At 41.6% G+C, this 57,671-nt stretch carries 50 protein-coding genes and 1 rRNA gene (1 of these 51 running past the window's edge); 32 read left to right on the top strand and 19 right to left on the bottom strand.

Annotated features, from left to right (window positions below):
- The 3 genes in view from CH373_RS14515 to pyrB are tightly spaced (at most 21 nt apart) and all read right to left on the bottom strand, a layout consistent with a single transcriptional unit that may run on beyond the window.
- On the bottom strand, positions 1–157 hold the start of the coding sequence (locus CH373_RS14515) for an LL-diaminopimelate aminotransferase (RefSeq protein WP_100714304.1). It extends 1,073 nt beyond the left edge of the window; the window shows 157 of its 1,230 coding nt (coding positions 1–157); the start codon lies at positions 155–157; the stop codon falls past the left edge of the window.
- The gene (locus CH373_RS14510) at positions 144–521 is read right to left on the bottom strand and encodes a DUF2203 domain-containing protein (protein WP_100714305.1); all 378 of its coding nucleotides are present in this window, start codon (positions 519–521) and stop codon (positions 144–146) included. Before CH373_RS14510 ends, CH373_RS14515 begins: the two co-directional genes overlap by 14 nt.
- Before the next feature lie 21 nt (positions 522–542).
- A complete protein-coding gene (gene pyrB / locus CH373_RS14505; protein ID WP_100714356.1) occupies positions 543–1,469 on the bottom strand; it encodes an aspartate carbamoyltransferase in 927 nt (308 codons plus the stop codon).
- 95 nt (positions 1,470–1,564) lie between these two features.
- Between pyrB and CH373_RS14500 the strand changes: the two genes are divergently transcribed.
- Positions 1,565–2,689, top strand: a complete 1,125-nt coding sequence (locus CH373_RS14500; RefSeq protein WP_100714306.1) for an MBL fold metallo-hydrolase — start codon at positions 1,565–1,567, stop codon at positions 2,687–2,689.
- 101 nt (positions 2,690–2,790) lie between these two features.
- Here CH373_RS14500 and CH373_RS14495 read toward each other — a convergent pair whose 3' ends face one another.
- On the bottom strand, positions 2,791–3,288 hold the full coding sequence (locus tag CH373_RS14495; protein ID WP_100714307.1) for an LIC10604 family protein: 498 nt from the start codon (positions 3,286–3,288) through the stop codon (positions 2,791–2,793).
- On the bottom strand, positions 3,285–3,812 hold the full coding sequence (locus tag CH373_RS14490; protein WP_100714308.1) for a MarR family winged helix-turn-helix transcriptional regulator: 528 nt from the start codon (positions 3,810–3,812) through the stop codon (positions 3,285–3,287). Before CH373_RS14490 ends, CH373_RS14495 begins: the two co-directional genes overlap by 4 nt.
- A 477-nt stretch (positions 3,813–4,289) precedes the next feature.
- Between CH373_RS14490 and CH373_RS14485 the strand changes: the two genes are divergently transcribed.
- From CH373_RS14485 to lpxB, 10 genes are all read left to right on the top strand, one after another.
- Positions 4,290–4,616, top strand: coding sequence for a 7(1) septoil knot domain-containing protein (locus CH373_RS14485; protein WP_100714309.1), 327 nt, complete (start codon positions 4,290–4,292; stop codon positions 4,614–4,616).
- Positions 4,617–4,874: 258 nt separating this feature from the next.
- Positions 4,875–5,513 carry a Holliday junction branch migration protein RuvA gene (gene ruvA / locus CH373_RS14480; RefSeq protein WP_100714310.1) on the top strand — a complete coding sequence of 213 codons (639 nt, stop codon included), beginning with the start codon at positions 4,875–4,877 and terminating at the stop codon, positions 5,511–5,513.
- Positions 5,514–5,577: 64 nt separating this feature from the next.
- Positions 5,578–6,306 carry a hypothetical protein gene (locus CH373_RS18750; protein ID WP_207761478.1) on the top strand — a complete coding sequence of 243 codons (729 nt, stop codon included), beginning with the start codon at positions 5,578–5,580 and terminating at the stop codon, positions 6,304–6,306.
- Between the two features lie 243 nt (positions 6,307–6,549).
- The gene (gene sucC, locus CH373_RS14470) at positions 6,550–7,722 is read left to right on the top strand and encodes an ADP-forming succinate--CoA ligase subunit beta (RefSeq protein WP_100714311.1); all 1,173 of its coding nucleotides are present in this window, start codon (positions 6,550–6,552) and stop codon (positions 7,720–7,722) included.
- A 30-nt stretch (positions 7,723–7,752) separates the two neighbouring features.
- Positions 7,753–8,637, top strand: a complete 885-nt coding sequence (sucD, locus tag CH373_RS14465) for a succinate--CoA ligase subunit alpha (protein WP_100714312.1) — start codon at positions 7,753–7,755, stop codon at positions 8,635–8,637.
- Between the two features lie 52 nt (positions 8,638–8,689).
- A complete protein-coding gene (locus CH373_RS14460) occupies positions 8,690–10,294 on the top strand; it encodes a TolC family protein (RefSeq protein ID WP_100714313.1) in 1,605 nt (534 codons plus the stop codon).
- A 12-nt stretch (positions 10,295–10,306) separates the two neighbouring features.
- Complete coding sequence (locus CH373_RS14455) at positions 10,307–11,743, top strand: SH3 domain-containing protein (RefSeq protein WP_100714314.1); 1,437 nt, start codon at positions 10,307–10,309, stop codon at positions 11,741–11,743.
- Positions 11,744–11,775: 32 nt separating this feature from the next.
- On the top strand, positions 11,776–12,069 hold the full coding sequence (locus tag CH373_RS14450; RefSeq protein ID WP_100714315.1) for an FmdB family zinc ribbon protein: 294 nt from the start codon (positions 11,776–11,778) through the stop codon (positions 12,067–12,069).
- Between the two features lie 39 nt (positions 12,070–12,108).
- Positions 12,109–12,966 (top strand): LpxI family protein, encoded by an 858-nt coding sequence (locus CH373_RS14445; protein WP_100714357.1) that lies wholly within the window; start codon positions 12,109–12,111, stop codon positions 12,964–12,966.
- Positions 12,911–14,203, top strand: a complete 1,293-nt coding sequence (gene lpxB / locus CH373_RS14440) for a lipid-A-disaccharide synthase (RefSeq protein WP_100714316.1) — start codon at positions 12,911–12,913, stop codon at positions 14,201–14,203. The genes CH373_RS14445 and lpxB overlap by 56 nt, the downstream gene beginning before the upstream one ends.
- 93 nt (positions 14,204–14,296) lie before the next feature.
- Here the strand turns inward: lpxB and CH373_RS14435 are convergent, their stop codons facing one another.
- Genes CH373_RS14435 through CH373_RS14425 form a run of 3 tightly spaced genes read right to left on the bottom strand, consistent with a single transcriptional unit; the run spans position 14,297 to position 19,217 of the window.
- Positions 14,297–16,648 carry an LIC_12586 family protein gene (locus CH373_RS14435; protein ID WP_243393409.1) on the bottom strand — a complete coding sequence of 784 codons (2,352 nt, stop codon included), beginning with the start codon at positions 16,646–16,648 and terminating at the stop codon, positions 14,297–14,299.
- Positions 16,552–17,202 carry a tetratricopeptide repeat protein gene (locus CH373_RS14430; protein WP_423789790.1) on the bottom strand — a complete coding sequence of 217 codons (651 nt, stop codon included), beginning with the start codon at positions 17,200–17,202 and terminating at the stop codon, positions 16,552–16,554. The genes CH373_RS14435 and CH373_RS14430 overlap by 97 nt, the downstream gene beginning before the upstream one ends.
- Positions 17,202–19,217, bottom strand: a complete 2,016-nt coding sequence (locus CH373_RS14425) for an ATP-dependent helicase (RefSeq protein ID WP_100714360.1) — start codon at positions 19,215–19,217, stop codon at positions 17,202–17,204. Before CH373_RS14425 ends, CH373_RS14430 begins: the two co-directional genes overlap by 1 nt.
- 102 nt (positions 19,218–19,319) lie before the next feature.
- On the opposite strand from CH373_RS14425, the gene CH373_RS14420 reads away from it, so the two are divergent.
- From CH373_RS14420 to pepN, 3 genes are all read left to right on the top strand, one after another.
- Positions 19,320–19,910 (top strand): NUDIX hydrolase, encoded by a 591-nt coding sequence (locus tag CH373_RS14420; RefSeq protein ID WP_100714317.1) that lies wholly within the window; start codon positions 19,320–19,322, stop codon positions 19,908–19,910.
- A 9-nt stretch (positions 19,911–19,919) separates the two neighbouring features.
- The gene (locus CH373_RS14415; RefSeq protein WP_100714318.1) at positions 19,920–21,179 is read left to right on the top strand and encodes an MFS transporter; all 1,260 of its coding nucleotides are present in this window, start codon (positions 19,920–19,922) and stop codon (positions 21,177–21,179) included.
- Positions 21,180–21,250: 71 nt separating this feature from the next.
- A complete protein-coding gene (gene pepN, locus CH373_RS14410) occupies positions 21,251–23,776 on the top strand; it encodes an aminopeptidase N (RefSeq protein ID WP_100714319.1) in 2,526 nt (841 codons plus the stop codon).
- Between the two features lie 155 nt (positions 23,777–23,931).
- Here pepN and CH373_RS14405 read toward each other — a convergent pair whose 3' ends face one another.
- Both CH373_RS14405 and CH373_RS14400 read right to left on the bottom strand, forming a co-directional pair.
- On the bottom strand, positions 23,932–25,014 hold the full coding sequence (locus CH373_RS14405) for an alkane 1-monooxygenase (RefSeq protein WP_100714320.1): 1,083 nt from the start codon (positions 25,012–25,014) through the stop codon (positions 23,932–23,934).
- A gap of 55 nt (positions 25,015–25,069) precedes the next feature.
- Entirely contained in the window at positions 25,070–25,675 is a 606-nt protein-coding gene (locus CH373_RS14400; protein ID WP_100714321.1) for a TetR/AcrR family transcriptional regulator, read from the bottom strand.
- A gap of 578 nt (positions 25,676–26,253) precedes the next feature.
- Here CH373_RS14400 and CH373_RS14390 point away from each other — a divergent pair.
- The 5 genes from CH373_RS14390 to CH373_RS14370 all read left to right on the top strand — a co-directional run bounded on the left by CH373_RS14390 (position 26,254) and on the right by CH373_RS14370 (position 34,242).
- Positions 26,254–27,984, top strand: coding sequence for a putative bifunctional diguanylate cyclase/phosphodiesterase (locus CH373_RS14390; protein WP_100714323.1), 1,731 nt, complete (start codon positions 26,254–26,256; stop codon positions 27,982–27,984).
- A gap of 247 nt (positions 27,985–28,231) precedes the next feature.
- Entirely contained in the window at positions 28,232–28,540 is a 309-nt protein-coding gene (locus CH373_RS14385; RefSeq protein WP_100714324.1) for an LIMLP_04285 family protein, read from the top strand.
- A 112-nt stretch (positions 28,541–28,652) separates the two neighbouring features.
- A complete protein-coding gene (locus CH373_RS14380; protein ID WP_100714325.1) occupies positions 28,653–30,554 on the top strand; it encodes a hypothetical protein in 1,902 nt (633 codons plus the stop codon).
- A gap of 88 nt (positions 30,555–30,642) precedes the next feature.
- A complete protein-coding gene (locus CH373_RS14375; protein WP_100714326.1) occupies positions 30,643–31,224 on the top strand; it encodes a hypothetical protein in 582 nt (193 codons plus the stop codon).
- A 57-nt stretch (positions 31,225–31,281) separates the two neighbouring features.
- Positions 31,282–34,242 carry a TonB-dependent receptor gene (locus CH373_RS14370; RefSeq protein ID WP_100714327.1) on the top strand — a complete coding sequence of 987 codons (2,961 nt, stop codon included), beginning with the start codon at positions 31,282–31,284 and terminating at the stop codon, positions 34,240–34,242.
- Positions 34,243–34,291: 49 nt separating this feature from the next.
- Here the strand turns inward: CH373_RS14370 and CH373_RS14365 are convergent, their stop codons facing one another.
- Positions 34,292–34,921: a GrpB family protein gene (locus tag CH373_RS14365; protein WP_100714328.1), complete on the bottom strand. Its 630-nt coding sequence runs from the start codon at positions 34,919–34,921 to the stop codon at positions 34,292–34,294.
- A gap of 294 nt (positions 34,922–35,215) precedes the next feature.
- Between CH373_RS14365 and CH373_RS14360 the strand changes: the two genes are divergently transcribed.
- From CH373_RS14360 to CH373_RS14330, 7 genes are all read left to right on the top strand, one after another.
- A complete protein-coding gene (locus tag CH373_RS14360) occupies positions 35,216–35,971 on the top strand; it encodes a MotA/TolQ/ExbB proton channel family protein (RefSeq protein ID WP_100714361.1) in 756 nt (251 codons plus the stop codon).
- A gap of 32 nt (positions 35,972–36,003) precedes the next feature.
- On the top strand, positions 36,004–36,423 hold the full coding sequence (locus CH373_RS14355; RefSeq protein ID WP_100714329.1) for an ExbD/TolR family protein: 420 nt from the start codon (positions 36,004–36,006) through the stop codon (positions 36,421–36,423).
- Positions 36,424–36,437: 14 nt separating this feature from the next.
- Positions 36,438–36,857 (top strand): ExbD/TolR family protein, encoded by a 420-nt coding sequence (locus CH373_RS14350; protein ID WP_100714330.1) that lies wholly within the window; start codon positions 36,438–36,440, stop codon positions 36,855–36,857.
- Positions 36,854–37,438 carry an energy transducer TonB gene (locus CH373_RS14345; RefSeq protein ID WP_243393408.1) on the top strand — a complete coding sequence of 195 codons (585 nt, stop codon included), beginning with the start codon at positions 36,854–36,856 and terminating at the stop codon, positions 37,436–37,438. The genes CH373_RS14350 and CH373_RS14345 overlap by 4 nt, the downstream gene beginning before the upstream one ends.
- A 98-nt stretch (positions 37,439–37,536) precedes the next feature.
- On the top strand, positions 37,537–38,085 hold the full coding sequence (locus CH373_RS14340; protein ID WP_100714331.1) for a hypothetical protein: 549 nt from the start codon (positions 37,537–37,539) through the stop codon (positions 38,083–38,085).
- A 16-nt stretch (positions 38,086–38,101) separates the two neighbouring features.
- Positions 38,102–39,190: a carboxylate--amine ligase gene (locus CH373_RS14335; protein ID WP_100714332.1), complete on the top strand. Its 1,089-nt coding sequence runs from the start codon at positions 38,102–38,104 to the stop codon at positions 39,188–39,190.
- A 91-nt stretch (positions 39,191–39,281) separates the two neighbouring features.
- Positions 39,282–40,580 carry an adenylate/guanylate cyclase domain-containing protein gene (locus CH373_RS14330; RefSeq protein ID WP_100714333.1) on the top strand — a complete coding sequence of 433 codons (1,299 nt, stop codon included), beginning with the start codon at positions 39,282–39,284 and terminating at the stop codon, positions 40,578–40,580.
- Here CH373_RS14330 and CH373_RS14325 read toward each other — a convergent pair.
- Positions 40,573–41,238, bottom strand: a complete 666-nt coding sequence (locus tag CH373_RS14325; protein ID WP_100714334.1) for a hypothetical protein — start codon at positions 41,236–41,238, stop codon at positions 40,573–40,575. The genes CH373_RS14330 and CH373_RS14325 overlap by 8 nt on opposite strands.
- A gap of 79 nt (positions 41,239–41,317) precedes the next feature.
- Here CH373_RS14325 and CH373_RS14320 point away from each other — a divergent pair, with 79 nt between their 5' ends.
- The gene (locus CH373_RS14320) at positions 41,318–42,202 is read left to right on the top strand and encodes an alpha/beta fold hydrolase (RefSeq protein WP_243393407.1); all 885 of its coding nucleotides are present in this window, start codon (positions 41,318–41,320) and stop codon (positions 42,200–42,202) included.
- A 56-nt stretch (positions 42,203–42,258) separates the two neighbouring features.
- Positions 42,259–42,840 carry an LA_2272/LA_2273 family lipoprotein gene (locus CH373_RS14315; RefSeq protein ID WP_100714335.1) on the top strand — a complete coding sequence of 194 codons (582 nt, stop codon included), beginning with the start codon at positions 42,259–42,261 and terminating at the stop codon, positions 42,838–42,840.
- 112 nt (positions 42,841–42,952) lie between these two features.
- Here CH373_RS14315 and CH373_RS14310 read toward each other — a convergent pair whose 3' ends face one another.
- Both CH373_RS14310 and CH373_RS14305 read right to left on the bottom strand, forming a co-directional pair.
- Positions 42,953–43,825, bottom strand: a complete 873-nt coding sequence (locus CH373_RS14310) for a helix-turn-helix transcriptional regulator (RefSeq protein WP_100714336.1) — start codon at positions 43,823–43,825, stop codon at positions 42,953–42,955.
- Between the two features lie 76 nt (positions 43,826–43,901).
- Complete coding sequence (locus CH373_RS14305) at positions 43,902–44,546, bottom strand: FMN-dependent NADH-azoreductase (protein WP_100714337.1); 645 nt, start codon at positions 44,544–44,546, stop codon at positions 43,902–43,904.
- Positions 44,547–44,795: 249 nt separating this feature from the next.
- On the opposite strand from CH373_RS14305, the gene CH373_RS14300 reads away from it, so the two are divergent.
- From CH373_RS14300 to CH373_RS14290, 3 genes are read left to right on the top strand one after another with little or no spacing between them, the layout of a single operon-like run.
- Positions 44,796–45,743 (top strand): ABC transporter ATP-binding protein, encoded by a 948-nt coding sequence (locus tag CH373_RS14300; protein ID WP_100714338.1) that lies wholly within the window; start codon positions 44,796–44,798, stop codon positions 45,741–45,743.
- Positions 45,743–46,504, top strand: coding sequence for an ABC transporter permease (locus CH373_RS14295; protein ID WP_100714339.1), 762 nt, complete (start codon positions 45,743–45,745; stop codon positions 46,502–46,504). Before CH373_RS14300 ends, CH373_RS14295 begins: the two co-directional genes overlap by 1 nt.
- Positions 46,505–46,536: 32 nt before the next feature.
- Positions 46,537–47,283, top strand: a complete 747-nt coding sequence (locus CH373_RS14290) for a CPBP family glutamic-type intramembrane protease (RefSeq protein ID WP_100714340.1) — start codon at positions 46,537–46,539, stop codon at positions 47,281–47,283.
- A gap of 131 nt (positions 47,284–47,414) precedes the next feature.
- Here the strand turns inward: CH373_RS14290 and CH373_RS14285 are convergent, their stop codons facing one another.
- The gene (locus tag CH373_RS14285) at positions 47,415–50,576 is read right to left on the bottom strand and encodes a SpoIIE family protein phosphatase (RefSeq protein ID WP_100714341.1); all 3,162 of its coding nucleotides are present in this window, start codon (positions 50,574–50,576) and stop codon (positions 47,415–47,417) included.
- Positions 50,577–51,287: 711 nt separating this feature from the next.
- On the opposite strand from CH373_RS14285, the gene CH373_RS14280 reads away from it, so the two are divergent.
- Positions 51,288–54,269, top strand: coding sequence for a SpoIIE family protein phosphatase (locus CH373_RS14280; protein ID WP_100714342.1), 2,982 nt, complete (start codon positions 51,288–51,290; stop codon positions 54,267–54,269).
- A gap of 85 nt (positions 54,270–54,354) precedes the next feature.
- Here CH373_RS14280 and CH373_RS14275 read toward each other — a convergent pair whose 3' ends face one another.
- From CH373_RS14275 to CH373_RS14255, 4 genes are all read right to left on the bottom strand, one after another.
- Positions 54,355–55,245: an alpha/beta fold hydrolase gene (locus tag CH373_RS14275; protein ID WP_100714343.1), complete on the bottom strand. Its 891-nt coding sequence runs from the start codon at positions 55,243–55,245 to the stop codon at positions 54,355–54,357.
- Positions 55,246–55,363: 118 nt separating this feature from the next.
- Positions 55,364–56,332: an NAD-dependent epimerase/dehydratase family protein gene (locus tag CH373_RS14270; RefSeq protein WP_100714344.1), complete on the bottom strand. Its 969-nt coding sequence runs from the start codon at positions 56,330–56,332 to the stop codon at positions 55,364–55,366.
- A gap of 57 nt (positions 56,333–56,389) precedes the next feature.
- On the bottom strand, positions 56,390–56,926 hold the full coding sequence (locus tag CH373_RS14265; protein WP_100714345.1) for a TetR/AcrR family transcriptional regulator: 537 nt from the start codon (positions 56,924–56,926) through the stop codon (positions 56,390–56,392).
- Positions 56,927–57,558: 632 nt separating this feature from the next.
- Positions 57,559–57,671, bottom strand: a 23S ribosomal RNA gene (locus CH373_RS14255); the annotation flags it as partial.

The following is a 57,671-nucleotide window of genomic DNA, read 5'->3' as shown; positions in this document are numbered from 1 at the left end:
CGACAGAAGGAACAATTGGAAGAGTTACATCGCCTATTCCCAAGCGAATGATTTTTGCAGAAGGATTTTTTTCGGAGAACACTTTTACCCTTCTTGCGATCTCCGGAAACAAATACCCGGCTTTTAATTTTAAATAGTTCTCGTTAATTTTCGTCATCGTCTTCCTGCTCTTCTTCTCTTATTTCCGAAATCGGTTTACGCCCTGCAAATCCCTCATCGTAACCGTGCTCAAACAACAAATCCTCTTCACCTAAGTGCCAGCAGTAATAGCCTTTTCCATTGTCGAAGTCTATCAACCAGAGACCCTTAACTTCGATTCCAAGACCTCTGATTTTTTCGGCCCATTGTACCAGCAACTCTTCCAGCCGGTTCTCTTTTTGCTCTAATTCATTTTCAGGTACTATGAACTCCTGCAACTCTTGGTGCAGTTGGTTTACAGAAGTATAAAATTCTTCCGTAATGGATCGTACATATGGCAGGATCTTGCGAGCCTCCTCGTACGTCCAGATCTTACGTTCCATAGTAAAAACCGACGGCTTTGATTAAAATTCTACGCCAAGAGATAAGCATAACAAGGTCATCCGACTGACCACTCCATATCTAGCTTGTCGAAAATATGCTGCGTTCGGCAAGTCATCGACATCTGTTGACAACTCGTTCACCCGAGGAAGCGGATGCAGCACAGTTGTCTCCTTTTTAGAAGCAAGAATTAGCTCTTTATTTACCTTAAAAGATTCTTTGAGTCTTTCATACTCTTTATGATCCGGAAACCTTTCTTCTTGGATTCTGGTAACATAGGCAACGTCGCAATCCCAGATCGCTTTAATGTCGCCGGTTTCTTCAAACGTAATCGGAAATCCGGCCAAGCCTTTTTTATATGATTCAGGCAGAGCCAGTTCAGGAGGAGAAATCAGATACAAGTGCACATCATAGTGCCTGAGAAGATTGATAAGCGAATGAATCGTACGGCCGTATTTAAGATCTCCGATAAAGGCTACTTTCAATTTGTCCAATTTTCCCTTTTCGGAAATGATCGTATACAAATCCAATAGCGCTTGGGTCGGGTGCTGCCCTGCCCCGTCTCCAGCATTGATCACTGGAATCTTGACCGCACCGGCTGCGATTCTGGAAGAACCTTCTACAGGATGACGAATCACCGCGATATCAGCGTATGCTTCGACCATTTTCATCGTATCAAACAGAGTCTCTCCTTTTGATATGGAAGAAAATTGAAATCCTACGGTAGAGATCACCCTCCCTCCGAGACGTTCCATAGCAGCTTCAAAGGATAAACGAGTTCTTGTAGAAGCTTCAAAAAATAAAGACGCCAATAATTTTCCGGTGAGAATTCCGAATGCCTTATTTTGTTCTACGAGGCGCTCCATCTCCCTTGTTTTTTCTATCAGAAAATCCAAATCTTCCTTAGAAAACTGATCCGTATCCAGAATATTCTTGTGATTGTAAGGCATTCCTGAGACAGATTCAAACGTAGAGAGAGTACGGCAACTCATTTGAACAAATTTTTTGGGCTCCGTTTTGCTGGAGATCGGTCAAAAGGATATCAATGTTCTGGGATAAAAACCTTTTCTTCATCCGCCTTTGCGTTCTAGTTAGCGCGTTTTATTACATAGCAAATTGTTTTCCACTCGATTCGGATCGAACCCAATCTCCGAATTATAAGGAGGGTAAATATCAAAATTTGGTCTATGATTCCCAGTTAATTGATAAGTCCTTTCTTACAGTACTAAAATGGAAATTGTTTGGGCCTCACGATCCTGTCACAATTGAAGGTTTAACCGATGAACTTCCCTTGGTATTAGAGAGAAAAAGCCAAGACTTGATCGCTCCCGAAGGAAAGTTAAGAATCGTATGGTTAGGACATTCCACAGCCTGGATTTCGATTACCAAAGAAGGTAAAACGACAAACCTGATCACGGATCCGATCTTTGAATCTCCAATCGTAATTTCGCGTTGGGTGCAACTTCCCATTCAAAAAGAATCTTTGCCTGCGGTCGATTATGCACTGATCAGCCACGCTCACAGAGATCATCTGGATACGGAAAGTCTCCGATATCTGAAGTCCAAAAATCCGAATTTGAAAATTCTCCTACCAGCAGGGATGAAATCCTTTTCCGAAGACGAAAAGTTAGGAAACGTGACCGTGCAAGACTGGGGACAAATCACTCAAACTTCCATGGTAAAGATCGCTTTTTTGCCTGCCCACCATTGGAGTAGAATGGGAATTTCTGACGGAAATCAGTATTTTTGGGGAAGCTATTCAATCGAGGCCTTAGGAAAGACACTGTATTTCGGGGGCGATACTGGATACTCTCTCCATTTCAAAGATGTTTCCAAAAGAATAGGACATCCAATAGATTTAGCATTATTACCAATCGGAGCCTTTAAACCAAGGTGGTTCATGAAGTATGCACATATTAGTCCGGAGGAAGCTATAGTAGCTGCAAAGGATTTGAATGCGAAGGCAATGGCTCCGATTCATTGGGGAACTTTTCCGCTGGGTGACGACCTGCCACAAGAGCCTTTATTAGAACTTCGAAAACATCTTATCTTTCCGGATAAGCCAGATATTCACGGAGTCCACCCTCAATACACCGGAATTTCTTGGGGAGAAAAGGATGGAGTGAAAGTGCTGCCCTGGACAATCGGGAGCGGAATCGACCTGAACTAAACTCAGGCCGATTTCATACTCAAAAAAACGTATAACAAAAGAATTTTATAAAATTATAAACTTCTTTTTTACTAAAATAATACTAAAAAACCAGTTCGCTATTACTGCTGATTTATTTTTCTGAAAAGATCCTCTTGGTATTGCACCAAAGTAGCAGTATGACCGAATACAAATCTGGACATCAATCTATAGATCGGATTTGTAACGAATCCATTTTCGGTGAGCTTAAGCACTGATGCATTGCCACCCTTCGAACTGATTTCGAATTCCCAGTATCCTCCGAACGGGAGGTCTTCGTTCAAAATCTCCACTATACAATATTTTGGATAGTTTTCGGACTTGATTCCAAACTTAATTTTTTCATTATCTTTATTCACTTCTGACCAGGTTGTATCAGAATGAGCCTCAACTGAAGCGACTCCAGTTCTCCAACTCGCATAGTCCTTGAAGTTTCGAATTGTCTGGTAAATTTTTTCCGGAGAAGTCTGATATTCCTTCTCCACGGTCGCGACGTGATCTTTCGGCAATAAATAACCCGAGAGCACGATTAAAGCTACGATTCCAACAGCAATTCCAACGTAAGTAAGTGCCTGATTCATTTTTTACTCCTTTTTTTGGTCCTAGTATGTTTGCTTTCTTCCTTTCTCTTTCCTCGACTCCCCCATGCCTTCGAAAGGCTAAGGCTCTTCATCTCAAGATCGGATGCTGCCGCGAGCAAAGCCAAACCCTTGATGGAAAGCTCTTGCTCTTCTTTAGAGAGTCTTAATAAAACCTTTCTTAATCTTTCCGGATCCAAGACCGACTTCGATCGCTTAATCTTTTCGCCCCGATCGGTCAAACAAAGAAGCGTCTTCCTTGCATCCGAAACGTCCTTTTCCTTTTGAACATAGCCCAAGTTTTCGAGACGACTGATTCCGATTGACATAGTGGAAGGCGTAACTCCCATATGCCCCGCAAGATCAAAGAGACTAACTCCCTCCTCTCTATCTAAATGATCCAAAATGCTAGCTTGGTGCGAAGTTAAAGTCTGAGCAGTCTTCGGATCAGTTACATGTCGAGTATGGCAAGCGAAGTAAATTCGAGGATAGAACTTTAGAATTTGCTCGATTGCACTCTCCGACATTCCAAATAGAGTCTCCTAATTAATTTGATTTGTCAAATCAAATTAATATAAGAAAAACCCTCAATGTGAGATGAGATTGAAAGGATGTAGGAGCTCCTACAAGCGGGGAGTATTAGGGAAAAGGCTTGCTTTCTTTGGATTTTTGTGTTAGGAGGCGGGTACCACCGCTGACGCTCCGGCCCCCACCCAACCAGGGCGGGGCCCTGTCCCCGGATTCAATGCCTCACCATCCGTCCGCTAAAACGCAAGCAAAGTCTCTTTACAAATGCCTTAAAGTAAAATGCAGCCTAAACTTCGCCTAACTAGTAACAGGTTATTTCGAACGACTCCTCTATTTTGCAAAAGAAAAACTTCCTATAAATAAGAAACAAATATGCCGCCAAAAGGAACGAATCAAAAAGACAGATGTGAAATAAATTTTTGAATTCTCCCATTTTTCTAATAGGAAAAATTCATTTCGTACTGTTAATTTAGCGTATGAAAAGTATAAAATATCTTTCCACCATCTTAGCGATTCTACTCTTTACTGTGCTCGGACTCCAGGCAGGCTCTGTAGGTTCTGACTGCACAATGAAAGGAAAAAAGTTATACGGAAAAGTGCAGTTCGTTACTAGTTTCCCCGATATCAAGGCGCAAGTTGTAACCAGTTTTCCAGATTTGAAAGTGCAGAAGGTAACATCCTTTCCGGATTCCTGCGGAAAATGGGAAGAAGTCACAAGCTTTCCAGATATTAAAGTGCAGATAGTCGATAGTTTCCCGGACATCAAAATCCAGTACGTAAATTCCTTTCCCGGAGTGAATTAAACAAGGTAGGAAACTACTACTTAGAATTCAAAATTTTCCAGGAAGAAAACAGGAGGATTCCAAGTATTCCTCTGTAGGAGCTCCTACAGAGGAATAAGAAATCTACTTGCTAAAAAAAGAAATTTATGAAATGAGGCGGGTACCACCGCTGACGCTCCTGCCCCCACCCACACAGGGTGGGGCCTCTCTCCAATAGGCTCCGATTTTTCCCGATTTAACTTTGACACCTAAGTTTGGCTAAGGATTGTTCTATTTAAGATGATCTCTGGTCTTTTTGGCATGATTCATAAACTTGAAGTAGGAGCCGCACAGTTAGATGTGAACGGCGTCACTTACGAAATTACGATTTCGTTTAAAACATATCTTGAATTGAAGGAGCTCCTAAACCAAGGCAAGCACGAGGTAAGATTGGAAATTTTTCATTCCATCAACGAGCGAGGACAAAAATTGTTCGGCTTCTTACATTTAAAGGACAAAGAATTTTTTAAGGTGATCAAGGGTTTGCAAGGAATTGGCGAAATGACTGCTTTGAAAATTCTTTCTTTCTTCAACCCTTGGGAGCTATACCAGATTGTACTTTCAGGAGAAGCAAAAGATCTAGAAAAAATTCCGAAAGTAAAAGCAAAAACATCCGAGAAAATTTTCTTTGAAGTCAGACAAAATCTGAAAAAATTAGAACTGTTTTTGGAAGGAACTCCTGCGGATCCTCTACCCACTAATATCGATAAGGCATCTTTACCTTCTCCGAAAGACCGTTTTAAAGAAACAAGCATACAGGCACTGATTCAACTTGGGTTCGATGAAAAATCGGCGCAAAAGGAAGTCGAAAAGGTTCTCGCAAAAAACTCGTTTGATGACACAGGCGAACTAGTCAGAGAGATATTAAAAAGCTTGTAGTTCTAGTCGGATTCGATCTACTTCCTTAGCGCTTCTAGAAGAAATTCACAGGGAGAAAAGTGAGATGGAACTGGATACTAAATCGATTCTCGCGGCGGGTGTAAAAGGCTCGGCAACAATTTTTGCCTACGCGATTGGTTTTCTAGCTTTAGGCTTCTTTTTGAATCTGATTCTACTGGCTTTCTTAATTCCGGAAATGTCTTCCTTAATCTCGAATCTAGGTCCACTTCCTATTGCTCGGGCCGGCGGAATCGGGGCTATCATCGCGTTATTTGTGATCATGCTCTATATGTGGCCTGTTCTACTGATCATTCTGATCTTCGTCTTGGTATTTCCCGGACTCTATTTTATTTTTGGCAAAAAACATGGAGTTAGCAAGGCGCTACACTCTGCAATCAACTCAAACAAAGGGCCCATTACTGATTATTTGTCATCCAAGTTAGGTGAAAAGATCTCTTCCAAAATGAAATCCCAAGATCAGAATAAACAAGGATCTGATCGTTGGAAGTCTTTGCAAGAAGCCGTTCTTAAATTGGAAGATGTTCCAAATCCGCTTAGATTTCTGCTAAAGTCTCTTTTGCAAAAAATACGTCTGGCAGATGCAGTTCAAAAGCTCGCGGAAAAATCCAAAGAAGGTAGCAGTGAATTGAGCGAAGCAGAACTGAAGGAGATACTTAAGAACAATATAGACCAAGCAATTCAGGAAAACCTCTTCGTTCCTGAATTAAACTGGTTGTACATCCTGCTTTCCATAAACTTTGCTACTTTTCTATTCCTAAAAATCTGGTTCTAAGTCAGTTAAACTCTGAATCTCTTTGGTGCAGCCCTTGGTCTAGTAAACCATAACTCCAGAAGATAGAGCCCCTACTTTCGACAAAGGAAGGGCATCCCGGTATCCAAACACCCCGTTGACATCCTAGACATTGGTCCGTCGGAAATCCTTTTTACCGAAAGGGAATGGACAGGAAATTCCAAGATAAAATCCTTTGAAAAAGCACTTCGAAAACATCATTAAAACAATAGAAAAGGCTAATTCATGAAAATTCACGAGTACCAGGCAAAGGAAATCCTGAGACGCCATAACGCCAAGGTTCCCTTCGGTGTAGTTATCGATAGAAAAGAAGAAGGCACCAAAGCCTATGACGAAGTTTCCGGAAAGACGGGAACACCTGTAGTTGTCGTAAAAGCTCAAATCCACGCTGGTGGACGCGGAAAAGGAGGCGGTGTAAAAGTAACTAAATCCAAAGAAGATGCACTCGCCGCAATCGACAAGATATTGGGAATGCAACTTATTACACCTCAAACTGGAGCGGAAGGAAAAAAAGTTCTAAAAGTATATTTGGAACAGGGAATCAACATCGCAAAAGAATATTATCTAAGTATCCTTTTAGATAGATCCATCCGCAAGACCATAATCATGGCATCTACTGAAGGCGGTATGGAAATCGAAGAAGTAGCGGAACACACTCCCGAAAAGATATTAAAGATCGCAATCGATCCCGGAATCGGACTTCAAGCGAACCAGGCATCTCAATTGGCCTTTGATCTAGGACTTCCTGTGGAAGCTCATAAGTCTTTCAAAGCACTTCTCTCAGCGATTTATCAGGCATACATCAAAGAAGATGCATCTTTATTAGAAATTAACCCTCTGATCCTTACCAAAGAAAACGAAATCATTGCCGGAGATTGCAAGATTGACTTGGACGAAAACTCCATGTATCGTCATCCGGACAATGCAGCTTACAGAGATATTACTGAGGAAGATCCTTTAGAAGTTCAAGCTTCGGAGTACAACATCAACTACGTTAAGTTAGATGGAAACATAGGTTGCATGGTCAACGGTGCTGGTCTAGCGATGGCTACTATGGACATAGTAAAATTGGCCGGAGCAGAACCAGCGAACTTCCTTGATGTGGGAGGCGGAGCGAACGTAACCACTGTTACGAACGGATTCAAACTAATCTTAGGTGATCCGAACGTAAAAGGGATTTTCGTAAATATTTTCGGAGGAATCGTTCGTTGTGATCGAGTCGCAAACGGTATCATAGAAGCTGCAAAGGCAGTAAATATCCATGTCCCGTTAGTAGTTCGCTTAAAGGGCACGAACGCAGAAGAAGGAAAACGCATCCTAAACGAGTCCGGGCTGAACATCATGGCAGTCGAGGACCTGAGACAGGCAGCTGCAAAAGTAGCAGCCTCGATTAAGTAAAAAGAAGATAGACGAAGGAAATCATTTCAAATGGCAGTTTTAGTAGATTCCAATACTCGAGTTGTAGTTCAAGGTATCACCGGTAAAGAAGGAACCTTCCACGCGACTCAAATGTTAGAGTACGGCACCAAAGTAGTCGCCGGTGTTACTCCTGGAAAAGGCGGACAGAAAGCAGACCTAACCGGAAAAGCAGTCCCTGTCTTTAACTCCTTAAAGGATGCGATGAAAAATGAAGGAGCAAATGCTTCGATCATTTTCGTTCCTCCTCCATTCGCAGCTGATGCAATTTTAGAAGGAATCGCAAATGAAATTCCTTTGATTGTTTGTATAACAGAAGGAATTCCTACACACGATATGCTTAGAGTATATAGCGTGCTCAGAAATTCCAAATCCAGACTGATTGGACCAAATTGTCCCGGAATTATATCACCAAAATATAATGTAAAAATGGGAATTATGCCTGGCTTTATCCACCAGGAAGGAAACGTCGGAATCGTATCTCGCTCCGGAACCCTAACCTATGAATCCGTAGCACAGCTAAGCGTAAACAACCTTGGCCAGTCTACAGTGATCGGAATCGGCGGAGACCCTGTACCTGGAATGAACCACACTGAAGCGGTTAAGTTGTTAAACGAAGATCCAGAGACGAAAGGTATCGTGATGATCGGAGAAATTGGCGGCACTTCCGAAGAAGAAGCTGCTGACTATATCAAAAAGAATGTCAAGAAGCCTGTGGTCGGATTTATTGCAGGACAGACTGCTCCTCCGGGCAAACGGATGGGACATGCCGGTGCGATTATCAGCGGGGGCATGGGAACTGCGTCTTCGAAAATGAAAGCTATGCAAGAAGCTGGAATTCATGTTTGCCAGTCTATTGCAGAAGTCGGTGAAAAAATGAAGAAGGCTTTGGGATAAATCCAGGGTCTTAGAAAAGCAAACGAAGGAGGAATTCGTGAGTACTATCCTAATGAAATCGGAAATGAAACAGCATCTAAAAGTTTTGGTCCTTTTCTGGAGCGCGATTCTCCTCCTTTCTGGTTCCGGCTTAATGGCAGAATCGATTCCAAGTACGGAGCCTGTCACAACAGTTACTCCTGTGGGAGGTCGCCAATTGAAACTAACGACCGAGGAAGCAGTAAAACGCTCTTTGGACAGTAACTTTCAGCTGCAGAATCTAAGATACGAGTTGGTAAAGACTGATTCCGGCTATTTGAAAGCAGAGTCAAAATACTCCTGGAAACTCATAGCAGATGGAACCTTTCGCCAAAACAATCTTCCTTTCAACCAAAACAATATCTTTACTGGAACGAAGATTTCGGACGACACGATTAAAGGCGGGCTCGAAAAAACGTTTCGAGCTACCGGAACTTATTTCAAAATAGAAACCGGAACAAGACGATTCGACTCCAACGCATTCGAACAAAGTAATGCGCTTACCTCGAGCTTTAGAGGACTAGCGCTACCTCCTTTGTACACCGGATTTATCACTACTACGATTAGCCAAGACCTATTGAAGAACTCCTTCGGATACAAAGGACGTAACGAAGAAAAGATTTTGGACAATCAATCTCAAATCGCAAAAAATCAAGTTTCATTACAGATTTCTCAAGCGATCGTAAATTCCTTGGTGGATTTTTGGGACTACTCAGTAAAGCTCAGAGCTCTAAAAACTTATAAGCAATTGCAAGAGAATACCCGCAATATTCGAAACCTAACGATCCGAAAACAAGGCTTGGGTCTCTCTGAAGGATTCGAAGTGAATCAGTGGAATTCTCTACTTGCACAGGCCGAAAGCCAACTCGAAACCGCCACTTTACAAAAGGACGAAGCAAAGAGAAAATTGATACGAAGTCTGAAGTTAGAATCCGGAATCGAGCTCTCGGAAGACACAGATCTTTTGGAAGAATTATTAGAAAAACCTGATTTTGCAAAAGACATAGAGACCGCTTATCAAAAAAGAGCGGACTATCAAAACGCAATTCGAGATAAAGAGAACGCCGAGTTAGTGCTTAAGAACTCTAAAAACGACCAATTGCCTACTCTGACCCTATCCGGTTCAGTATCTTCTCAGGCTCAGACTTTGGTGTCACCGAATCGGAATTATTCGGATACGGATAATGGAATACAGTCTTTTAAATATAAGGATTACCAAGGTCAGGTCAAATTTTCCTATCCTATCTTGGATAAGGGAGTTTTTGCCACAAGGAGAGATTCCGAGATTTCGGTTCATCAAGCTTCCTTAAAGGAACAGGAAGTCAAGAACGAAGTCCGAGATGATGTAAGAGGTCGAATAGACTCTCTGGAAGCAAGTTACCGAATCTATAAGAATTCAATCGTAACGGAACATGAAACGATGAACTACTACAATGGAGTTTTGAGAAGCTTTAGGCAAGGGAGAGCCGACGCGGTCGCTGTAAAGAACGCATTGGATACTTTAGTTCGCGATCAACTTGCTCTAACTCAAGCAAAAGTGAATTTCAATATCGATCTGATGAGATACTACGTAGCCAAAAACGTATTATTGGAGCGTTTCGATTTGAGTGCGGATAAACTAATTCCAATAATAGAATAATCAGTCATCTCCTTGAAGCGCGGATTTATTTTCTCACTCATCGGTTTCGTTTTCTTCGTAATTATAGTTTCCATCGTTTGGTACAATTGGCCCAAACCATCGGACACAATTTACGAAGACTTTCGGGATCAAGAATGGGAAAGCGTAATTAAGCAGGTCCGTGCTTTACCGGAACCTTCTCCTTACGATCTATTGTACGCTTCTCAATCCTTATTGTTTTACAATGCAGGTCTTAAGGAATTAGATCCGGAGGATCAGCTCAAGTCAGCGAACAAATTTTCGCAAAAGTTTAAAATACAATATACCGAATCCGAAATCGCCGGTAACAAATTTCCGATTTTTGAAGATCCATTCATTGGCAAACTAGCCAAGAAAAGTTTCCTAAGAAGCAAAGCCTTGGTCGCCCGTCTGGAAAATGCGGCCGAATGGGACAACGCGGAAACTTTGGCTAAATATATTAGGGAATTATTAAGCATAAATCCACTTCCAATACTTCCGTCTTATTCTACAGCACTCAAAAACAGTCTAAAAAGCGATCGAATTACGAAGCTTTCCGAATCGGACCGCAGTGAATTAGGCGAAATTCTCGGCTTCCTATCTACTCGAGAAGATTCTAATTTTTTCTCTGGAAGATTAAAGAACACTGGAGAAAATACCAATTTGAGAATCGGCCCCGGAACAGAGAACCCGGGAAAAGCAAGGTTGAAGAAAGGTGCAATCCTCTATGTGTTAGACAAGGATCCTAGGATAGAGACCATTTCCGGAAAAAAAGGAAACTGGATCCAAGTCTACATTCCTGAATCTGCACTTTCCGGCTGGATGTTTTCGACATTTACAGAAGAAGAACCTTTCTCTAACGAAAAAAGCCAAGCAATGGTTTCGAAGTACACCGAATCCGAAAAAAGCAAAGCTTGGGACTTCGCTTATTGGGACGAAAACTCTCCTCCGTTCGGATTTTTCGGGAAATATATTCAGACAGAAAAGTTAGCCATAGACGGAGATTACGGAATTGTAATCTATGGATCCGAAAAAAACGATTATCAGGAATTGTGTAGACTCATAGAAGAACCGTTTCGCTCTTTGGAGTTTAAGATCCAATACTTAAGCGGTGAAGAAACAGTTCCAGTGTTTAGATTGTATGCCGGTCAATCCGGAAGTTGGAATCATGCCTACCAAATCGATCTTGACAGGGAATCGATCTATATAAATAGGAACAAATATATCCTGGAAAACAAAAGCGATTCTCGTAACTTCCAAATCCAAATCGCACAAAACGCAAACTCTCAGTCTGCTTCTTTGTTCATCGAAGAAAAAGCGGTAGTACAGGGAATTCGCCCGGAGCAAGGATTTGAAAGTTCGGATGAGACCAGATACAAACTTTGTCTGCTGCAATCAAAAGAGAAAAACAAATCGAATCTAGCATTATTTCGATTTAGATTTTTATACTAAATTTGTGAATTAGGAATAGAAAGGAGGGCCCGGTGCCAACCTACGACTATAAATGTAAAACCTGTAATCAAGTGTTTGAACACATTCAATCTATGAAGGACGACCCTTTAGAGGAATGCCTCTGTGGCAAAGCTGGCAAAGTAGAAAGAATGATTTCGTTCGGCGGAGGAATCATATTCAAGGGATCCGGTTTTTACGTAACCGATTATAAGTCGAATTCTTCCGACGGATCATCGACACAAAAAAATACGAACAGCACTGAGACGAGTTCTGGAAATTCAAGCAACTCTTCTGGAAGTTCCAGTAATAACTCGGCGCAGTCCTAAATCGTCTGAATTTGCGTATTAAAAGTAAGTAATATAAGATTGGGACGCTTAGGAATCTTGGCTGGCGGAGGAGAACTTCCGCATATCGGAATGAGGGAGGCTCTTGCCTCCGGAGAAGATCCCGTCTTTTTATCCATCATAGAATCCGACTTTCAATCCGGAGAATATCCGGAAAGAGAATACCCGATTCATATCGCAAAAATCGGAGGATTGATCAAAGCGTGCAAAAAGCTCAAAGTCGATCGTTTGCTTTTGCTCGGAAAAGTAAAAAAAGAGATTATCTTTAAGAATCTAAATTTTGACCTAAAGGCGCTCGCTCTGCTGGCCAGGATGGTCAATCGTCACGACTACTCAATTTTCCGCACGATCGCAGAGGATTTCGAAAAAGAAGGAATCCAAATCATATCTCAAAAAGTGTACCTTAAATCTTTGTTATTAAGCGAAGGCAGATACACAAAGCGACCTTTGGATAAACGCCAATTGCTGGATGTGGAATTCGGAATGGAATACGCCGAAAAAATCGCTTTGTTGGACATAGGCCAAACAGTCGTGGTACTGGATAAGTCCGTATTGGCGGTAGAAGCCGTAGAAGGTACAGATCAGGCGATACGGAGAGGAGGATCTTTTGCAAAGAAAGCAAAGGCAGTAGTTTGCAAAAGTTCCAAGCCTAGTCAGGATGACCGTTTCGATTTGCCGACCGTCGGAACAAATACCCTGTTAACAATGCATGAAAATCATTGCGAAATCTTGGCGCTCCGAGATTCAGAAACTCTAGTAGTAGATCCGGAAGAATTTATTCGCCTTGCCGAAAAACTCAAAATTCATATCCTCAGTATAGGCCGTGGTAACCTCTCGAAAATCAATCGCTCCCAAAAAAAACTCACGCATATCGGCTGAAACGATCTCGAAGAAAACATCCGAATCGGTAAAGACAGCAACCGGTGCCTCCAAATCCAAAGAACCGGTTCAACCTGTATTTTTGGTACTGGCTGGAGAACATTCCGGGGATCTGCTAGGTGCCGAACTTATCCGAGAATTAAAGAAAACAAATCCTGATTTTCAGTTCTTCGGTGTAGGAGGTCCTCGAATGATCGAAGAGGGCTTCGATTCCATAGAGAATATGGAAGAGCTTTCTGTCATCGGGTTCACTGCAATCTTATTCAAATACCGTTTTCTAAAAGCACTCATGGAGAGATTGGTTCAAACCGCAGTTCTCCGTTCCTGTACCCACGCGATCTTAGTCGACTATCCTGGATTTAATCTTCGTTTAGCTGCTCGCTTGAAAGCTCTTGGAATCAAAGTGATCTTCTACGTTTCTCCTCAACTCTGGGCATGGAAATTCGATCGGATTTATACAGTTCAAAAAAATGTGGATCTGATGTTGGTCTTATTTCCTTTCGAAAAAGATTTGTACGACCAATACGGAGTGAAGAGCGTCTATGTAGGACATCCTATCGCGATGAGGATCCGGGAAAAACTAAAGAAAGAAGCAGTTATCGCCCCGGGAGAGGAGAAGTCGACCAATCAGTTTATAGTCACTCTAATGCCTGGATCTAGGAGTTCCGAAATTCGAAGAGTTTTGGGAATCTTATTGGAGACAGCAAAATTGCTTCATACGGATTTGGAAGCAGAGAAAAAGAAAATAAAATTCTATCTACCGAATATCAACGTAAAGGAAGAAGAATATATTCTGACGAAGATCTCGGAAATCGAAGCAGTCCAGCCAGGACTAAAAATCGAGTATTATTTTGATCGTTCCTTGAGGGCAATTGAAGCTTCTGATCTTGTTCTGGTCACTTCAGGAACCGCCACATTAGAAGTAGTATATTTCGAAAAACCGATGGTGATTCTTTATAAAGTCAGCTTCCTCACTTACCTGATCGGTTCTAGATTGATTCGCACACCGTTTATCGGTCTCGTAAATATTCTTTCCGGAAAGGAAACCTGCAGAGAATTGATCCAGGCGGAATGCACACCCGAAGAGGCAAGAGAAGAATCTCTGAATATTTTGAAAAATAAGAGATACCGAAATCAGATGATCGAAGAAATACAAGCGGTCAAGTCGTCTCTCGGAGAAGAAAATTCTTCCAGAAATGCCGCTAAGGCTATCTTCAGGATGCTCAAAGAGCAATAGAAAATCTCAGCGCTCGTCTATATTCAAAAACTTGCAATTAAGGTTTCTGGATTCTTTCGAAGAAGTAAATTATAAACTTACTCTAAAAACAGCCTATTCTTTGAGGCATTCCTCAGAATTTTCGCGAAATTTTTGGCTAAAGAAAGTGGCGCTTTCAGAAGCTTGGTTCTGTATACTTCCGTTGGAGGAATAGCGCAGACTCGAACCATCAGATTGAGCATAACCAGTAGCTCTGACTGTTTCTGAATTCCAACTCAATTCTCTATAATAAGTGATCGAAGGGAGCACATTTTGCTCAAAGCTAAAATCAAATCCAGGGTTAAGAGGAAACGGAAAATCTGCAGTACCCTTCCAGCGATTTCCCATTAGCTTAACGTCCTGCACAATGTTTAGAGAATTATAAAGTGCAAGAGTATCATTGCCAAAGAAGCGAACCGTTCCGTTGACCGCGATTCTGTCTGGAACCAATTCTTTTCCGCAAAATCTAAATGCTGGCATCTTCCACGGAATTTCATTTGTTTGAAAGCGGATATCAAAGTATGGAGTATCGCTAGAATAGGTAAAGTTGGCAGAGGCTTCTGCCACAGTTTGTTCCTTGTCCAAAATCTTTGCATCAGCCCTGGACTGATAAGGAACCAATTTGGCAACGAACTCCAAGTTCCCTAAATTCTGGAATTCTCTTTTCAATCTAGATTCTTTACTCTTCCATTTCAAAGATCCGGTGGAAAATTCTAGAAAGTACTTAAAGATTTTGGTTCGGACAAATCGAATTTCTGGAATCAATTTCTCCATTCTAGTCTTGATATCTTCACGAACGCTTTGTCGGATGGTTCTATAAATTGGAAAATAATCTTCCAGGATAAACGAATCAGAAAGAACATCGAAATTAAAATCACCTTGCAGCGGATAGTATGCGACTCCATCTCCACGAATCGCTTTCTTGAATCCGAATTTGCCCTTTAGCTTCATACTAAAAGGAGAACCGAACTGGGTACCTTCCAGTTTTCCTTCGTACATTCCGTCGGACTTCCAAAAAATATCAGCGTACTGAAAACCTAGGTCCAAATTCGGATTTTTCCAGTGAAAGCCCAGAAGATTCAGGGTTCCTTCGGATTTCAGCCAGTCGTTGTAATTTCCGGTTTCGTAACCTTTCCAGTGCAATTTCAACTGACCATCTAACGAATCTAAGTCGACCGGAACCGGCAAAAAAGAGCGAAAATTAGAGATATTAGAAAGTGCAAGAGACAAATCCCAGGTTCTCAAACCTTTCTCCCCCCTACCCTTTTGCAGCTCAAGATTCCCGTCTTCTGTCCTAAAAATATGAGTTTCTTTTAATGTTTTTTCCTTGGAGATGTAAAACCATTCGTGTTCTAAATCTACGTCTTTCCATTCCAAAGGTTCTTCCTGTAGCGGAATCTCCTGTAAGACGATTCCGCTAACTTTAGAAAACTCGGTCTTTCCCTGGACCTTGAAGTTCTCTCCTTCTTGCTCCAAAAAGCAGGTGCCTGATATTTTTCCGGATTTTGGAAGAAAAGGAGAAAGAGAAGAATACAATCCACCCACTGGCTTTGCTTTTGCATTACGAAATTCTAATTCTAATCTGGAGGAATTAGAACCGATCCTAGTTTCAAACGATCCCTTTAGATAACGGAAACCTGGCCAGGGTAAAAGAGAATCGGAAATCTCTATCCTTACCCACTCTCCTTCTTTGCGAATTAAAAGGTCAACGCCGGTTACTTCCTCAAGTAAATTCGATTCGCCTTTAAAAATGGAGATGGTTGTGTTATCGAGTCTGATTTCCGGGATATTGATTTTCTGGATATATTCCAGCAACTTTCCAGAAATTTTGTCCTCCATATTCAACTCTATCTGAGCATTTTTGACTCGTATCGCTTTTACGGAGGGATTTCCTTTCAGAACTCCGCGTAATACTAGTTCTACTTTATTTGCTTTGAAGAGCAAATGCTGGGAAACAAAATCCTCTTCGTTTGAGATTTTCAGATCTTCGATGAAGACGTGATTTGGAAATTCGTATTCTACGATTCCGAGGGCAACTGCTCTACCCAACTCGACATTGATAAATTCTCTGGATATTTCTTTGAGCGCCCTGATATCGAGAACTCGATGCACAAAGTACCATTCGGTTCCTTCCTTGGCTCCAAACAGAATCGCACCTAACAGTAGCGTGATGAATGAGAATCTTCGAAAAGCCGGAAGCTTCAGTACGTGCTTCGTAGTCCTGAAAAGTATCTTGAGTGTATAAAGGACTGCCCTCGGGACAAGGATCGAGACTTCAACCCTCTCCCTTCGCAAATTAAGAAATTTTGGTATTGTAAAGTAGACTCGTACTAACGCTGGAGTACTTGACCGAGTGTTTCCTGCATTGTGCGTAGTGTCTGACTTTCCGGAAACTTCAGTAGTCCTTCTTCCAGAATCATCTGACATCTTTTAAATTCCTTAATCCGATAGAAACTGATTGCAACAGTCTCGTAATAGAAGAGATCCTTTTCAAAATCCTTTTCTTTGGAAGCTCTTCCAAGAATTCCAAGCGCCTGACCGTACTTTTCTTCCTCAAAATACGCCTTTGCCCACATTTTTCTGCGATTTGCGGATTCAAAGTCACGATCTACATTGTCCGATTTGCGAAAATGAACGATTGCATTCTCATAATCATTGATTCCGAAATAAGCAGAACCAAGTAAATGGTCCAGATGCTGTATATTTTTTGCTTCTTTTGAATTCTGAATCTCTTTCAGTACGAGAGATGCTTCCTTGTAGGATTCGATTCTAAGATAGAGTTTTGCTTTTTGTAGGAGGTAATCGGAGCGTTTCTTGTCGTCGAGGTTTTGGTCGGAGAGATGTGAATCTATAATTTGAATCTCCGCTCGGACTTGGGACTCTAAATCCGAAGAAACACCATGCTCTCTCTGTGCACTAGCACAGGAGACTAGTAGTGTGCTCCCCAGTAAGAGTATCAGCGCGTATTTGCCCATTTTCATTAACCCGTTTTCAATTTTTCGAGCTCTTGGAGAAAGTCTTCTGTCTCCTGCTGCCTGGTTTCCTCATTTGAGTACCAATCCAGGGTCTCCGGTTCGATCTCTTTTAAGAACCGAGACGGCTCTGAAGCTAATTGCTCCCCAAATTTGCGGCGGTTTGCGGCTCCTGTCAAGCATAAATGGCTCTTGGCACGGGTCATGGCCACATACATCAAACGCCTCTCTTCGTCTATGGACTCGCTCTCAAGCGCGACCCTTCCGTTTGGAAGAATCCCTTCCTCCAAGCCGACCACGTAGACTGACTCAAACTCTAATCCCTTAGATTGGTGGATGGTCAATAGCTGGATCCGGTTGTCTTCTTTCTCATCAGAAGGTTCGTCTTCCATTAACATCGCAAGTCGGTTAATAAAATCGAAGAGGGTTGGCTTTTCTCCAGACTCGTTGTTTTCTTCGAAAAACGCGAGCATGTTCACCAACTCTGAAAGGTTGAAGATTCTTGCCTTGGCAACTTTCTCTTCCTTCTCTTCCAAAACGATTTCCTTTTCCAGGCCCAAATCTCCGATCAATTCGCGCAGTGCAAAAAAGAGCCTGGGAGAACTGGAAAACTTTTTTTTGTATTTTTCGATAAGATTTACGAAGTTGTAGATCTCCGAAGCGATCTTTCGATTCAAACTAGGCAGGAAATCCGGAGATTCACACACACGAAATAATACTTCATATAACGATTCTTTAGTATGAGAAGCCTTCTCATGAATCAAAGAAATGGATCCTGCACCGATTCCGCGTTTTGGATAATTGATAATTCTGAGTAAGGATGCATCGTCCTTCTGGTTCGCGATGATTCGAATGTATGAGATCAGATCTCTTACTTCCTTTCGATCAAAGAAATTGTATCCTCCGACTACTTTATAAGGCATGTCGCGGGCGCGAAAGGTTTCCTCGAATGGTCTAGATTGAAAATTGGTTCTAAACAGAATCGCGATCTGAGATCCCCTCCTGCACTCTTTGACAATCTCTTCGCGAATACAATCAGCTATGTACTCAGCTTCGTCTTTTTCGTCCAGCCTCTCTACATAGCGAACCTTTTTACCGGAAGGAATTCTAGAATACAACTCTTTGGAACGTCTAGATAGATTGTGTCGAATTAGTGAGTTCGCTGCTGAGACAATGATTTCAGTAGAGCGATAATTTTCCAAAAGCCGAATGACAGTCGCGTTCGGAAAATCCTTTTCGAATCCAAGGATCAAGCTCACATTGGAGCCTCTGAAAGCGTAAATAGATTGGTCGTCATCCCCGACTACACATAGGTTTTCCGAATTCCCCATAAGTGCACGTAGGAACTCATACTGGGTGTTGTTCGTATCCTGAAATTCGTCCACCATGAAGTATTGGAATTTCTTGTTGTATTCTTCCCTCACCTCTTCAAAGTCCTTTAACAATTTGGCCGGGAGATTAATGAGGTCGTCAAAATCTACAGAGTTCTGCTCCTTTAAAGTTTCCTGATATAGATGGAACAACGAGGCGGCCGCTTGGTCTCCTTCATTCAAAGAAGAACGCAGGGAATCCATGTAATCGTCACCCGAGTTCTTGATTCGAGAAATCTTTCCCAGTATTTCGAGAACCTGGGCTCTCTTTGCCTCGATCTTTTTTGAGACAAGTAGACTCGTAACTAAACCTTCTTGGTCGCTACCGTTTAAAAGTAGAAAAGGCTGCTTGTATCCCAATTTCTCAATATGCTTTTTAAGAATATTCAGTCCAAGAGAATGAAATGTAGAAAGAACGATCCCTTTGAGTAGATTTCTAGGCACCAGTTTTCTGACTCTCTCTCCCATTTCCTTCGCGCTCTTATTAGTAAAGGAAAGAGCTACGATCTTAGAGCCAGGGATATGGTGGTCCTGGATCATGTGTGCGATCCGATTAGAGATAACGCGGGTTTTTCCGGATCCCGCTCCTGCAAAAATTAAGAGTGGCCCATTTACGGTTTGGACCGCTTTTTCCTGTTCTGGATTTAGCCTCATGGAAACATGGGACATAATTCGCGCTTTTACTGTACTGTCAACCTCGTACAGGCAAAGGTTTGCAGGAAGGAACACCTTCCACATCTTGGAGGAATCAACCTTATGGAAACATTCGATCCAGAGAAATACCGCCCTGAACAAGGACTTTGGAAGCAAAGCAACCCCAGAATCCTAAATGAAACCCCGATTTTCAAGTTAGTCGCGAATCACACCGAATCTCCGGATGGAGCAGTTTCTAAAGATTTTTTTCATCTGCAATCCAAGGATTGGGTGAATGTGATCGCGCTTACTCCAGAAAACGAAATCATTCTGATCGACCAGTACCGTCACGGATTGCACAGATATTCTTTGGAGATTCCTGGTGGAATTGCGGACAAATCCGGAATCTTAGAATCTGCACAAGCTGAGCTGAAGGAAGAGACCGGCTTCGTCTCCGACGACTGGGAATTTTTAGGAAAGGTTTCAGGAAATCCGGCGGTATTTAACAACTGGTGTCATACTTTCATCGCAAAAAATGTTCGCTCCACCGGAATTCGAGAATTGGATGATAGCGAACAAATAAGAGTTTTCACTTATCCTCTCGAGAAGGTCCCCTCTTTGATCGAAAAACAGCTCTTGCACCATGGGATGATGGTCGCCGCGTTAGGGATGTACTTTCTAAAATATCCGCTTACAAAAACAAAAATAAATTAGGACTGCTTAATGAGAAAATTCTCTTTTTCTAAAAAACCTTTCGAATCTCTTGCGATTCCGGAATTCAGAACTTTTCTATTAGGAAAAATGTTGATCACGATCTCATTCGTTCTGCAATCCACGATCGTGTTCTGGCAAATCTATCAGATCACCGGAGATAAACTTAGCCTTGGATTAATTGGGCTAACGGAAGCGATTCCATCGATTGCAGTATCCTTTTTTTCAGGATTGGTAGTGGATAGTATTCCGAGAAAAAGAGTCATCTTTTTTTCACTCGGACTGCTGACCCTCTGTTCTTTATTCCTTTTTTGTTATACACTTCCGCAGTTTTCTTGGATTATAGAAACGTATAAAGCCTTTCCGGTTTATTCCGTTATCTTTTTATCCGGGATTGCCAGAGGATTCTTGAGCCCGAGCGTGGCTGCATTTCAGACACAATTGGTTCCAAAAGAAGTATTTCCAAATGCTGCTACCTGGAGCGGTATCGTTTGGCAGACTTCTGCAGTTTTGGGTCCTTTCTTGGGAGGATATCTCATAGGTTTCTTAGGAATCCAAGCAGCCTACTTTACGGATTTATCATTGATGGTTTTAGCATTAGGCCTGCTCGTTCTTGTTCCCGGAAAACCTTTACCGGAGCAAGGACCCAAGGAATCGATGATTGAGAGCTTGGCTTCAGGCTGGAAATTTGTATTCGGTCACCAAATCATTCTCGGAGCAATTAGCCTCGACCTGTTTGCTGTTTTATTCGGAGGCGCGATGGCTCTTCTCCCCGCTTTCTCTCAAGAAATCCTAAATTTGGGACCGCAAGGATACGGAATTCTGAGAATGTCGCCTGCTCTCGGGGCAGTACTATGCGCACTCTTTATTGCGGCCAATCCTCCCAAAAAAGATTCTGGAGTCTTACTCCTTGGCTGCGTATTTGGATTCGGATTGAGTATGATTGTGTTTGCAATTTCCCAAAATTTCTATCTTTCTGCATTGGCACTGGTTTTGAGCGGGGCCTTCGATATGGTTAGCGTAGTAATTCGGCATACGATCGTGCAAATGTATACGCCCGAGCATATGAGAGGAAGGGTTTCGGCGGTAAATAGCATATTTATCGGATCTTCTAACGAAATCGGAGCATTCGAGTCCGGTGTGGTAGCAGAATGGATGGGCCTCGTTCCATCGGTCGTTTTCGGAGGTGCAATGACTTTGCTCACAGTTTTATTTGTCGGGGGCATCGCTCCTAGATTAAGAAAATTGCATTTAAAGGATATTACCGGTTAAAATCCAATCCCATAAATCGCAGTTAGGAATTCGTTTCGAAGCAAAAGGTTTGATTAAAAAATTTTAATAGAATGGAAAACGTACTTACACAACAAGAAGCGATGATTAGGTCCAAAATTATTTCGGACGTAAATTATTCGATCCAAATCGAGTTAGAAAAAAATTCCTCCGAATATAAAGGAGATACTACTCTTCATTTCATATATTCCGGAAACGCAAAGGGAAGTCTCAAAATCGATTTTGTTTCCAAGCAAGTTGAATTGGTCTGGCTTAACGGCAAGGAAGAGAAGAAATTTGAAAAGCAGGAATCTCATCTCCTCCTGCCCTCGGAAGGCTTAATCCAAGGTACGAACGAACTTAGAATCAAATATAGAAACTCCTTCGATACTACCGGCTCTGGTTTTCATAAGTTCCAGGATCCTTCGGATCTGGCCGAATACATGCATACAGATTTCGAGCCATTTGAAGCACATAGGTTATTTCCTGCCTTCGATCAACCAGATCTAAAAGCCACATACCAATTAGAAGTTAGGGGACCGAAAGATTGGGTGTACATTCACAACACCATGCCGAGCAAAGAAGAGGACCTGGATTCGGATCGAAAAAGAATTCAGTTTGCACCAACAAAAAAATTTTCCACCTACTTATTTGCTCTAATCGTCGGACCTTATGCGATCTGGGAAGACAATGCGAACGGAATTCCACTCCGTATTCTTTGCCGCAAATCGTTATCCCAATATATGGATGCCAAGAATATTTTCGCGATCACGAAAGAGGCATTCTCCTTCTTGCAAGATTATTTTAAGGTAAAGTATCCTTACAAAAAATATGACCAGATTTTCGTGCCTGAATTCAATATGGGTGCAATGGAAAATGTAGGAGCCGTTACTTTTTCCGAAAATTATATCTTTCGAGGTCCCAGAATCTACTCAGAGTATTTGAATCGTGCCAATACCATCTATCATGAGATGGTTCATATGTGGTTTGGAAATTTGGTCACGATGAAATGGTGGAACGATCTTTGGCTGAACGAAAGTTTCGCGGACTATCTGTCCTACTATTCTATGTCTCACGGAAAACTTTTTTCGGACGCATTAGAACATTTTTATGTAAGAGAAGAATGGGCTTACAGAGAGGACCAACTTTCTACTACCCATCCTATCGCAGGAAAAGCGGAGAATACTATCGAGGCGATCAGTAATTTCGACGGTATTTCGTATTCCAAAGGCGCATCTGTGCTGAGGCAACTCATGTATTACGTGGGGGAAGAGAAATTCAGGGAAGCAATGAATATCTATTTCGGTAGGCATGCAGAAAAGAATACTGTACTTTCCGATTTTCTAAATTGCATGTCCGAAGTAAGCGGAATCGACGTGAGGGGCTGGAGCCAGGAATGGCTCGAAACGACCGGAGTGAATACTCTCCTTACCTCTCAAAAGAACAGAAAGCTTTTTATCCGGCAAAACGGGTCGGATCAAAACGGACTTCTAAGAACGCATGCCTTACAGACAACACTTTATTCAGAAGTAGAAGGCAATCTAAAAGAGGTCTGGAGAAAGCGCCTGGTCATAAAAGGCGGGGAAACATTACTCGAGGAAGATATCAAAATAGGCGAAAAGGATCTCTTACTGTTAAACACAGAAGATTACGCTTATGCCAAAACATATCTTCAGAAAAGTACGATTCCATTATTAAGAAAATCGTTACATACACTTCCAGATCGTTTTGCAAGGAGAATCGTTTGGGGTAGTTTATGGCAAATGGTGAGAGACGCGGAGATTTCTCCCCTGGTCTTTCTCGATTTAGTATTCGAGCAAGGGTTAAAAGAGCAAGACTTATCCGTTCGGAACAGCCATATACTTTCCAAGGCTCTTTCTATCATCTCCAATTATCTTCCGGAGACAGAAAAACAAAAGTGGTCAACAAAGTTGAATTCGGTTGCGAAGGAAAACCTGAAAAAAACAGGCAATGGAGAGCAAGAGCTGATTCTCTGGTTTCGAATTCTGGAAAACACTTCGAGAGAAAAAGAGCAATTAGGATACCTCAAAGACCTTCTATTAGGAAAACAGAATATAGAGGGGCTTCATATAGACCAAGAGAGACGCTGGACCATTATCGCGAGACTCTCTGCCTACGGGGACACGGAAAGCTCTCAGCTGATTGCCGAAGAAGAAAAACGAGACAAATCAGATTTAGGAATCAAGAAAGGATTTTTCGCTCGAGTTTCTGCACCGGATAAAACGGTCAAAGAGGAGGCTTGGAGACGTTTTCAAAATCCGGGAGAAAAAGATTCTACCGACATGCTTAGGTTTGGAATGAGAGGATTTCAATGGGACCACCAAAAAGAACTTCTTTCCTCCTATGTTGACCGCTTCTTTTCCGAAGTGGTTCAGGTATACAAATCCAGAGATCCTCACTTTTCTTCTGCCTTTGGACATTTGCTTTTTCCAATGTTCCAGCCCAATGAAAAACTATTACAGAAAACGGAAAGCTTTCTAAAAGAACAGGAAAAACTGCCGGGACTACTTAAGAAAGATCTAATGCAGCAAAGAGACGAATTGAAGCGCATCCTTCGGATTCTCGGATCTATTTCGTAGCGCCAAGAAGGAATACTGGTTCCGAAAAAGAAGTGGGGAGCCCCCGCCCTGTATTGGGTGGGGGGAGTGGCTCGTGGGAAACCCGCGGGATCCCAATACCATAAAACCTCCTTTTTATCAAGTGGAAAATCCGAGCCAGATCTTTGTAGGAGCTCCTACAAACTGTAGTTACTCTTTTCCCAGGCTTCCAGCCTGCTATCCATTACTTTGAACCAAAGAGCGGGAATCAAAGCAATCAGAACCATGATCTCATATCCAAATGGAAGCTGCGGGCTTTCTTCAAAATGCCGCAATGCGGAATAACGCCTTCCTGCGTTTGCGTGATGATCGGAATGTCTCTGTAACTGAAAAAGAAACGCATTAGACAAAGCAAAGTTTTGATTCCAAGAATGGATCGGAAGAACCTTTTCGAATTTTCCGGGAGAGACTTCCCTTCTTTTAAGCCCATAATGCTCGATATAATTTACTAGCTCCAACAAAGTGAACGCAATCCAACTCTGAAACAAAAAGAAAAGAAGGACCTCCCACTTAAACTGACCTGTGAGAGTAGTAAAAAAACTTAAAATAGAACCTATGAATAGAGCGGGAAACAATAAAGAAAGTAAGAATTCATTTTTAAATGTCCAAACACCTAAACCTTGCTTTGCGAGCCTTTTCTTTTCCAAATTCCATGAATTAGAAAGGCTTCCCAATAAGGTCCTTGGATAAAATCGAAAAAAGGATTCCCCTTTTCTGCTCGTCGCGGGATCTTCGAAGGTAGAGACATTTACATGATGTCCTCTATTGTGCTCTATGAAAAAATGCATGTAGCAGACAGTTACTAAGATGCATTTCGAATAGAACTGCTCTATTTTGCTGTTTTTGTGACCGAGTTCATGTGCAACTGTGATTCCGATTCCACCAGTGGTAATGCCGATAGAGAGTCCGAAGGCTACCCATTCCAGCCAACCTAAGCTGTTCGTCTGAACCTGCCATAAAGCCCAAAGTATCAGGCCAAGCTGAACCCATGCCCATACATAAGTAACGAATCTAAAGTAAAATTCATTCTGAAGAGCTCCTACTAAGGACTCGTCTGGATTCGAAGAATCCGCTCCTATAAATACATCAAGAATCGGTAATATACCAAACACAATACCGACCGTCAGAAAATTAAAATTTCCGCCTAAATAGTATCCAAGGACTGCTACCGCAGGCACAAGAAATGCGATTAGGAAACTATATTTTTTTAACTTACTCATCTCATCATTCTCCTTCTTCGATCGCAAAGGCGAAGTCGGGGAAAACTTTCTCTTCCTAGTTCTCCGCTTTACTCGAAGGTTCGAAAAGATTGATATTGGTCATAAGAGGCCAAAGAGAATGCAGAATGTGGAACGTACTCCTGAAATCCACAATTCTGGTTTCAAGCATCCTTTGAAATACTGTACCGATCAAAATTCCGAAAAACATATTTTCCAGATCTTTGCTTCCAATTCCAAGATGCGCTCGGATCGATTCCCGATAAATCTTAGAGCATTCTTCCAAAATTCTGGACTCGTCTTTCAAGGAATCATGCCGGTAAACATCGCAAGCAAGCAAAATCATATCTCTAAAATGCTCTTCTCTATTTTCGGCGAATTCAAAGAGTGATTTCAGTTGCTCCAGCGAGTTTGTATTCCGCATTTCTGCCTGAAATTCTCGGAGTTCCCTCACATCCTCCTGGACCACAAATCTAGCCACTTCTTCAAACAGGAACTCCTTCGTCGGAAAGTAGTGATACAGTGTTCCAGTGGAAACGCAAAGTTCCCGGGAAATTTCTCTCATGGTAACCGCTGCATACCCTTTCTCTGCGAATAGCCTAAGACAAGGACGCAGCAATTCCTCCTTCACTTTCTCATGATCTACGATTTTCGGCACGGCCATTTCTCCGATTTCGAAGCATCGTTTTTATTTCGAACGTTTGATTTATATTCAAAGACAGTCCGAATTCTGCAAGAGAAAAAAGTACTCCAGGAGAAACTTTTTTCCAAAACTTGCAAATGGAACGAACGCTACAGATTTTCCTGATAAGCGTAGGAATTACACAACCACTCCTTTCCAAAGGAATCTTTTTCGTGATTCGAATGTATTGGGAAGAGTTCCTACCAGATCAGGCCAGCTTGGAATAGCATGAGGAATCTGGTCCTAGCAAGAAATTTCCTTGGAATTGACACAAAATTTATTCAGTTTTTATTCTAAATCCTATCGAATCCAACTTCCTATGTCTCAAAAGAAATTCACGGATAGCCTCGATAACACATCCGGAGTTGCACTACGACTCGAAGCCAAGTGGCACTCAGACTGAACTGCTACCGATAAAATTCGGCTACAATGTGTACGATAGATGTATACAAAACAAAGCGCACTCTAAGTCTTTTGTCTTAGTCACAAGGCATTTCGTTTAACAATGAAGTGGCGCAAATAATTTCCAGAGAATTGTTTCTATTAAATTTAAAACTGTTATGCGAACGCAAAGAGATCAAAAATCGATTCGTCTATTCACTCAGACACAAATGGACGAATTGGAACCAAAAAACCATCCGTTCCTTCATAAGTCCAAAGTACTGAGAACATTGTACTCAAAAGTAGTGACTGCAATCGTACTTGGGGCGTTGATTCCGTCTGCCTTAGTGATCATTTATGTTTATCCTTTCTCGGGAAAAACTATATTCGAGTCGGCGTTTGTCCTGATCTATCCGCTCATCGCTCTTTTCTTCTGCTACTCGAGTACCTTCGTTCTAATTCGAAGAATGCTTTCCTCGGTTTCAAAAGCAAACGAGACACTGGACAAATATTTAAAAAACTCGATCGTCGCTGAACTTCCTTCTACCACCGAAGACGAACTCGGTCAGTTGAATTTCAACATTTCCTTATTGATGCGCATCAACGAAGGAATTAGCAAGCATTTGGAAAACTACGATTCTGAAACCGGTCTACCGAATCGCAATTTGTTTATCGAAAAACTTTCTCACTCGATTTCAGAAATTAGAGAGAAAAAATCTTCACTCTATATCCCTGTATTTTGTATTAAATTCTTAAACTGGAATCCGGAAGGATTGGGATCTAAACATAAGGAATTCTTTATAAAGAATATCTCGAACCTTTTACGAGCAAAGTTGCCTGCAAATACCATACTCTCTCGAACCGAAGAAGACCAACTTTCCTTTTTTATCCCTCCTTCCGAACAGTCTCATCATTTCGAACTGGAGAATTGGTCCGACGAAATCGAAAAAATCGAAAATCAAGCCTTTAACTTGGATTCTACAATCATTACTGCCTCTAGTCGCGCCGGGATGGCAGTGTATCCGTTTGACGCGAAAAGTGCAGAAGTTCTATTACAAAAATCTGAAGCACAAATTTCTCAAAGTAAAGGTTCTATATTCCATTCGCCTTCCCTGCTTTCTCCGGAGCTAAGGAACAAAATGGAAGAGAAATATCTGATCGGAAAGCACTTAGAAAGAGCCATTAGTAATTCAGAATTCTATCTTCAATACCAACCTAGAGTCAGTTTGCAGGACGGTAAGATTGTTTCTGTGGAAGCGCTGATTCGATGGCTTCATCCAACCCTGGGTCTGCTCGCTCCCAATTCCTTTTTAGCGATAGCCGAGGAAACAGGACTAATCCAAGAGTTAGGGCTGTGGGTTCTGGAAACGGCAATGCGTGATTTGCAAGAATGGAAAAAACTTGGACATCCTTCTATACGAATGGCAATAAACATAGCACCGAAACAACTGGAAGATAGAAAGTTGCCGAAAAAGATTTTGAAATGCGTCGAAACCTACGGAAACAGAATCGGCGAATTGGAACTAGAAATCACCGAATCCGCGCTGATTTCTAACTTGAATCGGACCTTGGATATTCTGGAAGAATTGCGTTCCTGGGGAATTTCTATCGCACTGGACGATTTCGGAACCGGCTATTCAAGCCTCTCACACTTATCTCAGCTACCAATCCGTTCTTTAAAGATAGATCATAGCTTTGTAGAAAGAATAGTAACGGATCCCAACTCTTTGTCCATTTCGAAAACCATTGTAGCCCTTGGCAAAAGCCTTGGATTTAGGCTAATCGCAGAAGGTGTAGAAACCGAAGAACAGCTCAATAAAATTAGAGATATAGGCTGCGACGAAGCACAGGGGTTTTATTTTAGCAAACCTACCTCACTACTCAACCTCGCGCAATTTTCGGTTCGTTAGGAGATAACGTTTTTTTACTCTTAAGTTTTGATTCATTAAATTTCGCGAATATATTACGTTTCTATTCATCCGCTTCAATTTGTAATAATCTCCTCAAACTAAGGTGATTCACTCGAATTTCCCCAGGGAATACAAAAATTCCTACCGTTCATTTTAACAGATTTGTAACACTTCCTTCCTTATTCGGATTGCGAAGTATAAAATCAGAAGGAAGAACGGACCTAGGCTTAATAGGAAATTTTACATTATGATTACAAGAAAAGCACTCGTATGCATCGCATTACTCTTTCTACCTGCATTATCTTTTGCGGATACAGTTAGAAATAACAAAACCAACGAAGTAATCGAAAACGTGAAAACCTCGGAAACAGAACAAGGCGTTATCGTGGAATACGAGGACGGAACAAAGAGAGGATTCGATCGCACTATCGTTACCGTAGAAAAGAAGGATGTAGCCTGGAAGCAAAAGGAAGAAGAGGACTACCCTGCTAAGCAAAGATATATAGACTACGGAATTATGGGAGGAATGGCACTACTATTTCTTCTACTTCCTTGAGTAAAAGGTAACGGTTACGTAATCAGTACGTAACGGACGCAGGACATAGTATAACCAATAAAAACCATTTCGGATGAAAACTTTAGACGAAGTTGGAGGAAGGAAATTCAATATGAAAAGGCATATGAAACGCCTTTCCGTTCTTTCTACCGCAGTTGCCCTAACCGCAGTGTTGGGAAATTGTGATGGAGGAAAAGGTGGCGGAAATAACAACGCAGTACTCGCAGCCCTGGTTCTCGCAAACCAGTTCGAAGCGAACGTATTCATTGCAGGGAAAGTTACTAAAACCGGAAATCTTGATACTACATCAACAACAGTAACCAGCAATACTATTGCTTTGGCAAACGGTGTGGATCTGGTTACAAACAAACCGATGTACGTAACACTAACGAATACCGAAACTGGAGAAGTAGTTGCTACAGATTTTACCGTAGCTTTAGCACCATCCAGCAACAAGTCAAACAAAGACGCAGGTGATTTCGGAGTTTCTGTCAATCTTTTGGGAGTTCCTTCTGGTACTTACACCGGAAAGATCATTACGATTGATAGTACTACGGTTGCTGGTGCTTGTAACGCGACTTGCGATAGTGTAGCAAACTACAATACTGACGTTGCAACTTTTAGCTTAGCGATCAATGTAGACGAAAGCAATCCTGGTTCTCTAAGCCAAGTAACTGTTTCGAGTGTAGCAATAAGCCCTGAAATTACAGCAGATGCTTCTGGACACGGTGGAAGTGCTACTACAGTAAATATCCAAATCAAGTCTGTTTTAGCAGCAATCAAGGGACAGTATTTCAACCCGAATCCGACTGCAGGAGAAACCGTATGCGATGGCTTCAACGCTCCCGCTCCTGAGGTTCTCTCTGGAACAATTACTTCTAACAAAACACTCGGACCTTCCACAATTCTGGACGGAGTTGTTTATGTGAAAAGTGGAGCAACATTGACTGTTCCAGCTGGATCAGTAGTGTATGGAACAAGAGGATCTGCTATTTTCTTCGTGGGAGGAAACTTAACCACACAAGGAACTGCAGCCGCTCCTGTTTGCTTTACCTCTTCTCAAGCGAGAGGATCCAGATTCCCCGGAGACTGGGGTGGAATCGTTTTCGTAGGTAGTGGTAGCGGTACACGCGCGACCGGAACGGGAACCACAGAAGGAGTAAGTCCGGAAACCTATCCAAAAGCAGGTGGGACAAACGTAAACCTGAACTTAGCATACACGATCGTTGAGTTTGCGGGTAACGAGGTTGCTCCTGGTGACGAGTTAAACTCGCTCTCCCACTACGCAGTCAATTCTGCCACTTATAACTATGTGCAAGCTCACCGCGGTTTGGACGATTCCTATGAATGGTGGGGAGGCGGTATCGCTCCTTCTACGTTTACTGGAACATATCTGATTGGATCGGGTGGCATGGACGATGACTTTGACATGGACGAAGGTTTCTCTGGAACCCTAAGCAATCTCATCGCAGTAAAATATCCAACTGCTTGCGGTGGATCGGTTTCTACAGATCCGCACGGAATGGAAATGGACGGAGCACATAATGGATACGGAGCTACTTGCTTAGGCGGAACCACAGATTGCTCACATCCAACTGTATCCAACTATACTCTGATCGGTATTAACGCTCCGAACTCTTTTGGAGAGCGTCACCGTGAAGGTATGGCGGGAACCTTCTCAGAAGGAGTTATCTACGGATTTTCTGAGAACGTTCATTGCGATGCAAGCGCAGGATATCCTGCAACTACCAGCACGATTGCAGCATCTGTTCACAGTGAACAAGCAAAAAGCGATAATATCGCAGGAAGCACCTGTACTGGAGCTTCTGCCGACGATATTACTGCGCTTCCAATCGAGTCACTCGGTGGAATCAGCGCTACTTGTGGATTCGGTGATAAGCCTGACTTTACCACTAAGTCTACTGGAACCGGCCTGGCAACTGCTGACACCGGCGGAGGTCCTGCTAGCGGCCCGAAATGGTGGCAAGGTTGGACTGCTTGGCGGTCACGCTAATTTGAACTTCTAAGCGAAATGTGAAAAAGGGGGAGGAAACTCCCCCTTTACTTTAAGAAAATAGAAATTAAGAAATTAAAATAAATAGATGAAACCGGGAAAAATTCGAACAATTCTTGTAATTTGTTCATTCGCAATACTTTCTACTTTAACTTACTCCGGCTGCAAAAAGCCAAAGACAGAGCGTCAGCTTCAAATCGAAGAAACTCATAAAGTTTACCAAGAAAGAATCAAGGATTCTTATGAGATTTCAGAAGCAAGCGAAAGCAGAGAGGAAGCAGTTGCTAGCTTCCTAAAGTCAGTCGCTTCCGGAAAACCTGATCATTATATTTTTACGAAAGAAGAATACCTGAATATCTTTTTACCGAACACGTTGAACGAAGGAACCCTAACGGCAAACATGACCGAAGAAGAAGCCTGGGAAATTACCGCTGTTCGTAGAGCCGCTGCACTAGACCATATTAAATCCACTTTGAAAGGTATTAAGCCGAATCAAATCAAAGTAGAAACCATTCGCTGGAAAAAACCGATCCGAAAACTAAATGCTCTGGATGGATACCCAATCGGAGTAGTTGAAATTCGAGTCGGAAAGGAAGTCCGAACTATTGAAGAAATACGCCTCGTGGTCGGACACAAGGGCAAGTATAAGGTCTGCGTGATTAGTACATAAACAGCAGGGGATGCAGAAAAAAAGAAACTCCTCTGGATAAAAAGACAAAGGGAAAAAATGTTAAAGAAAGTTAAATTAGTTTTTTTAGTACTTCTGCTGATCGGAAGTATCGCGGAGACCTGGGCTCAAGGCGCAGGAAAAATCCGAGGAAAAATCGTAGATGGTGATTCTGGGGACGCAGTCTTTGGTGCCACGATCGTAGTAAGATCCATTAAGAAATTTGCTAAAACAGATTTTGATGGAAACTACGATTTAGAGTTACCCGCGGGTACTCATGAAGTCGAATTCCAGATGATGGGATTTTCTGCTCAGAAAAAAACCGTTACCGTTTCTGCCGGAAAATCACAGGTTGTGAATATTACCTTCGGTATTCAAAAACTTGAAACAGTAGACGTAAAAGGCAGAGCGTTAAACGACGCCGAAGCCGCGCTCCTTGCGATTCAAAAGAAAGGCTCGACCGTCTCTGATGGAATTTCCAAAGAAGCGATCAAGAAAAGCCCGGACTCCTCCGCAGGAGAAGTAGTCAGAAGGGTAACTGGAATTACCTTAGTAGGAGGAAAGTTCGTATTCGTTCGAGGATTAGGAGAGCGCTATTCCAATACCGAATTGAACGATACTCTGATTCCTTCCACTGAGCCCGACAAAAGGGTCGTTGCCCTCGACATCTTTCCGGCTGGAGTCTTGAAGAACGTTCGTATCATTAAAACCTTTGCACCAGAATTACCCGGAGAATTTTCGGGAGGTCTAGTAAAAATAGAAACCCAAGAGTATCCGGAAGAAAAGCAGTTCAGCGTAACCTTGGGAGCAGGTGGAAACTACAATACAACCGGTAAAAAGTTCCTTTCTATGAACCAGGGAGATGCATTTGGCGGTGTAAATGAAAACCAAAGAATACCTTCTATTGTTCAATCCGTTCCGGAAAGCATCCCCTTCCAACCGGGAAATATTTTTGGAGGACTTCCTCCAAAACTCACCCAAGCCTCTACCGCTTCCTTCAACCAAAAGTGGACTCCGGATTCTGGCCCTGCTTCCTTTGACAGAAACATGTCAATTAGCTTCGGAGACACGTATAAAATCGGCACTTCAGGATCAAGACTCGGAATTTTAGTCGGCTCTACCTACAACCGAAACTACCGTTTTCGCCAAGAAGCTTCAAATCGATATTTTGCAGGAGTTTATTCCCCACTTTCAAACCAGGGGGCAAATCTAAACTTCCAACAGAAGCAAAACGCAGATCTGTATACCGAAGAGCGCAACTGGGGAAATAACCTAAACCTCGCGTATGAAATTACAAAGGGTCAGCAGATCTTTCTAAAAACCTTATATTCACAACAAGGTGAAGCAACAGTTCGCGATGCAAAAGGAACCGACTATATCGATAACTTTAACTTCGCGGCATTGACTACTACGTATACTAGTAGCAGAATCCTTCATAATACGATCGGTGGAGATCACGCGCTAAATATAATCGGGGATCGTCCTCACAAATTGGACTGGAGAGTAAACTATGCGGAAGCAGTCCGTGAACAACCGAACTTGCAACAGCAAGTCTGGAGAAGACCGGATGGTGCCGCAGCCAATCAAAACTATACTCGTCTTGGAAATAACCCAGACGGTTCTAGATTCTTTTCGGAATCTACCGACACGGTCAAAACCGCCAAGTTTGATTACGAAATTCCTTTCGATCAGTGGAACGGCTTAAAATCTACTTTTAAATTCGGTTCGTACTCAATGGAAAGGAGCAAGGATTTCCGATTCAGAGAATTCGGTCAAAAGCCGAACACAGTTGTCCCCGGAATCGATCAATATCCGGTTCCAGGTGAAGTGTACTCAAACCCTTACCAATTCATTAAAGATAACGCAACCTTCTCGGAAAGGAGATCGGAGGCAAACGCTTACGACGCTTCACAAAAACTGCAAGCGTATTACGGACAGGTCGAAATTCCTATCCAACCTAAGCTGAAGCTACTCACTGGACTCCGTTACGAGGACAGCTTCCAGCACGTTAAGACTTTCCTTATGACCGATGTCAATCGACTAACAAACGTTAATTATGGCTGCGATGTAAAGGACGAATTCGCGAGAATCTCTTTGATTAACAATAACATTTGTGATCCGAATAACAACGGTGTTGGTCAGTTGCGCACAAAAGATAAACTCCCTTCTTTTAACTTAAACTGGGAATTCAAGGACAATCAGATCATTAGGTTTGCGGCGACTCAGACTTTGACACGTCCTGATTTGAGAGAACTCTCTCCGTTCGGATTTACTCCTTACTTCGGTGCAAACCGGGTCTTCGGTAACTCCGATCTACGTCGTACTTTCATTCACAACTATGACTTGAGATACGAATACTATCTGAACTCTACTGACTATGTTGGAGTGGGCGCATTCTTTAAACAGCTCTCCAGCCCGATTGAAATGGTAGGACAACCTATTGCAGGAAGTATTTCTCAAAGATTTACCTTCCTAAACGCAAACGAAGCTACAATTCGAGGCGTAGAACTCGATTTTCGTAAAGATCTCTTGGAAAGAGTTCGATTCGAGGCAAACTTATTCTTGATCAGCTCTAGAGTAGATGTAATGCCTTGGGAAACTTTCGTTGCCGCAAAATCCGGATTGTTAGATCCGGCTTCCAGAGCTTCTGCCTACAGTCCGACAAATATCTCCCGTCCGTTACAAGGACAGTCCCCACTTGTATTCAATATCAAATTTGACTTCAAACTGGATGAGAAAAAGAAACACGGGATCGGAGTATATTATAATTACTTCGGAGACAGACTCTACGCAGTGGGTGCGAACGGTCTTCCTGACGCTTACGAAAGAGCGGTTGGTCTAACAGATATCGTTTACACTTACAAAAGAAACGACCACTTAGAATTCAAAGCCTCTGCACAAAATATCTTTGATACAAGATATAGAGTGTATCAGAAAAATCCGCTTACCGGAGAAAAGGACCTCTTTCAATCCTATAGAACCGGTGTGAGCTTCTCGTTCTCCGCAACGTATAAGCTTTAAAAGTTCCTAAAATACTGAGACGGGGAAGGCCTTCTTCCCCTGCTCACAATTAAATCTTTCTTTTTCTATTCATTAAGCTTCGATCCCAACTCTTCGCTCTTTGCAATAGATCATTCATAAACTCGGCTTTTTCTTTTGAATAAGCCAATAAGGTTTTGTGGCCTTTAAGATAAATTTCTTTTTTTATATTAGAATATTTTAAAATCTCATGCTCATGGACTTGTAAGTAGTCACGAATCACAATATTATCGCCCCAAATTTCGTCTTCCCAATGGACGATCGATAGATTGATCGATTTACATTCCCTCTTTCTGTAATAGAGCTTACCGGCAACTCCTTCTTCGCCAAATCCTCTATAACCTGATTTGAAAAGCTTTTGATCCGTCTCTTGGTCTATCTCCAAAGACTTCAGACCGATCATAATATCAATGACCGGCTTTGCATACATTCCCTTTACGGATGTGCTTCCGATATGCTGAATGTCTATAATGCTGTTTTCCGGAAAGCTGCATCTGAGTAGTTCTCGTTCTATTAGGTAATCCGATCCCCATTCCTTCTGGTATTCTTTCAAATGGATAATTTCATCAAGATTCATGTAATTTTCAAAGCCGCGCAAAGGAATCGCGCCTAACGACAGATAATTGAGTAATCTGGTCATGTCTGCAAGAATTTGACCCATTGCACAGCGTGCAAAAACCCGTACTTTCGATTCCAGGTTTCGTTACAAATAGAAAACAATAGGAAGTAGTAATTTTCCGGAACTTAAATTGGCAATGCGGGTAAAGCTTTAGCTTGGGAAAATGGCAGCTCAAGTCTCCAAAGCGTAACTTTTTCGTAATTCTTATGTAACGAATTGGTTCCATTCTGTAATTTCAGAAACAAATACTGGAGTATTCGATTCATGCGCAACTCTTCCAAAATTCTTACCCTCCGTCAGTGGGCAGCGCTCGCATTGTTCGGGGGTTTTGTATTTATGGCTTCAATTCCCGCAATTGCTCAAACCGCTCAAAACCAAGAAGCTACAAAAACAGAACAATCTGCCACCGGCACCAATTCTGCCGAGACATCTTCTCAGCCGACCTCCGCTCCTGAAAAAAGTGGAACCTGGGGATTCATAGACTTATTCGAAAAAGGTGGCTGGACCATGTATCCTCTGGCCCTCTCCTCTATCATTGCTATGGCTGTGATCTTCGAAAGGTTGTATTTTCTAACCACATCCAAACTCCTACCAAAAGGTTATAACATCGATCTGTCGGAAAAGTTGGATGCAAACGGATTGGATGGAGCTAAAGAATTTATCCAAGCGAACAAGAATTACAAAATTTCAGATATCTTAAACGGCGGCATCGACGTTTCTGCAGGAAACGCAGAGATTTTTTCTAAAGGTATCGAGAGAGAAGCTGCTGAAGTCATCACTCTATTAGAAAGAGGACTGGTTATTTTAGCTGCGGTTTCTACGATCGCACCTCTCATCGGATTCTTGGGAACAGTTTCCGGGATGATCAACGCATTTGACGCCATTGCAAACGCGGACCAAGTAAACGCGAAAGTAGTTGCTGGTGGTATCAAAGAAGCATTGATTACAACTGCAGCCGGATTGATTATCGCGATCCCAGCGATGACCTTTCACCAATACCTAACTGCTAGAATCGACGGATTCACTTCCGAAGTAGAAGAAGCAGCCAACAGAATATATAAGGAATTCCTAAAGCGAAACGCAAGGGCTTAAGACCGATTCTGCTTTTATAAAAGGATTCCAAAATGATTAAGCTCAAAAAAAAGAAGGAACTGGAAGAAATCTCCGCGTCATCGATGTCGGATATAGCATTTCTTCTCTTGGTTTTCTTCATGGTTACGGCGGTGTTTTTCGTAAAGGAAGGGCTCAATATCCAACTTCCTAGAGTGAACTCCAAACCTACTCTGGTCTTGAGAGAGAACTTGTACGAAATATTGGTCGCTGGCGAAACAATCAAAATGAGGAACAAGGCACTCGGCACTCGTGACTACAAGGATCTCGCTGAATTCAGAAAAGATATCAACGAGCTTGAAATTTCGAATATCGAGGAGAAGGTCGCTTTGATAAAGACGACCGGTGATACAAAGTATGGAAACATGTTGGACGCTTTGTCCACCGTGCAATTGCGCGGATTTAAGCAAGTTTCCGTTAGAAGACTGAAATAAGGAAAAAGAGAGAAATGGCACTTAAGAAAAAGAAAGCCCCTCCAAAAATTCCTGTTAGTTCGATGGCAGATATCGCCTTTCTTTTGTTAGTATTTTTTATGGTCACTTCCGTACTGGATACTGATCCGGACATTCCGATAGCACTTCCGGACGTTCCAGGCGGCGAGCAGCTCAATAAGAAAATCGCGAATTTGTATCTGAGCGCAGATGCATCGAAGAGCGTATACTTCAACCAGGTCAAAATGCCCCTGAACGAAGCGATCAATCACGTTCGAGGAAAGCTCACGACTACTCCGGACCTTAAGGTGTTAGTGCACGCAGACAAGGATTTATCTTATGCGGATCTGGACAACGCTTTCGAAATGTTACGCGAATCCGGAGCTCTGAAGATTTCCCTCGTCACCAAAACGACGCAAGGCGGAGGGTTAAAGTGACCGTAGCCACTACAAGCCCTAAGCCTCACAGTAAATTAAGAAGATTCGTAGATAGATACAGGATGGAGACCTTTCTCACGTCCTCGTTGATTATCCAACTCTTGGTTCTCTTCTTTTGGTACACTCCGCCTATCACCTACGATCGTTTGGATAAACTCGTGGATGAGGTTGCCTTCGTGGACAATCTGGTCATCCAAGATCCGAACGTAGGAGAAGCTCCGGACGACGGTGAGTTCGAAGTAACAGATACTCTTAAGAAAAAGGAAGATTCTAGAATCGCTGGAGCTCAGGATGCAATCGTCTCTGGTGCCACCGCACCCGTGGATCTAACTCCGAATATGGTTCCGGAATATACCAAGGATGCTCAGTCTGCTGGTGTAACTGGAACGACAACTTTAGAAGTAATTATTGCGGATAGCGGAGAAGTGTTAAGAGTCCGGGCGGTAGGAAAACCTCTGGGATTCGGCTTGGAGGAATCCGCGATACAAAGTTTTTACAAGAAAAGATATTCTCCCTCTGTTTTAGAAGGCAAACCGATCACAGTTAAAGTCTATGTGCCGGTTCGCTTCTCTCTATATTAAATATTATCTGACTTGCCAGTTTTAGGGAACTGTAGAAAATTCTACCGTTCCCGATCCTATCCGTAACCGTTTCGTTGATCGGAACGAAGCAGTATATAATGCAAATCAATGAATCCAATCTAGCAAAATCGCTGTCCTCCCTTCTTTTACAACTCGGCGATATAGTTCGGGGCATCTCTCCGCAAGACTACTCAGCCGGCCTTTCTATACTTTCGGGATCCTCCGTCGGAAAACACGTCCGACATTCAATCGAAATCGCCGAAGCGTTGATAAACGGTAGGCACACAGGTGTAATTTCGTACGACAGAAGAAAAAGAAATCCAGTCTACGAGGTCTCGAACGCCTCTGCTTCGGAAAGATTGTACGAATTGGCTTCTTATCTCGAAATAGCCACATGGGCTGGAGAAGCAAAGGTCTGCTACTTTTCCGGTCCGGATTCCCAAAACGAAGAAATCACGGATACTCATTGGGAAAGAGAACTGCTCTATGTCCAGGATCATACGATTCACCATAATGCGATGATTCGAGTCGCTCTCGAGTCCGAATTGAAAATGAAAGCTGTTCCAAAAAGTTTCGGTATCGCTTTTTCCACCCTAAACTACGAAAATTCTCAAACCAACTCGTCTGAGTCGATTCATATTAAATAAACATTATTTAGTTCGTTTGAAAGATTCAAGAAGCGAAGAAGAATTACTCCAGCTCCAGGACCCGATGGAGTTTTGGTCCACTTGGAGACTCTACCTGCCTCTCGTTCCCTGGGTTTCCTATTTGAGTCTCAGGTCAATCCGTTGGAGCTCCCTAACCTCTCTCGGATTCGGCACCATCGCTGCGGGAAATCCAGGAATTCCGCTCGGAGGTTTGGTAGGAGAATCTAAGTATGAAATCTTATCCAAATTAAATTCCAAACTCTCGTTAAAGTTTGCTTACTTAGAATCCGCTAACGATCGGAGCGTAAAAGGCGTGGTCGAGCAAATGAAAAAGCTCAAGTTGTCCTTTCCGATTATACTTAAACCTGATGCGGGACAAAGAGGACAAGGAGTTCGTTTAATCAAATCGAAAAAGGACATTCAAGAAGTCTTATCCTCAAGCAATGTTCCCCTTTTACTCCAGGAGTATCATCCAGGGCCGTTCGAAGCCGGAATTTTCTATTATAGATTTCCTTTTTCTCCGCGAGGTAAGATCTTTTCCATTACTCGAAAAGTATTTCCTAAGATATTCGGCGATGGAAAAAGCACTTTAGAAGACTTAATCGCAAATCATCCTAGATTCAGAATCCAAGCCAAGGTTTTTCAAGAACGCTGGAAGGACGACTGGAATAAAATTCCCAGAAATTCCGAAAAGTTGCGACTCGCCGAAGCCGGGAACCATTGCCAAGGAACCCTTTTCCTGGACGGCTCCGAATGGATTACCCCCGAACTCGAAGACGCGATCGACCAAATTTCCTCGAACTTTGAAGGATTCTATTTCGGTAGATATGATGTTCGCTTTAAATCCTTAGAAAACTTCAAATTAGGGAAAGGTTTCAAGATCGTAGAACTGAATGGAATTACGTCCGAATCTACGAATCTGTATGACCCTAGGTTTACAAAAACGGAAAGATATAAAATTCTATTTAAACAATGGGCCATTTTGTTTAGAATCGGAAGAGAGGCGATTTCGAAGGGAGCAAAAGGCGCTGGCCTATTTCCCATTCTAGGGTCCCTCTGGAAATTTTATGCTGGAGACAGAATCGTTTCCGATTTGTCTAATTAGAAATTCTATGAAATTTCTTTCCATAATGTAACAATTCAATTATCCTTCGAACTTCTATTAAGTTGGATTGTTAAAGGAAGTGTAAACGGCAATGACAGATAAAATCCTTAATCTAGTTTTTATACTTGTAGGAGATCCTAAAAAGAACTCTTTGGAACACCGTTTGTTCAATGCCGTCGCTCTGATTAATGGAGTATCGAACGTTTTAGGCTCCATTTTTCTAGTAGAACAAGAATACTATTACAGAGTGCTTGCTCTAAACTTAATATCTGGCTTGGCAATGCTGGGAATGTATTACTTTTCTAGGATGAAAAGTATATACTATTCACTGTTTTGGCCATTTAACTTAACGATCCTATTTTACCTTTCGTCCGTCTGGTTTTTGAACGGAGGATCTCAGGGAGGAAATCATTATTACTTTATACCTGCTCTTGTAATCGCGACAATTTTATTACGAGATCATAATGTAGTTTTTATCTATGCCCTTTATTCGCTCTTCCCTCCCGCTCTTTACTGCATAGAATACTTTTACCCGAACTTAGTCGTACCGATCGAAAACCGGATGGAAAAGTATATGGATTTAGGAGGAAATTATTTTTATGTTCAGATTTTAACAGGCGTTCTGATTTTCGTTTTAAGGAGAAACCTGAACATAGAAAGGCGCAAATCGGACAATTTGCTTCGAAACATTCTTCCAGAATCAGTAGCAGACGAATTAAAAAGACATGATAAAGTAATGCCAGTTCGCTATGAAAGTGTTACGGTTCTATTTACAGATATGGCCGGATTCACGCAGCTTGCAGAAAAAATGACTCCCGAAGAATTATTAAACGAACTGGATTTATTCTTTAAAGAATTTGATAAGATTTCCAAGAAAAACGGATTAGAAAAAATTAAGACAATCGGAGACGCTTACATGGCGGCAGGTGGTCTCCCGGAACCGAATAAGACTCATGCTGTGGACGCAATTTTATGCGGTTTAGAATTTCAGAAATTTATGAAACTCCATAAAGAAGAGAGAAGTGCAAAAGGATTGTCGTCCTGGGAGCTTCGCCTAGGAATCCATTCTGGCAGCGTTGTCGCGGGAGTAGTCGGAACTGAAAAATTTGCGTACGATATCTGGGGCGATACCGTGAACACAGCTAGCAGAATGGAAAGTTCGGGTCTTCCTGGAGAAGTGAATATTTCCAAAGAGACTTATTCTGGAGTCGCAAGTTTCTTTGACTGCGAATCGAGAGGCTTAATAAAAGCTAAGAACAAAGGCGAGATCGAAATGTTTTTAGTCAAAGGAATTCGCAAAGAACTCGTAGGCACCGACCAAAAGCCAAACCAAGCGTTCTGGCATTTGTATTCCAAACTGCAGGATAAACCTCAGGCAAAGGTCAGTTAATTCCACTCAAATTGTCTAATATGGAATTCGTCTTCACTCTCGCATCAAACGGTAGTTCTTCCAAAAGATCATATCCGGGATTCTTTTCTTTGAATACGTTTCTTTCGTTTTTTTCGCTTTCAAAGCGATCAGACCAAGAAATAGAAGAACTCGGCGGAAAGGGACTAGGTTCTTCACCTAAAAAGCAAAGATAGTCGCTTAACAATTCTAATATGCGATCCAATTCAGATGAAAAATAACCGAAAATTCCACCAAGAACTTGATTCCCACTGCGATAAGAAAATGTGGAGGCTAGAGAAAACAATTTCTTTGGTGCCAGAATTTCCAAACGATGAAAACTACCATTCTCTCTCATCGCTAAGGAAAAAGAAAGGAACTCAGCATTAATTTTAGATATGGTCACGATTGGGGCATTTTGACCTATATAAGGAATATGAGTACGAACGATTCCATCAATTTCGCTGGGATCTTCAAGGAGATAAGTCAATGCAGCTTCGGAATAAGAATCGTCTAGTCTACGCGCAATCAATCCCGCAAGATATACGCAAGCCTCTCCGCCGGGCTTTCCTGAAATCGGTCGAAGAAAATTTTCAAGGAGTAAAATATGACTAGAGTAAGTTCCTCTCCAATGGCCCTTGGGAAGTTTCGAAAAATCCATACACTTCTCCTTGGAATGCTCCTACTAATTAGGAACGATCTATCTTGGAAAAAGTTAAGCATATTTTGGAAATTTTTTTATGAAACATTCTAATCCGATCGGATTAATTTGCATTTTACTTGTTGGATTTAGCTCCTGCGTATCCTTCGAAGAATGGAGAATGGAAGAATCAGAAGCGTTAGCTTCTCTCAACCAATCTGGAGCCAAGGTACAGATTCAAGAATTGGAATCACTACCTGGGACAAACTCTATCCAGGCTGTAGAAGTAGATTGTGGAACACAGACACGTAGAAATATTTTGGTATTTGTTCACGGATCTCCCGGAAACTGGATACATTATCTAAAGTATATGAAAGATCCTGAATTAAGGAAAACATACTGTATCATTAGTTTGAATCGGCCTGGATTTAGAAATGGTGAATCGGATGCGTCCGTTCCTGATCCGGAAGAACAGGCAAAGAGAATATCCGCATCTGTAAGTTTCTTTCTTTCCAAACTCAGTCGTCCAATCGGGAAGCACTTAGTGATCGTTGGGCATTCCTATGGAGGACCAATCGCAGGAAGGATTGCTACGTTGCTCCCCTCCCATGTAACTGAAATCGTCTTATTAGCCGCGGCATTAGATCCCGAACAGGAAGAGATCAAGTGGTACAACAAATTCGCGAATAGTTGGGTCGCAAAAAATCTTTTACCCAAATCTCTAATTGTAAGTAACGACGAAATGCTGCCTCTCAAAGAACAGTTAGCCACTTTACAACCTACTTGGAGTCAACTAAAGGCCAAAGCTTATATCATCCAGGGGGAAAAAGATACTCTAGTTTCTCCAGAAAATTTGGAATTTGCAAAACGTGTTTTTCCGGAAGGAACTATTGCAAAAGCAATCTTACTTTCGGAACAAGATCACTTTTTGCCATGGAGGGAATTCGATTTGATCAAACAGATACTGTTGGAAATTCCAAAATGAAAAGCCAAAAAATTTTGACTGCCTTATATTTAAAAAGGATAAGCTAATTGATTCAGATGAAAAAGAGACCGAAGCAATTTTCAATTACATTTCTTTTACCTTTATTATTCATTGTTAACTGTAGCTTTTGGGTATATCCGGAGTACGGCGTCAGAGTGCCTGTGGCAGACGGTGTCGAAGCACTCAACCTAAACTTAATCTATGGAAAATCTCACACAATCGCGGGAGTGAGCGTAGGAGGATTCAATGAATCCGACTCTCTCTATGGGGCAAAGGTTGGTGTCATTAATTTTAGCAAAGAGAGCTATGGCGTAACTGTCGGATTGCACAATATCGCTGAGAGGGCCGTCGGCATCCACGTCGGTTTATTAAACGAAACAGGAAAATTGAAATCCGAAAAAACTCCAGAGAAAGAAACCCGCGGTTATGGCTTAAAGGTCGCCGTTGCAAATATAGGCACTGATGAGTATTCTCTCAATATCGGCTTGGCAAACCTTGGCAAATTAGGAGTGAGCATTGGAGCCGTAAACATGGGATCTTTTCTTCAAATCGGACTAATCAACTCTTGTTTTGAAGATCAAAAATCTTTAATCGGACTTAGGCATTTCGTTTTATTTAATCTCTGTTTGGACAAATAATACATTCGAGTCTTAGAACTCCCTCGAATCAGAACATAAATCTGGAGTAAATCTCTCGATTGTTAAAGCAACCCTAGTGTTGGCGTATAATCATTCATGGATGTATTCACGATTATACAGACATTTTCCTTTGCAAAAGAAATTGCTTTGGGGAAATATTATATTTCTGTTTATAAGCTTTAATAAAATGAGAAATATTCTCGTATCCTATCTCAAAAGCAACGTCGGTGACTGTAGTATTTCCTTTTTCTAAAATAGAACGAGCCTTTTCCATTCTCTTGTCCAGCAACCATTGACCCGGAGGACAATGAAACATTTTCTTGAATTCTCTTTGAAATGTGGACAAGCTCCTTCCGGTAAGATCGGCATAGTCTTCCACGGATAAAGGTTTATCATAGTTCTTGTTCATGAATTCTTGTAAGTCTCTCTCCTTTTTCACAGAGTTCGATAATAAATAGGAAATGAAAGTTTCAGATTTATCCTCTATCGTAACCAGTTGAAGGAGCTCCAGCAACTTCCATCTGAGAAGATCTTTTTTGCCGCGCTTTACTCCTTTGAATAAGGATCGTAGATTCGTCAAAAAGAGATCGATCGACTGAGAGTATGGCAAATGAAATAGCATCTCCCGATCCGAATTGGTAAGCAGTCTAACTGACTTGGATGCTAGAAATTCATCCACAATGTCCTGGCTGAAAAAGAAAATAAAACTCTCAAATCGATTTTGTACAGGCAACAAATCGGTTACCATATAAAGATCCTTCGGCATCAAGACGATCTCCCCTTCGTCTATTGGGATTTCCTCCCCTTCAAAGGAAGAGATTCTTTTGTCTCCCTTTAATACTACGGAAAGAGAAAGACTCGAAACGAATACTTCGGACCTGATTACCGGCTTTTCAAGATCTTTGTAATAGATTCCTGAATTCAGATTCGCGGCAAGACACTCGACGTTCGGAGTGTTGGATAAATGTTGAGGAACTATAAACATTTTATTTATTACTCCTTTCTGATTTAATCCGAGTGGTCAAAGCGACCACCCAGATTTTTCCGAGAAATTAAGGACTTCAAACGAAGGAGGCCGCCTTTTCTAATTTCTTATCCTTCAAAAGAAATCCGTCCATACTTTTTATAGCCCTGGTTCTGGATTCTTGGAATGCAGAAGGCGACGTGGCAGTTCCTTCTACCCTCGCAATTTCAACATGATCGAATCCGATAAAGCCAAAGATTAAGCTTAAGTAGGAATCGAGGTGATTCTTCTCCTCCATTTTCGAATCCGAAAAGACAGCACCGCTTGCTGTAATCACAAAGGCCCGCTTTCCTGTTAACAACCCCTGAAAACTGTGATCCGTCATAGAAAACGATTTTCCAATCCTTACGATCTGATCGATATATGCTTTCAGTACGGATGGCACTGTAAAGTTGTACATTGGTGTACTGATCAAAACTGTGTCGACTGATCTGAGTTCTTCAATGAGCTGATCAGAAATCGCAGTGGCGCTACTCAGCTTTCCGTTTAATGGTGGCGGAGCGTAGAACCCTTGGATTGTCATTTCGCTTAAATGTGGAATTGGATAAGCGACAAGATCGCGATAAGAGATCTTGCCCCTGGGATGAGCTGCTTTCCATTTTTCCTCAAATGCGTCAGCTAACTCTCTAGAGACGGATCCTTCTAATCTCGCACTTGCATCAATTCTTAATAAATGAGACATTACGTCCTCCTACAATGATCAGAGGATACAACACTTATAATTTGCCCGCTAACCTCATCCGTGCAAAAATAGCCCGATCCGGTCAAAACCGATTTTTTATTATTTATTGCCCTTACCCATAGATACACTCCTTAAAACGACAGACTCCGGTCGATGAGGTCCACCAATCGAAATGATGGTAGCAAGCATTCCTGCGATTCTTAGGCTGGACATTTTAAAGGCCACTGAAGTTCGCGGAACATTTAAGACATGAAGATTACAAAGAAGAATTCAAAGCAACCGATCATATCAATTAATAATCTTTCCAAGACATACGGTAAGGGCTCTCAAGCATTAAAGAATGTTAATTTGGAAATTCAAGAAGGCGAAATTATCGCCTTGTTAGGCCCAAACGGAGCGGGTAAAACTACCTTGATCTCGATTATTTGTGGGATAGTAAATCCGAGTTCCGGTTCGGTTACTGTCGCTAACAAAGATATCATCGAAGACTTTCGATTTACCAGATCGATCATAGGGTTAGTTCCGCAGGAGCTAACATTGCACTCCTTCGAATCCGTATGGACAACAGTAACTTTTACACGTGGCCTTTTTGGAAAGGCACCAAACAAAGAGCATGTGGAGAAAGTTTTAAAATCACTCTCTTTACTAGAAAGAAAGGACCAGATGACGATGACTCTTTCCGGTGGTATGAAGCGGAGAGTTTTGATCGCTAAGGCTTTAGCCCACGAACCAAAGATATTATTTTTGGACGAACCTACTGCCGGAGTGGACGTAGAATTAAGAAAAGATATGTGGAATATAGTTCGTTCTTTACGAGACTCTGGAGTAACAATTATCCTAACCACGCATTACATCGAAGAGGCCGAGGAAATCGCCGATAGAATCGGAGTAATAAACAATGGAGAACTTATCTTAGTAGAAGATAAGAAAGAGCTAATGCGCAAGTTAGGAAAAAGACAGCTTATACTGGATCTAAACTCTCCTGTGCGTAAGCTACCTACTTCTCTTAAATCGCACGAGTTGGAGATTTCTTCCGACGGAAAAAAACTGACTTATACCTACGATACTCAAAGTAAGCAAACCGGCATAACCAATCTTTTGGATGATTTGCGTCGTGCAAAAATAGACTTTAAAGATCTAAACACAACCCAAAGCTCTCTAGAAGAAATATTTGTAAAACTCGTAAAGGAATCCTAATGAACATTCACGCAATCAAATCCATTTATTTATTCGAAATGTCCAGGACTTGGAGGACTTTACTACAGAGCATCGCTTCTCCAGTAATATCCACTTCGCTTTATTTCATAGTTTTTGGCTCTGCGATCGGATCCAGAATCCAAGAAGTGAACGGAGTACCCTACGGATCGTTTATTGTTCCGGGATTAATTATGCTTTCGTTATTAACCCATAGTATTGCCAACGCTTCGTTCGGGATTTACTTTCCGAAATTCACCGGAACGATTTACGAAATTCTTTCGGCGCCTGTCTCGATGGTAGAAATACTTTTCGGTTTTGTAGGGGCTGCTGCAACAAAATCAGTGATCCTCGGAGCAATCATGCTGGTCACAGCTTCTTTCTTTGTTCCCGTCAAAATCGCACATCCGTTTTTAATGGTGTTCTTCCTAATCCTAACTTCTATTTCGTTTAGTCTTTTCGGATTTATCATCGGAATTTGGGCAGACAATTTCGAAAAGTTACAATTGATTCCGTTACTTATAATCACTCCATTGGTTTTTCTAGGAGGAAGTTTTTACTCTGTAAATATGCTGCCTCCATTCTGGCAAACAGTGACTTTGTTCAATCCAGTACTCTATTTAGTCAGCGGATTTCGATGGAGTTTTTACGAACTTGCGGATGTTCAAGTGGGCATCAGTCTCGCAATGATTACTCTTTTTCTGACAGGATGCTTAATCGTTGTTTGGTGGATCTTTAAGACAGGATATCACATTAAAAAATAATTTATTAAATTATAAAATAGGATCTTTGCAATTTGGAAATAACACTACTCCAACCTTTAGGTGATTATATTCTAAGAGTGTTACCAGCACTTGCGATCACAGTCCTATTTTGGATATCCATCAAACCTGATGCAAGGCTTAGGATTTTGATCTATATCCTACTCTTTGTTTTGTTCCGGGATGCGATGACGGGGGCCCGACTTTGGGCCTTTGGTTCTGCGGGAGGTTTCTGGATCCGACTTTCGGATTCTCCTCCAATCTTAATCTTGCTAGGTTTTTTTTCTTTAGCCATCGTCGTCTCGCTTTGGAAGTTTGATTCTGAAAATAGAGAATGGATCCTATGGGTTAATGGAAACAAGATCCTCGGAATTACTGTCGGCATTCTGTCCGGAATCTTAGTCGCGCTACCTATTTGGTTTTTGAACAGATGGACAGGTTCTTCGAACGCTGGAGGTATTGTTTCATCGAGCCTTTACTTACCGCTGCTGTGGTTTGCTTTGGTCGGAAATTTGTACGAAGAATTTTTATTTAGAGGATATATCAGAGGCATTGCAGAGGAAAAATTCGGATGGGTTCGAGCGTCCATTATCTCGGGCGTAAGCTTTTCCTTTTTTCATATTTTCTTAGCAACAACAGTTAGCTCTGTAGGACTTCCTCTTCTCGCATTTGCACTTTGGGAAGGCGTAATCTGTGGATTTATCGCTTCGAAATGGGGAATCGTTTCTTCTACGATTACGCACGGATTCGGAATCTGGATTTTAGCTACCGGTATAGCCTAATCAATATTACTTGCAACCTGCTCTAGCAAGATCTGCAATTTGATAAACAAAGCGATAGCTTGAAAACTTCCTGAGTTGCACTCTATCTCTTCAATAAATTGCTCGATGGAATTTAGGAGCAAAGTCGAAAGTCAAACACCCTTTCCATTTTCTTTGGCGTGTTTTTTAAGTATGGCAGAGATTCTTAGTGCAGTTTCATTTTCGGGTTCGATTTTTAGTGCTGCATGAATCGAGGAAGCCGCGCGAGAGTAGTTTTTTAGAACGATAAAAATTTCGCTCAAATTCAACAAATTCTTAAAGTGGTCCGGTTCCCTTAACTTTAAGCGTTCAGCGAAATCTAAAGCCTTGTGAATTTTGCCTGCCTTGCGAGCAGCAAACGAGGCTACGTATAATATTTCGCTGTCGATCGGCTTAATACTGATATAATCTTCTGCGTGCCTTACTGCTTGGGAATAATCCTTTAATTTCAAAAACAATTTTACGAAGTTCTTTTTTACCTCCGGAATGCGACTATCCAGAGCTTCCGCCTCTTCTAAATAGCTGATCGCTTCTTGTATGTCTTTGTTTTGCGAGGAGTTTCTGGCTTTCCTAAGCAACTCTCGGACCCTCTCTTTTTTTTCGTCCTCAATCTCATCCATCCCTTCTTCGGCCTTAAATGAAAGTCGAATGAGAGAAAGGTCGTCACTCAAAAGACCCTTCTTAAGAGTTATTCTATATATTTCGTTCAAGTCCCCTTTAGCTTCTTCCACAGTTCGCAGGAAAACCAATTCATCGTCGTTGATAATCCGATCACCATCCGCATCGGTTCCTACAATAATGTCGTCCCTGCCGTCCGAACCGGCAAAAATAACATCCCCGGGTTCCAGTTGGAAAGTCTTAATAAAAATACTTCCTTCCATTCCGGTCGTGCCCAATTTCCTAAACATAAATTCATTTTCAATAAAGCTCGCGATCCCGTCTCTATACAAAACCGTCCATGGATGCTCTGCATTCAAGAAATATAATATTCCAATTTCATCATCCACTAATCCGATTACGGACGAGACCAACATGGATCCGTCAAAACTTTCAAATACCTTATGCAATTCGATAAAAGCGTTCTTGAGCCATCGCTCCGGCGAAAGTTCCTTCATGCTTTCGACGAGCTTTGTTCTTTCAATAATTGACTCAAAGACAGCACCCAAGACCAGAGCACCTCCAGCACCCTGCATCGATTTTCCCATTGCATCACCGTTCAAAAATACAGTGTAAGATCTTCCCTGGAGCTGAATGCGATTGGAAATATTTAAGTCACCGCCGATTTCGTCGTGGTATTTTCTAAATGTAAACTTCTTCTTTTGCTCCATCAAGAAATCTACTTTTACGTTTTCCTGAATTGCTCTGTTTGCGCCTAAAGGCTTAATCAAAAGGGAAGTCAGGAAGTAATCTCCATCCTGTTGGCGTTTAAGTTCTTGAACTTCCCCCAAGGTCTGCTCAAGCTCCTTAGTTCTTTCTTTCACCTTCTCTTCCAGCCCGTTAGCATACTGCTCTAATCTTTTTCTAGCAGCCTGAATCGATCTCGCCATCCTATTAAAAGATCGAGCAATAAAGCCGATCTCATCCTCCACTCGCGGAGTAAGCCTATATTCAAAGTTTCCTGAATTTACTTCGGTTAAACCGACAACAACTTCTTCCATAGGCTTTACAAAAGCGTTATGGAAGAAGTAACGAAAGCCAAAACTGATTGTAAACATTACGATCAAGAGAAAGGAAACCAAAACAAAGGATGGTTCGTGAATGAACGCCCTGAGGGATCTGTAGTCAAAACCGACTTCGTATATTTTTTCATCTAAGGAATTTACAACCAAATAGGAAACGTAAAACTGGGGAAGTTTATCTCCCGAATTCATGAACTTAGTTCCCCTGTAGATCCTTTCTCCGACTTCACGAATCGGAGAAAGAGGAATGATCACCGCAGTCCTAATCTCCAGAGGAGATTTGCCAGATTCGATTTCCTTCTGAACCTTCTCATTTACTTTGCTTAAAATTCCGGACAAACCGATCTTGTCGGAACTGAGCAACTTCCCAACCGCGCGCGCATCAGTTTTAGAGGGTAAATTCAGGAAGCGACTTTTGACTACGTTCAGGTTTTGAGTACAATCGCGAAAAAAGCTGGCAACTTCCTTGTCGGTCACCTTACTGTTTCCTTTTGATTCTAAAAATTGGCGAAGCCCTTCTTCGTATGCATAAAACTCTTTTGGTGCGTTCGATAATAGCTTTTTAGAGATTTCCCACCGTTGCTTGGCTTCCATTGACCCAAGCCCGGTAAGATTTCTAACTACATTAAAAAACCTTAATTCTTGCCTGTCTTCAGAATCAAACCTAGAATCTTTTTCTCCCTTTTCAGTATTAAATTTATTTTCCTTAGGATCAAAGGAAATTATGTACGAAAGCGAATCCGGTTTTTGTCCTTGGAAAACAGCCAGCTGAGCAGCTTGAGCCTTGATTTGGTCGTAAGAGATGTCATATTTGCTTAGAATAATATAGCCAACTAATTGAAACGCTAAAAGGAATGTGGCGAGAGTCACAGCAACTATCTTGCTTAGAATCGTTGTTTTCTCTTTGGTCGCGTTTGCATACACTATGAGTACCATAAACAAACCGGCGACCATGGCGATGCTGACCACATTTTGGAATACCTTTCTCGTTATTAAACCATCCCTGCTCAGAGCGTTTAAAATTCCCGGAACAACTGTAATAGTTGAATAAGCTAAAGCGATGTAGATGATCCATCGCCTTTCGGGTCCCTTTTCTACAATAGCTCTCCAAACAGCAGATGAGATAAATGAAAGATTATAACCGAGTATAATGATCGCAAAAATCTTGTAGAATTGGTATGTTTCAAAATCCCAATAATCGCTCCCCATTACGAATCTTTGAACTGAATTTAAGGAAACGATCATGTATGCGATGCTGATCGCTATGATTCCTAAATACAAAAGTCCATAGATTGTCAGGCCGGTGTTTACTTTCTTCGGTCCAGGAAAATAGAAGAAAAAGATAAAGCACTGCACGAAACCCATAAGCGGTCCCACAATTGCAAACAAACGATGATAAATTGTCCAAGTTTCGTAAGAAACGAAAGCGAGCATGTACCCGAAATGGTACAAGGTCATTGCTATTGTGGATAGTCCTAGATGAAATGCGGCCTTACTTCTGCCCTTAAGCGTCAGAAAGAAAAGAGATACATATAAGGAAAAGAGGCAGGCGTTAAGGGATCCGAAAAAATAAAAGTTAAAGTAGAATTGATCCATAAAGTGGCGCCTACGAAAAAATCATCAGTAACATCTTAGTCAAGGAAAATCGATAAACGAGCAAAATCCACCCTAGCACCTCGGCGCCAGGAGTGTTTTCGAACTGGAATTGGAGACATTATTTCACTTCTTTCGGCAGGTGGTTTCGTCTGACTGCATGCGCGTAAATAGACGACGCAAAACAGAAATTGATAACAGAAGTAGGTAATAACCCTTATTGAAATTAGATCCTTTTCTCAATCCGAACAAACCGATCAGAGCATACCGACTAACTTTGAAGCAGGCGCTACAGTGTTTTCGCAAATACGAATCGAGCTGAGGCTCACTTTTAAAAATCTTGATTTGAGGAATAAGGACAAAAGGAACCGAACGCAGATCGTTCAGTCCAGAATCCAAATTGAGCCCTAGCCTCTTAAGCAGACCTCAAGCCCGAAAATAATCCCAAAGATTTAAGGAAAAATAAGCGATTACGTCGTCTCATTTAAAATGATACAAATGCATTCAATTTAAAATTAAATAATCATAATTTAGTCTTATTTTTTTCGAACATTTTTAAGACCAATATCAACTGGATTACGGGAGAATATGCCGATCATTTTAGCAATGAATTTGTTGTTTGATACAAAGTCCTTTTACCCAGGCCCACTTCGGCGCAGAAGCCATGGATTGAACTTGACTTATAGAATTTTTAATTGAGAATATTTTAATAACATGTATGATTCAATTTTATTTTCTCATCATGCGATAGGAGTCTTTTCGCTTTTCCTGCTAACCATCGTTCTTGCAGGATTCTTAATTTTCAAACAGAACAAAACAGTCCCGACATATTATCTTATCATAATGTATCTCTGTTATGGAGTCATGTTTTTAGGATACTTCATTTCTTACTCCATTTTTGATCCTATTTCCGCTTACCATCGATACTTCACAGTTTTTACGATCTTCGGAATCATATGTCTGCTTGAATTTGTGTATGTATTTCCTAAGAACATTTACCCCAAAGAGTCCAAAATAGTTTTCGGAATCGCGTTAGCGCTGGGAGCAGTTACCTGGATTCATTTTATCTATAACACTTTAAACAGAGAGAAGACCTTCTCTTTTACTGCCCATCAATTTAGTTTCGATTTCGGAAAAGAAGCCGGAGCAGCCATTTTACTTTGTTATGCTGTTTGTATAATTGTTCTCTTCCGGAAAATGATACGCTTTTCATCCTATTCCGGAATTCTAGCCAGGTGGAGTGAGTCTGCCCAAAATTTGCCGATTTTTCTTCGGTTACCGATTCGATTTCTTTTAAGTATTCCTATTGGATTTATCAAAATCATTTTCGCTAAAGGAAAAGAGGCGCTTGCTCTACGGGCATTCTTATTCACAATTTTTCTAAACGTCTTAAACGCATATAATAACGTTCTAAATAAATCAGGACTTATTACTTACGATACTTACGCAATCGCTTACTTTGTTCTCTCCGTGCTATCAGTCTTTTTTATTCAGATGGCCTATCTCAACCATTCACCGGAACCGACCAGCTTTATGGTAAAGATACTTTCGAGCGCAGTTGTCGCAGTAATTCTTGCCCTGGCTGCCGTAAGCTATATCACTTTGTTCTCTCTCGATAAAGCACTAGACAAAGAAAGTTTAGTAGAAATGAATTCTGTTAAAAAGGCGATCGAAAACGGAGAATCCGATTTTCCTTCTGCCGTTAAATATGTAATTTCTCGACCTTCCGGACCAGGAATTTTCGACCACTCTTACGAGATATTGTTTAATAAGAATTCGGAAATAAATTCGAAAATTCTAAAAGAAGGCGAGCAAAGATATAAAAAGCAAGAGCTAAGGGAACTGATCGAAAGGAACAAGAAAAAGTTTAAAGGTAAGACCGAGAGTGAATTAGAATCCATTTCGTTAAACGAAATGAAAAAAGTACAGTCACCTCTCAAGACCAGATTGTATAGGATGGCTGGTAACTATTATCTTCATTATGATTTTGAAATAGCTCAAACCAGGTATGAAGTCGGATTTAGCTATAAAGACTTCAGACAAGTGATTCACGATACTGCAAAGTGGCTGGTTATAATTCAACTTGGAACTACTGTTTTTATACTGATTGCTTTTCCATTTTTGTTAAGAGTTAGTCTTGTTGTTCCATTGAACAAGCTTTTGTCCGGTGTGGAAAAAGTTAACCACGGAGACCTAACTGTAAACGTTCCGATCAAGGCAATGGATGAAGTGGGATTTCTATCTTTATCATTCAACTCAATGGTGGATTCGATTAGAAGCGCCAGAGAAGAATTGCAGAATTATGCCGATCACCTTGAAGAGAAGGTGGTAGAAAGAACAAGAGAAGTTCAAGAGAAAATGGAAGAGGTGCAAAGACTGAAAATCCAGCAGGATGGAGATTACTTCTTAACTTCTCTTCTCGCCAAACCATTGTTTTATAATGCGAACAAATCCCCAAGAGTAAGCACGAACTTTCTTATTAAACAAAAGAAATACTTCGAGTTCCGCAACAAGCAGGGTGATCTCGGCGGAGACATCTGTATTACTGGAAATCTAAGATTAGGAGAACCAGATAATTACAAACAGTACACGATGGCCATGAACGGCGACGCAATGGGGAAATCCATGCAAGGAGCCGGTGGCTCTCTCGTAATGGGAGTCATGATGAATTCGATCATGGCTCGTTCTGCTGCAAATCGAAGAGTTCTGAACAGGACTCCGGTTCAGTGGATGACCGAAGTTTATAACGAGGTGCATTCGGTATTTAAAAGTTTTGATGGAAGTATGGTCATCTCTGCAACTGTCCTGTTGATTTGCGACGAAACCGGAGAAATGTATTACTGGAATGCAGAGCATCCATTCTCGGTTCTATATCGAGACAAAAAAGCATCCTTTATCGAAAGTGGCTTAGAGCTAAGAAAGTTAGGATTGGATTCCGAATATACTTTCCAAGTACATAAGTTTCAATTATATCCCGGAGATGTCATAATATTAGCCTCAGATGGTAGGGATGATTTACTCTTATCTAGTGAAGGCGGCACCAGGGTAATAAATGAGGACGAAACGCTTTTCTTGAAAGTCGTCGAAAAGTCCGAAGCTGACATAGAAATTATGGAAGGTCATATTCGTGAGATCGGAGAAGTAATCGATGACTTATCAATATTACGAATTGGTTATCAAGAAGTAGGGTCCCCTCGAATTCCTCAAGATATACATATTAAAGAGGAACAGGAAGACAGGGTCACTTTACAAACTCTTTATAAAGAAGGCAAAGAGTTATATAGAAACGGAGAAGTTCAAAAGGCAATCGGAGTATTACTTGACGCGTACACATCCGACTCGTCGAACCAAAGACTAAATAAGCTACTAGGACTTCTGAGTTTTAAAGAAAAAGACTACCCCCTTGCTGTAAAGGTGTTGAGTCATTATTTAAGCTACGATCCTGATACAGCAGAGCTCTGGCATTATCTATCGATTGCTGAAAAACGTCTCGGCAATCTAACCCAAGCCCTAGAGGCCGCAATGATGGTGAACAAGCTGCAACCCATGAATGTTCAAAATTTGGTTCATCTTTCCGACTTGAATCGACTCTTGGGTAATAAAAACCAAGCGATCGAATTTACGAAGACTGCAGAAGAGATAGACCCGGAAAATAAGAACATTCGAAAGTTGAAAAAGCTTTTAGAGATAGACTAGTCAAAGCACGCAGCCTAGGCAAATCTAAATCCGAATCTTAGTCTAGGTCTTATTTTTAGACTTCATCTCAAACTTGATCTTAGCTTTAAGGCGAATCCAAGAAATCTTGAACAAAAGCTGCGGTCAGCTCAGGATATCGATCCTTTCCTTGTGACATGATCGCCTCGCCCAAATAATCTCCGTGTCCACCCGGGAGGATCAAAAGCCTTGCTTTCGGGATCATTCGAACCATTTCAACCGCATGCTCCAATCTCGGAATGTCTTTGTCTCCGAGGAGGATCAAAGTAGGAATTCCTACAGATTTAACCTCTCTATCATTCAGGTCCTTAAAGGTTCTCATCCTAGCAACGTCTTTATCATACATGGTCCTCAACTTTTGAGGATCAGGATTTACTTTTAGGAAGGCATCCTTCAAAGCTTGGGGCATACTTTCGAAAGTAGCCTTCTTCATAGAATTCCAAATCGTTGGATCGGCACCTTCCCTTTTCGTAAAGGAAGAAGCGAATACTAGTTTGCGGACAAATTCGGGATTTCGGATCGCAATATGCAAGGCCACGCTCGCTCCATTACTAAAACCGAATATATCCACTCTTTCCATCTTAAGAAATTTCAAAAGAGCAACCACATCTTCCGCCGAAGTTTCAAAACTTACCGGAGCATTCCTGTCCGTTGTCCTTCCATGTCCTTGTTCGTCTAGAGCGATTACTCTTCGGTGCTGAGAGAGGAATGGAAGAATTCGACCATAAGTTACTTCTATCGTGGAGCCACCTCCATTCAAAAGAACAAGCGGGACTCCTTCCTTTTTACCGTGAACCTCATAATACATTTGAATACCGCGGACAGGAGCAAGACCTTTTTCGAAGGGCTCAGATTCGATAGTAAGCGGCAGCTCTCTGAGTTGAATAGGCCGATTAGAAGAACAAGATACACCTATAAAAAGAAGAAAAAAGTAATATAGAAAATTATAAAATTTCATCTAAAATCTCCTGTCTTCTTGTTTAACATTTTCCAGACAATCTGTCAATCTCGCTGTACTCGCCAAGGTCCTCCTCTCATAGGCAACAAGACCGTCTCCAGAAAACTGCCAACTTGCTTTAGCTTCCGGATTCCTTTTTTTGGCTTTTTCTGACCAAGATTTCCAGAGTGTTTCTAATTCCTTGTGCAAAAGAAGTTTTAGGAATCGGTCCTATCTTTTGTTCGTATTTACTGCCACTTAGTAGCAAGGGATCTTCCATCAAGTAAGTCATCTCTACTACTTCTTTCAAAAAACGGTCAAATAATCCAAGGAACTGCAATGATCTTTTTCCGATCGGTATCAAGATCCGAGATTTATTGAGAACTGATTCAGCGATTTGTAGGATTTCTTTTCCTGAAATAGTTCCTCCGGGAATATTCCAATTCTGACCGTAAAATTCGGGCCTCAAGGAGATCTCCACTATCATCTTTGCGGCGTCAGGTAAGTAAACATATTCTCTCTTCGGTTTCAGAGGACCGAAAAAGAGGGCAGGCTTTCCGTTCGCCAAGGCTTCGAAAGTAGGATCAAGATAAGCGGCCTGACTAGTAGGACCATAATAATCTGGAAGCCTCACAATCAAAGGTTTTGCTTTCTTCCATCTATTAGAAAAAACTAAATTTGCAAATGCTTCCTTTAGTTTTCCTTTTTTAGTGTGGGGTGAAAACGGGTAATCCTCCGTGACTGAATAACCCGGATTCTTGCCGTAAACATAGACTCCGTCCACGAAGACCACTTGCTTCCCTGTCTGTTCCGCTGCCTGCATCACGCTCTCACCCAAGGGCAAAAGTTTTTCTTCCATCTCCACATAACCAACGTTTGCCGTTTGAAAAATGAAATCAGCATTTTGGAAAATCGGGACCAGTGATTCGGGTGAAAATACATCTCCGACGGCAAGCTCCAATCCCCTGGGCCTTCCCCATTCTTCGACTAGATTCTCCATTTTCTGTTGGCTTCTTCCTAATATCGTAGTATGGATCCCTCTCGAAAGTAGCTCCAAAGTGATCGCCTGACCGCTCCCACCTGTTCCACCTAATACTAAAGCTCTCATATTCTTTCTCCTTGAGTAGTTATTGATTAATCAATTACAAATTAGCACAAAAAAAAATCAGCGCTTCCTCTGATATGTAAGTTCAGGGGAATGTAGCGCAAACGCCAGATTGCATAGAAATCCCCTAGCTAAAAAATCCTTAGCTTGGTTTTCCGAATCTTTGATCCCCGCATTTTCAAATTTTGCTTTTACCTGTTCCTTTAAGCGAACGATAGATTTCTTAACCAGTTTCTGAATATTCTCTTCTGCAATTCCCCAGGTCTGGATCTGAAGCAAAATCTCATTCGGATACTTTTTCATAAGATCTTCGTAAGACCGGATCAAGTCTTCCAACAAGGTTTCCTTTTTTCCATGAACCTTTTCAAACTCCTGGAAGATCCTATCGTAAATCAATTGAACAACCTCGAGGAACAGAGCCTCTTTCGTTTCAAAAAAACGATAGATATACGGCTGAGAAATTCCTGCAACCTTGGAAACATCCGCAGTGGTTACTTTATGATAGCCGATCCTGGCAAATACTTCAATGGCAGCCTCCAGGATATCTGTCCTTCTCTCCTCAGATGTAGACCGGCTTGTCTTTGCTTTAGTTGGCATATTTGTTATTGATCAATCAATAACAAATAGAAAAAATTTGTCAAACCGAAAAATAGATTTTTACTCTAGAAAAATTTCCGCCGATGCACATACAAGCCAGCACTGACTTTACTCACTCCTGCAGCCTTCGCCATAAATAACGAATCCCTAATACAAGCAGCAATAATCCGAGAGCGTAAAAAGCCAATTGAAAGGTAACTACAGTAACAAAGAGTACAAACTTCAAAAACAAGATTAAAAGAAGGAAGAGAAGAATAAAACTTAGAATAGCCCAAATCATAACAGAATCATGATTAGAATGAAAGGCTCGCAAAATACTTTTTTATCTTTCTGCTCAATTCCAAAACAAAAAGACCGTCCCGGACAGAACAGGAAGTCCGAAGCATAGACTCCCTTAGAGAACAAAAAAGCCAGGTGGTTAAACCTGGCTTTTAATAATACATTGTTCCTAACATTCTCCGTTAATGGGATACCCATTAACAGAGGCCTTACGGCTATCATAACTGCGAATGAAACACACTTTGTTGTTTCTGATCATCGTATATGGATGTTCATAAGCGGCATTTGTTAGATGCCGCTTTTGGCGTTGCCACTAAAGAAAGAAGTAAGTCTTTCTTTAGTATTTTCGTAATATGGTCAAGCCTCACGAGCTATTAGTATCACTCGACTCAATATGTTGCCATACTTACATCTGTGACCTATCAACCGGGTCATCTTCCCGGGCTCTTCAGGGGATTGCTCCCAG

Source organism: Leptospira perolatii, from assembly GCF_002811875.1.
Taxonomy (GTDB): domain Bacteria; phylum Spirochaetota; class Leptospiria; order Leptospirales; family Leptospiraceae; genus Leptospira_B; species Leptospira_B perolatii.
This window is presented reverse-complemented; position numbering and strand designations above follow the sequence as displayed.

Coding starts and splice junctions, on each gene's coding strand:
- CH373_RS14510 (WP_100714305.1), bottom strand. CDS start 521: ATGGAACGTAAGATCTGGACGTACGAGGAGGCTCGCAAGATCCTGCCA.
- pyrB (WP_100714356.1), bottom strand. CDS start 1,469: ATGCCTTACAATCACAAGAATATTCTGGATACGGATCAGTTTTCTAAG.
- CH373_RS14500 (WP_100714306.1), top strand. CDS start 1,565: ATGTTCTGGGATAAAAACCTTTTCTTCATCCGCCTTTGCGTTCTAGTT.
- CH373_RS14495 (WP_100714307.1), bottom strand. CDS start 3,288: ATGAATCAGGCACTTACTTACGTTGGAATTGCTGTTGGAATCGTAGCT.
- CH373_RS14490 (WP_100714308.1), bottom strand. CDS start 3,812: ATGTCGGAGAGTGCAATCGAGCAAATTCTAAAGTTCTATCCTCGAATT.
- CH373_RS14485 (WP_100714309.1), top strand. CDS start 4,290: ATGAAAAGTATAAAATATCTTTCCACCATCTTAGCGATTCTACTCTTT.
- ruvA (WP_100714310.1), top strand. CDS start 4,875: ATGATCTCTGGTCTTTTTGGCATGATTCATAAACTTGAAGTAGGAGCC.
- CH373_RS18750 (WP_207761478.1), top strand. CDS start 5,578: ATGGAACTGGATACTAAATCGATTCTCGCGGCGGGTGTAAAAGGCTCG.
- sucC (WP_100714311.1), top strand. CDS start 6,550: ATGAAAATTCACGAGTACCAGGCAAAGGAAATCCTGAGACGCCATAAC.
- sucD (WP_100714312.1), top strand. CDS start 7,753: ATGGCAGTTTTAGTAGATTCCAATACTCGAGTTGTAGTTCAAGGTATC.
- CH373_RS14460 (WP_100714313.1), top strand. CDS start 8,690: ATGAAATCGGAAATGAAACAGCATCTAAAAGTTTTGGTCCTTTTCTGG.
- CH373_RS14435 (WP_243393409.1), bottom strand. CDS start 16,648: ATGTCAGATGATTCTGGAAGAAGGACTACTGAAGTTTCCGGAAAGTCA.
- CH373_RS14430 (WP_423789790.1), bottom strand. CDS start 17,202: ATGAAAATGGGCAAATACGCGCTGATACTCTTACTGGGGAGCACACTA.
- CH373_RS14425 (WP_100714360.1), bottom strand. CDS start 19,217: ATGAGGCTAAATCCAGAACAGGAAAAAGCGGTCCAAACCGTAAATGGG.
- CH373_RS14420 (WP_100714317.1), top strand. CDS start 19,320: ATGGAAACATTCGATCCAGAGAAATACCGCCCTGAACAAGGACTTTGG.
- CH373_RS14415 (WP_100714318.1), top strand. CDS start 19,920: ATGAGAAAATTCTCTTTTTCTAAAAAACCTTTCGAATCTCTTGCGATT.
- pepN (WP_100714319.1), top strand. CDS start 21,251: ATGGAAAACGTACTTACACAACAAGAAGCGATGATTAGGTCCAAAATT.
- CH373_RS14405 (WP_100714320.1), bottom strand. CDS start 25,014: ATGAGTAAGTTAAAAAAATATAGTTTCCTAATCGCATTTCTTGTGCCT.
- CH373_RS14400 (WP_100714321.1), bottom strand. CDS start 25,675: ATGGCCGTGCCGAAAATCGTAGATCATGAGAAAGTGAAGGAGGAATTG.
- CH373_RS14390 (WP_100714323.1), top strand. CDS start 26,254: ATGCGAACGCAAAGAGATCAAAAATCGATTCGTCTATTCACTCAGACA.
- CH373_RS14385 (WP_100714324.1), top strand. CDS start 28,232: ATGATTACAAGAAAAGCACTCGTATGCATCGCATTACTCTTTCTACCT.
- CH373_RS14380 (WP_100714325.1), top strand. CDS start 28,653: ATGAAAAGGCATATGAAACGCCTTTCCGTTCTTTCTACCGCAGTTGCC.
- CH373_RS14375 (WP_100714326.1), top strand. CDS start 30,643: ATGAAACCGGGAAAAATTCGAACAATTCTTGTAATTTGTTCATTCGCA.
- CH373_RS14370 (WP_100714327.1), top strand. CDS start 31,282: ATGTTAAAGAAAGTTAAATTAGTTTTTTTAGTACTTCTGCTGATCGGA.
- CH373_RS14365 (WP_100714328.1), bottom strand. CDS start 34,921: ATGGGTCAAATTCTTGCAGACATGACCAGATTACTCAATTATCTGTCG.
- CH373_RS14360 (WP_100714361.1), top strand. CDS start 35,216: ATGGCTTCAATTCCCGCAATTGCTCAAACCGCTCAAAACCAAGAAGCT.
- CH373_RS14355 (WP_100714329.1), top strand. CDS start 36,004: ATGATTAAGCTCAAAAAAAAGAAGGAACTGGAAGAAATCTCCGCGTCA.
- CH373_RS14350 (WP_100714330.1), top strand. CDS start 36,438: ATGGCACTTAAGAAAAAGAAAGCCCCTCCAAAAATTCCTGTTAGTTCG.
- CH373_RS14340 (WP_100714331.1), top strand. CDS start 37,537: ATGCAAATCAATGAATCCAATCTAGCAAAATCGCTGTCCTCCCTTCTT.
- CH373_RS14330 (WP_100714333.1), top strand. CDS start 39,282: ATGACAGATAAAATCCTTAATCTAGTTTTTATACTTGTAGGAGATCCT.
- CH373_RS14325 (WP_100714334.1), bottom strand. CDS start 41,238: ATGGATTTTTCGAAACTTCCCAAGGGCCATTGGAGAGGAACTTACTCT.
- CH373_RS14320 (WP_243393407.1), top strand. CDS start 41,318: ATGAAACATTCTAATCCGATCGGATTAATTTGCATTTTACTTGTTGGA.
- CH373_RS14315 (WP_100714335.1), top strand. CDS start 42,259: ATGAAAAAGAGACCGAAGCAATTTTCAATTACATTTCTTTTACCTTTA.
- CH373_RS14310 (WP_100714336.1), bottom strand. CDS start 43,825: ATGTTTATAGTTCCTCAACATTTATCCAACACTCCGAACGTCGAGTGT.
- CH373_RS14305 (WP_100714337.1), bottom strand. CDS start 44,546: ATGTCTCATTTATTAAGAATTGATGCAAGTGCGAGATTAGAAGGATCC.
- CH373_RS14300 (WP_100714338.1), top strand. CDS start 44,796: ATGAAGATTACAAAGAAGAATTCAAAGCAACCGATCATATCAATTAAT.
- CH373_RS14295 (WP_100714339.1), top strand. CDS start 45,743: ATGAACATTCACGCAATCAAATCCATTTATTTATTCGAAATGTCCAGG.
- CH373_RS14285 (WP_100714341.1), bottom strand. CDS start 50,576: ATGGATCAATTCTACTTTAACTTTTATTTTTTCGGATCCCTTAACGCC.
- CH373_RS14280 (WP_100714342.1), top strand. CDS start 51,288: ATGTATGATTCAATTTTATTTTCTCATCATGCGATAGGAGTCTTTTCG.
- CH373_RS14275 (WP_100714343.1), bottom strand. CDS start 55,245: ATGAAATTTTATAATTTTCTATATTACTTTTTTCTTCTTTTTATAGGT.
- CH373_RS14270 (WP_100714344.1), bottom strand. CDS start 56,332: ATGAGAGCTTTAGTATTAGGTGGAACAGGTGGGAGCGGTCAGGCGATC.
- CH373_RS14265 (WP_100714345.1), bottom strand. CDS start 56,926: ATGCCAACTAAAGCAAAGACAAGCCGGTCTACATCTGAGGAGAGAAGG.